This is a genomic window from Nocardioides sp. Z35_8 (assembly GCF_059621125.1).
Genome location: NZ_JCAQIE010000003.1, coordinates 113016 through 170686 on the forward strand (window position 1 = coordinate 113016; position 57671 = coordinate 170686).

Here is a 57671-nt window from a genome sequence, read left to right on the forward strand (position 1 = left end):
TGTGGGCGCGGCTCTGCCCCTTGTAGCGGGCCAGGTGTGCGGCGACAGCAAGGCGCAGCATCGGGTCGTCGGCGTCGGTCAGGGCGGGGAGAGTGTTGGTGTCCATCGGTCCACGACGCCTCGCCTCGGAAGGTTCGTCAACGCGCGCATGGTTCCCTCGCTCAGCTTCCTCGAGCCAGTCGGGATCCGCACATGCCGAGATGAGTGCCAGATCCGGACGTCGGGACACGCGGCGCTGGTGGCTTCTGCCGGTCTGCCGCGATGAGGGCGCAGGACTACCGGCGTCCTGGCCGCCTCGATCGCGGTCCGCGGGCGCCGATCACCCGGCGCGGCACGCTCGAAGAGCTCGAGCACACGTTCAGCGCCTCACGCGGCGAAGCTCACCACCTCGCGCAGCTCGTCCCCAGTGAGGTCGATGCGCCCGTCCGGATCCAGACCCATCGTCTCGTTCCTGTCGTCGTTCGCCGTCAGCCGGCATCCTCTATCACGAGCCCGGAGCCCGTCACCTGTCGGCGTCGGTGCCGAAGCCGGGCCTCCTCGCCCTGGTGGCCTGGTCCTCGAGCTCCTGGAAGAAGGTGATCTCGAGTCCTGCGGGCGCGTTGAGCCGCGAGTTGAGGGAACGCCACGGCGTCTCGCGAGGGCTGGCGAGGAGCTCGGCGCCGGCAGCGGTGGCGGCGTCGGTCGTGGCGGCCGCGTCGTCGACCTCGAAGGCCACCCGCAGGGACGCCCCGGGGCGCCCTTCGTTCTCCACCTCGTCGATCACGCGCTTGTGGGTCGGGTTGGCGATCTCGAGGGTGGCGCGTCCGGCGTCGAGGATGGCGACGAGGTCGTCGCCCCCGTTGGCGAACGCGGCGACCTCCTCCATCCCGAGGACGTCACGGTAGAAGTGGAGTGCCTGCTCGTAGTCAGCGGCCTCGACGACCAGCCGCAGCTGCCTGACGTTCCTGTCGGTGTCGGTGTCCATGCTCCACAGGATCGGCCCTGACACCGGTGTCAGGTGCAAGCCGGGTCGCGCCGGGTCGCGTCGGGTCGCACGACCGACAGCTCGGCCCGCGGCCCGTCCAGCACGCGCTGGGCACGGTCGAGCTCGCGACGCTCGTCCTCGATGCGCTGCTGCTCCTCGCGCAGCCTCTCCTCGAGGAAGCCCGTGCGCTGCGAGACAGGTACGTCGAGGCACGGGAGGATCTCGGCGATGATGCGGGTGCCGAGACCGGCCGCGAGCATCTCCTGGATGCGGATGACGCGGTCGACGTCCTCGGGGGCGAACAGGCGCTGGCCCGAGCGGTCGCGGGTCGGGCGCACCAGCCCGCGGGCCTCGTAGTAGCGGATGGACCGCACGCTGACCCCGGTCAGGTGGGAGAGTCGGCCGATCTTCACCGGCACAGGATCCCACGGCCCGGAGGGCCCCGGCTGCGTGCCGCCGGCGAGCGGACCGACCGGCCCGATCAGGCGGCCCAGACCGCGCCGACCCGGTCGACCAGGTCGCGCGACTGGCGCAGCCCCGCCTCCGCGGCGACGGCGCGCTTGGCCGGGTCGAGCAGGTTGCGGCCGAAGGCCGCCAGCGCCTCGGCGTCGGGGGTCACGACCGACCACGCCCGGGGCGCGACGCGCTCGACCTGCGCCCGGATCGACATCTTCCGGCTGACCGAGCGCGGCAGCGGCGCGAGCACGACGAGCCGCTCGGCGCCCGCGGCCACGTCGACGTTGGCGGTCGAGCGCATGCCGCCGTCCATGTAGGTGCGCCCGTCGATCTCGACCGGCGGCCACACCGTCGGCACCGCACAGCTCGCCGCGACCGCCGCGACGAGGTCGACGCCGGAGTCGCGCGTGAAGACGGTGAACTCCCCGCTGATGGTGTCGACGGCGGTGATCCGCAGGTCACGCTCGGGCCACGCCCGGACGGGCAGGCGCGAGCGGATCACGGCCTCGCGGTCGACGCTTCCCGGCGCGTGCGAGGCCAGGGCCACCCGGCCGACGCGCGCCAGCTTGTCGCGTCCGCTGCCGGGCAGGACGTAGGGCGGGACGAGCTTGAGCGCCGCGATGCGCGACAGCCGTCCGCCGAGCTCGGCGTCGGCGGGCTCGAGCTGGGTGGCGTAGAGCTCCTCGAGGGACGGCCCGCCGGTCACCTGGGCACCGACCACGGAGCCGGCCGAGGTGCCCACCACGACGTCTGCGCCGGTGAGGTCGACGCCCTCGCGGGCGAGTCCGGTGAGGATGCCGAGCTCCCACGCGATGCCGGTGATCCCCCCACCGCCGAGCACCAGCGCCGACGTGCCACGACCAGTCATGTCGCCAGTTCTATCGGACCGACCCTGACGGGCGGCCCGACGACACGGGCACCACGGCCGCCGCGGCACCACGAACGACGACGGCCCGCCGGGAGTCCCGGCGGGCCGTCGTGGTGCTGCGTGGTGGTGCGTGTCGATCAGCGGATCAGTTGGAACCGCCGGTCAGCTTCTCGCGGAGCGCCTGCAGCGCCTCGTCCGAGGCGAGCGACCCGCCGGTCTCCTCACCGGGCTCGGCCGCGGTGTCGCCACCAGAGGAGTACGAGGTGGCCTCGCCGGCCTCGGCCTCGGCGACCTTGGCGTCGGCCTGCTGCTTGACGTGCTGCTCCCAGCGGGCGTGCGCCTTGGCGTACTGGTCCTCCCAGATCGCACGCTGCTCGTCGAAGCCCTCGAGCCACTCGCCCGTCTCGGGGTCGAAGCCCTCGGGGTAGACGTAGTTGCCCTGCTCGTCGTAGGTGGCGGTCATGCCGTAGAGCGTGGGGTCGAACTCCTCCACGTCGGAGGCGGCAGCGGTCTCGTTGGCCTGCTTGAGCGACAGCGAGATCCGGCGACGCTCGAGGTCGATGTCGATGATCTTGACCATGACGTCGTCGTTGACCTGCACGACCTGCTCGGGGATCTCCACGTGGCGCTCGGCCAGCTCGGAGATGTGCACCAGGCCCTCGATGCCCTCCTCGACGCGGACGAACGAGCCGAAGGGCACCAGCTTGGTGACCTTGCCCGGCACGATCTGGCCGATCTGGTGGGTGCGGGCGAAGTGCTGCCACGGGTCCTCCTGCGTCGCCTTCAGCGACAGGGAGACACGCTCGCGGTCCATGTCGACGTCGAGGACCTCGACGGTGACCTCGTCGCCCACGGCGACGACCTCGGACGGGTGGTCGATGTGCTTCCACGACAGCTCGGAGACGTGGACGAGACCGTCGACGCCGCCGAGGTCCACGAACGCACCGAAGTTGACGATCGAGGAGACGACACCCTTGCGGATCTGACCCTTCTGGAGCTGGGTCAGGAAGCCGTGGCGGACCTCGGACTGGGTCTGCTCGAGCCAGGCGCGACGCGACAGGACCACGTTGTTGCGGTTCTTGTCGAGCTCGATGATCTTCGCCTCGAGCGTCTGGCCGACGTAGGGCTGCAGGTCGCGCACGCGACGCATCTCCACCAGCGACGCCGGGAGGAAGCCGCGCAGGCCGATGTCGAGGATGAGGCCACCCTTGACGACCTCGATGACGGTGCCCTCGACGACGCCGTCCTCCTCCTTGACCTGCTCGATGGTGCCCCAGGCACGCTCGTACTGAGCACGCTTCTTGGACAGGATCAGGCGGCCTTCCTTGTCCTCCTTCTGGAGGACCAGGGCCTCGACCTTGTCGCCGACGCTGACGACCTCGTTGGGGTCGACGTCGTGCTTGATCGACAGCTCGCGCGAGGGGATGACGCCCTCGGTCTTGTAGCCGATGTCGAGGAGGACCTCGTCGCGGTCCACCTTGACGATGGTGCCGTCGACAATGTCACCGTCGTTGAAGTACTTGATGGTCGCGTCGATCGCCGCGAGGAAGTCCTCTTCGGACCCGATGTCGTTGATCGCCACCTGGGGGGCGTCGTAGTCCGGAAGAGTGGAGAGGGTGCTCGTCATGTGGAAGGAGGTTCCCTTGGATGGATGGAGTCGTGCGGACGCGTGCAGCGGTCCGTTTCACTGGTCTCCGACGGTGACAGATCACACGCGGTGACACGGCGAGCCCGAGTTCGCTCGGTATGGAAGCCGGGCAGACGACTGACGCAACACCCAAGCCTACGCGTGCGCGCACCATCGCGTCCAACCGGCGCCGCACGCTCAGCCCACGCTCAGCGACCGCTGCCGCCCGCGGGCGCCGAAGCCCCGCCCGACGCTCAGGTGCCGAAGGGCCAGGCGTGCAGGTCGCCGGTCGCCGCGACGGCCCGGAGCAGGGTCGCCGACCGGGCCGCCACGGGGTTCTCCTCCTCCCGCGCGGCGAGGTCGACCAGGGCCCACAGGTCCGCGGCGCGGGCGCCCTCGAGGGCGGCCTCGCGCTCGCCCCCGCGCAGTGACGTCCACGCGGTGAGGACCCCGTCGACGTAGTCCGGGTGCCGGTCGAACCGCAGCAGGTTGCCCAGGTCGGTCCACGGGTGTCCGGCGTGGGCGTGCTCCCAGTCCAGCACACCGGTCACCTCCAGCGTGTGCGGGTCGACCAGCAGGTTCTTGGGGTTGAGGTCGCTGTGGACCAGACACGAGCGCCGCACCGTGTCGAGCAGCTCCTGGGCGGGCCACGCCACGTCCCCCAGCGCCGCGCGCTCCTCCTCGGGCCAGTGCGCCAGCCGCGACTCGACCCACTCGAGCAGGCCGATGTCGGGGAAGCGGCCCAGGCCGAGGTCGGGGTCGGCGAAGGGCCCCGGCCGCAGCATCGGCATCCCGGCCAGCGCTCCCGCGACCGCGCCCGTGCGGGTGCCCAGCCGGCGCAGCGCCTCGGCGTCACCGGCGGCGGTGAGTCGCTCGACGACGAGGTCGCCGCGCTCCCCCGGCAGCCACGACATCACCAGCAGCCCGGGGTGTCCGGTGGCCGGGTCGGCCCGCCGCACCTCGAGCACCTCGGGCACGGGCAGCAGGCCGCGCACCAGCTGCAGCGCCGCCTGGTCCACCTCCGGCGCGGCCGCGCCGCGCGGGTCGTCCGGCGGATAGAGGCGTACGACGGCGCGCTCCCCGCCGGCCTCGCCGAGGAAGGTCCGCCCCGAGTGACCGCCGGCCAGGGGTGCGAGGGACGCGTCGAAGGCACTCATCGCCCCGCATCGTGCCACGCGCCGTCCGGGCCACCGGCGGGCGGGAAGTACGCTCCGGGACGTGGAGGATCACCTGCCCCAGTCCGTGCGCGTCGAGCGGCGGTCGGTCTCCGAGCAGGAGTCGCGTCGCGCCAACGGTCCCGACTGGGACCGCTACGCCGACGAGTACCAGGCCACCCACGGCGCGTTCCTCGGCGACGCGGGCTTCGTCTGGGGACCCGAGGGTCACACCGAGGACGAGCTGCGGATCCTCGGCGACGTCGAGGGACTCGACGTCCTCGAGGTCGGCAGCGGCGCCGGACAGTGCTCGCGCTGGGTGCGCCTGCACGGCGGCCGCAGCTTCGGCCTCGACCTGTCCCACCGCCAGCTGCAGCACTCGCTGCGCCTCGACGAGGAGACCGGCGTCGCGGTCCCGTCCGTGCGCGGCACCGCCACCGCGCTCCCCTTCGCCGACCGCAGCTTCGACGTCGTCTTCTGCTCCTTCGGCGCCCTGCAGTTCGTCAGCGAGATCGACGTCGCCGTCGCCGAGGTGGCCCGCGTGCTGCGCCCGGGCGGGCGCTTCGCGTTCTCCGTCACCCACCCGACGCGCTGGATGTTCCCCGACGACCCGGGCGAGGCGGGCCTCACCGCGACCCAGTCCTACTGGGACCGCACGCCCTACGTCGAGGTCGACGACGCCACCGGGGTGGTGTCCTACGTCGAGCACCACCGCACGATCGGCGACTGGGTGCGGCTGCTCGCGGCGCACCGCTTCCAGCTGGTCGACCTCGTCGAGCCCGAGTGGCCCGAGGACCACGACCGCGTCTGGGGCGGCTGGTCACGCGTCCGCGGGCTGCTGACGCCGGGCACGGCGATCTACGTGGCGCACCTGCCGGGCTGAGCGGCTCCCCCGAGCCCTGGCCCGGCTCGCCAGGAGCGACGCCGGGTTGACGTGCGACCACCACCGGCGGCGCCTGCCCGCCTCCGCCACGAGGCGGCGCCGCACCACCTGGCAGGCGTCCCAGAACTCCCTGCCGTCCTCGGCGGGCGGGGCCGCCGGGGCGAAGACGGCCGCGTCGGCCCGCCGCGCGAGGTCGGGAGCGACGTCGAGCTGCCGGGCCTGCGCCAGGCGGCTCCACACCTCCGGCACCGGGGTGCCGCGGTCGCGGGCCGCGTCGAGCACCTCCTGCCATCCTCCGACGTAGAGCGCCGACCACGACGGCGTACGCCGACGGCGCGCGCGGCGCAGCACCTTGACCAGCGGCACCAGCAGCAGACCGAGGAGGCCCGCACCCAGCACCACCGCGGCACCGGCCGCGGCGACCTGCCAGCCGGGCGTCCGCTCGACGGGGACCGGCGGCGGGTCGATCTCGCCGTCCGTCCCCCGCGCCGCCTGGTCGAGCTGGCGCTCGACGAACTGCGCGGGGTCGATGGCCGGCGGCGGCGCCACGGTCGGGTCCTGGACCACCCGCGTGGACAGGTAGCGCTCGAGGTCGAGGGGGCGCCAGGTGCCGTCCGCGAACTGCAGCTCCACCCACGTCGTCAGGTCGCCGTAGTCGACCAGGCCCCGCCGGTCAGGCTCGGCCCCCGTCACCACCCGGGCGGCCACGCCGAGGCGGGAGGCACCGAGGGCCATGAGCGCGCTGTACTGGAACGGCGTGCCGCTCATCCGCTGCGAGCCCAGCATCCGCCGCCCGAGCATGTCGGGCGACTGGTCGAACTCCTCCGCCACCCGCACCGTGCCCTGGGTCCGCAGGTAGCGGGCCAGCAGCAGCACCCGCTCCAGCGGCAGCAGGTCGTCGCGGGCGAACGGGCGCAGGTAGGGGTCGAGGAACGCGCCCGCGCGCTGCCGCTGCTCGTCGGTGGGCTCACGCGTCGCGTCGCGGCGGGTGAAGTCGACCTCGCCGAGCACCGACTCGAAGCGGTACTCGTCGCGCACGTCGACCCCGCCGAGCACGAGCGCGCTGGCCGTGGCCTGGTTGTAGCGCACGTCGCCGACGTCGGTCCGGCCCGGGTTGAAGGCGAAGTCGATGCTGGTCAGCTCGCCGAGCATCGGCAGCCAGTCGCTGGAGTAGCCCGGCCGGAACCGCACCCGCACGACCTCCGTCGCGCCGGGGTGCAGGGCGGAGACGTCGGACCCGATCCGCTTGAACGTGCCGTAGCCGTCCGAGCCCGGGGAGCTGTCGGCGGGCACCCAGGCCGTCCCGGTGTAGAGGTCGAGCGCGGCCAGCCGAAGGCGGCGGCCCTCGGGCACGCCCCTGGCCCGGAACAGGCGGATGTCCTGGGTCCGGGCGGCGGGGAGCACCCGGGTGTCGGCGACGAAGGGGGTGTCGTTGCGGCCCCGGAGCAGCACGCGATCGGGGTCGTCGGCGTCCGGCACGACGAGCGCGGCCAGGCCCGACACCAGCACCACCGTCAGCACCGCTGACACCGCGGACGCGCCGGACCCGCGGGCGCCGTGCGCCGACGACTCGCTCCGCCGCGCGCGCACGGCCGCCCAGCCGAGCAGCACCACCCCGATGAGGACGGCCCGCGGCACCAGCAGGGTCGGTGCCAGCACGCCGAGCGGGATGGTCGCGGCGAGCGCGGCCAGCAGCGGGACCACCGGTGCCAGCGGGCGCGTCGAGGCGACGGCGAGCCAGGCCGCCGGGAGTGCGGCGAGGAAGCCGACGAGGAACGGCACCAGCATCACCTGGCCGGTCGCCTCCACGGGCGGGACCGTGCTGACGAGCGTCGTGGGGGCGTGGACGGAGTCGACGATCACCCGGCTGGCCGTGCGCAGCGTCGGCACCAGCCACGGCCCGGGCTCGCGCAGCGCCGCCCACGCCGCGACCGGGACGGCTGCCGCGAGCGCGACGAGGGAGTACCACCACCCGCCCTCGTGCACCCGGCGGGTCACCAGGGCGAGCCCGGCGAGCAGCACCACCGGCACCAGCCCGGCCACCAGGTAGCTGCGGTCGGCGAAGGTGTCGTCGAGGATCGAGAGGATCGTCGCGCAGACGACCACGACGACGAGCGCGTCGGCGACGCCACCTTGCCGGGTCCTCACCGGATCCCCCGGGCCAGGAGCGCGCGGAGGCCGGCGAGGTCGGGCACCACGAGCTCACGCAGGGCACCGCTGTCGCGCGCGGACGCCTCGGTGGCACTGTCGGCGCGTACGACGAGCCAGTCCGCGCCGCGGCCGAAGCGGGCGGCCGCGGCGTCGACGTCGACGAGGCCGCGGGCGGCACCGGTGACCTGGACAACGAGGCCACTGCCGACTCCTGCCTCCGCCGCCTCCGCGGCGCAGGCCACGTGGTCGTCGCCGTCGTGGAGCGCGAAGCGGCACGCGACGTCGGTCATGGCGACCGGGTGGCGGCTGCGGGCCAGGTGCGGCCCGCACCGCAGGTAGGTGTCGAGGTCGTCACGCACCGCGCGCAGTGCGATCGAGGTCGCCGCCGACACCGCCAGCTCGAAGTCGTGCTCGCGCGGGTAGGAGGCGCGTGAGGCATCGACGAGCACCGTCACGTGACCGCGCCGCGTCTCGTGGAACTGCCGCACGAGCAGCTGCCCGGCCTTGGCCGAGGAGCGCCAGTGCACGTGGCGCAGGTCGTCGCCCACGGCGTACTCGCGCAGCGCGTGGAAGGCCAGGTCGCTCATCGACAGCTGCCGGCTGGTCGCCCCGTCGAGGTCGCTGGTCATGCCGCCGGCGAAGACGGCGAGGTCGCACACCTGCGGGGACACGAGCAGGTCGAGCTCGGCGCCGAGCCGGTGGCTGCGGGTCATCAGGCCCACGGGGTCGGTCTTCTGGTAGGTCACCGGGCCGACGGTGTGCACGCCGCGGGGCAGGGCGGGGACCTCGACCACCTCCTGGTGTCGCGCGAAGGGCCGCAGGAACGGCAGCCGCAGCCGCACGGCGGCCGGTCCCAGTGGCACCACCACGCGCGGGAAGAGCATCGGGGCCGCTCCCGCCTCGACCTCGAGGACGGCGACGGGGGGCGGCGCCCCGACGACGGTGCGGTGCTGCCTGAGCGAGAGGGTGCCCGACAGCGCGCCGGGCAGCACCTGCCACACCAGCGCCACCAGGAGCAGGCCGAACGCGGCGACGGCGAGCTGGGTGAACTCGTGCCAGCTGAGCCACACGGCGAGGCCCGTCGCGACCACGGCGGTCGCCAGCACGCCGCGACCGAGCGGCGTCAGCAGGCGGGGCGGGCGAGCGAGCCGCGGCATCCGCCGCGCGGGCGCCCGGCGGGCGCCGGCCCGCTTGCTCACGCGCGGTCGCGCGGGGCGGGCACCTGCGCGAGCAGGTCGTCGATGACCGCGGCGGAGGTGGTGCCGCCGTAGACCGCCCCCGGCGCCATCAGGAGCCGGTGCCCGAGCACCGGGTGCGCCAGCGTGGCGACGTCCTCCGGGACCACGTGGCCCCGCCGCTCGGCCAGCGCCCAGGCCTTGGCGGCACGGATCCAGGCCAGGCAGCCGCGCGTGGACAGCCCCACGCGTACCTCGGGCACCTCGCGGGAGGCCTCGGCGAGGCGGCGTACGTAGCTGATGATCGCCGGGTCGACGTGGACGAGGTCGGCGAGTCGGCCCATCCGCTCGATGTCGCCGACCGTGACGACCGGGACGAGGTCGGCGGCCCGGTCACGGATGCGTGACTCGGCCAGCAGCGCCTCGGTGGACGCCGCGTCGGGGTGTCCGATGCTGGTGCGCATCAGGAAGCGGTCGAGCTGGGCCTCGGGGAGCTCGTAGGTGCCCGCCTGCTCGATCGGGTTCTGGGTGGCGATCACCATGAACGGGCGCCCGACCTGGTGGGTCGTGCCGTCGACGGTGACCTGTCCCTCCTCCATCACCTCGAGGAGCGCCGACTGCGTCTTGGGCGACGCCCGGTTGATCTCGTCGGCCAGGACCAGGCTGTGGAAGAGGGGGCCGGGGTGGAAGGAGAACTCGCCGTGCGCCTGGTCGTAGACCGTCACGCCGGTGACGTCGGAGGGCAGCAGGTCGGGGGTGAACTGGATCCGCGCGAACGAACAGTCCAGCGACCTCGCCAGCGCGCGGGCGAGCATCGTCTTGCCGGTGCCGGGGAGGTCCTCCAGCAGCAGGTGCCCTCCCGAGACCAGGCAGGCCAGCGAGAGGCGTACGACATGCGGCTTGCCGAGCACGGCCGTCTCGACGTTGCGCTGGACCCGCTCGAACGTGTCGGCGTACCACCCGACGTCGTCGGGTCCGACCGTGGTGAGCTCGGACATTGCCTCGGGGCGTCCCGGCCCCGGCTCAGGCGGTCTTGTCGCGGCGTCCGCGCAGCATCAGGAACCCGCCGGCCAGGAGCGCGATCGCCCCGCCGATGAACCCGACCAGCGGCAGCGTGGTGGTCAGCAGGCCGAGCAGCTGGCCGTTGTCCTTCGCCTCGGCGACGTTCTTCTCGACCTGCTCGTCGGTGAAGGCGAGCTGCATGTCGAGCAGCGTCGAGCCGTCCTCGAGCTCGCGCACCTCGTGCTGGGTCTGGTTGATGATCGAGCCGGTCGTCGGATCGATCCACAGGTACTTGTCCTGGGAGTAGACGCCCTCGATGCCGTCGACGACCTCCGCGGGCTGGTCCTCGATCAGCACGTGGTACTTGTACGTCTCGAGGCCCTCGATCGTCTCCGTGCCGTCGTAGGTGGCGTCGACCGCCTCGCCCAACATGCCGTCCCAGTAGGTGTAGTCCTTCTTCTGGGCGTCGAAGGGCCACTTGTTGACGAGGCCCGACTTCTCCTCGGAGCTCGGCGGCACGTACTTCGGGTCGTTGACCGCCTGGGCGGTGTTGCGGTTGGTGGCGAACACGTCGCTGCTGGCACTGACGAGCCGGTCGTCGGACTCGTCGACGCACTGGGGCGTGTCGCCGTCGTCGATCACCAGGCAGGTGGTGCTGACGAAGACCACGACGTCGTCGCTCGAGAGCTCGGCGTCGGCCTTCGTCACGCTGGCTGCCTTGACCTGGAGCGACTCGACCTCGCTCGTGGCGGGGTTGAGCTTGTCGGCCGTGCCGGACAGGTTGGTCAACGTGTCCGTGTCGAGCGGCGTCTTCTGGACGGCCGTGCCGCCCCAGAGCACCACGGTCAGCGCAGCGACGAGCAGGAACGAACCAAGACCGAGCAAGACGCCGGCAATGACCTTGCGCACGGGTACCCCCATAGATCAGTGAAGTCGCCGAAGGCTACCAGCAAGTAGATCCCTCGGGTAGGGAATCGTGACCACCCCTGCCGAGCGTGTTCCGGGGGGCCTCGAGGGGGCCGTGACTGGCATAGTCACGCCCGTGTCCCACGACGACGTCGCCCGCGAGAGCGAGCACCTCCGCCGGCTCTACGCGCACCGCTTCGACCAGGACGCGGCCCAGCGCACGGCGCTCTGGCGCACCCTGTGCCGCTCCTACTTCCAGCGCTGGGTGCCGTCCGACGCGGTGGTGCTCGACCTGGCCGCCGGGCACTGCGAGTTCGCCAACAACATCGTGGCCGCGCGCCGGATCGCGGTCGACCTCAACCCGGCGGTGCACGAGCACGCCGACGAGGGCGTCGAGGCCCACGTCGCCAGCTCCACCGACCTGCACATGCTCGCCGACGCCACCGTCGACCGCGTGTTCGTGAGCAACTTCTTCGAGCACATCACCCGCGACGACATCCTCGCCACGCTCGCGGAGGTGCGACGCGTGCTGCGGCCGACCGGCAAGCTGCTGGTCCTGCAGCCCAACATCCGCTACTGCGCCCGCGACTACTGGATGTTCTTCGACCACGTCACGCCGGTCGACGACCGTGCCCTGGCCGAGGCGTTCGCCTCCACCGGCTTCCGCGTCGAGCTCAACCACCCGCGGTTCCTGCCCTACACGACCAAGAGCCGGCTCCCCTCGACCGACCGCCTGGTGCGGCTCTACCTCAGGTCGCCCTGGGCCTGGCGGGTGCTGGGCGGCCAGGCGTTCATGGTCGCCGTGCCGGACTGAACGGACAACCGACGGACGCGGGCCTCAGATGATCCCGTCGGCCATCGCCTGGCGCACCCACGGGACCACGACGTCGAGCATCTCGTCGAGGGACGTGGTGGCCTCGAAGCCCAGCACCTCGCGCGCCTTCGACACGTCGGGGACGCGTCGCTGCACGTCGTGCTCGAACGCGGGGTCGTGCTCGAGCGTGAGGGGGCGGTCGCCGTTGACCTTGGCCCAGATGATCGCGGCGAGCTCGCGGACGGTCGTGGACTCGGCCGTGGACAGGTTGAAGTCGTCGTTGCGGGCGGCCGGCGACTCCATCGCCTCGACGATGCCGCGCGCCAGGTCGGCGCCGTAGGTGTAGTGGCGCACCTGCTCGCCGTCGCCCAGCACGTGCAGCGGGTCCTGGCCCTTGAGCACCTTCTGGATCAGGTCGGGGACGACGTGGCTCATCGCGAGCTTGACGTTGCCGCTGGGGATCTCGACGTCCCCGAGCGCCCGCCCCTCCCCCACGCCCACGCAGTTGAAGGGCCGCACGATCGTGAACGGCAGGCCGTACTGGTCCCACGCGGCCCGAGCGAAGTACTCCACGGCGAGCTTCTGGAAGCCATAGGACGACAACGGCGGTGGGATCCTCCGCTCGTCACCCTCCACCGACGGCCAGTGCGTCGTGGACTCGAAGACCATCGACGACGACAGGTAGGTGACCTTCTCCAGGCCCCCCGTCGCGCGGGCCTTGATCGCGGCGTCGCAGGTGGCCGCGATGATCCGCTCGTTGGCGGCGAGCAGGTCGTAGGGGTAGGCGTGGAAGTACGAGATGCCGCCGATCAGTGCGGCACCCGCGACCAGGTGCTCGCACCCGTCCAGCAGCCGCTCCATCAGCGCCACGTCGCGCACGTCTCCCTCGACGAAGGTGTAGCGCGGGTGGTCGTCATAGGACTTCGTCACCGGGCCGTACTTGGAGTAGTTGTCCACCCCGACCACCTCGTGCCCGCGCGCGAGCAGCTCCTCGACGACGTAGCCGCCGATGAAGCCGGCCGAGCCGGTGACCAGGACGCGACTCATGGGTGGACCTCCTGCTGGTTCCTGAGGGCGATGGCCGCCGAGCGTCGACGGACCTCCTCGAGCGAGAGCTCCGGGCCGAAGGCGAACCGGTACCACCGGAGGTACTTCGGGATCCACGCCCTCAGCTCGAAGCGTGAGTGCCCGACGGTGCGGTCGAGCCAGATGGTGGGCAGCTCGGCCACCGGCCGGCGCAGCCGCCGGGCCTTCGCCGTGAGCTCCAGGCCGATCTCGAACCCGGTCCGGCTGTCGATGCCGACCTCGCGCACGAACGCGGTGTCGTAGGCCTTGAAGCTGTTGGTGGCGTCGTCGGTGCCGACGCGGGCGAGCATCCCGAGCGAGCGCCCGGCCGCGTGGGAGAGGGCCGACTTGAGCAGAGGGCCCCCGACCTGCTGGCCGCCCGGGGCGTAGCGGGACGCAGCGGCCACGACGACGCCGCGCTCGACCAGCCGGGCCAGCGGGTCGATCAGCCGCGGGTCGTCCGAGCCGTCGGCCATCGTCACCACGACCACCGGGTGCGCCGCGTTGTCGATGCCGAAGCGGATCGCGTTGGCCGGGCCGCGACCGTAGGTGCTCACGAGCGTGCGGACGCGGGGGTCGCCGCCGACGTGGTCGGCGACCGCCGCCACGGTGCAGTCGTCGGGGAAGTCCACGACCACCAGCACCTCGAAGTCGAGCGTGATCGCGTCGACGATGCGGTCGAGCACGGGGCGGATCGCCTCGTCCTCCTGGTAGGCGGGGATCACCACCGACACGCTGGTCGCGCTCACGTGAGCGACCCCTCGCCGCGCAGGTTCCACACGTCGACGACCTCGCACGCGATCGGGAGGTCGCGGTAGGCCTCGTGGGGGGCGCCGATGACGACGAGGTCGGCCGCGGCCAGGACCTCGTCGAGCGGGAGGAGCTCCGGGTCGTCACGGACGAAGGGGTCGCTCGTGAGCACGCGTCCGGCGCGGAACCGCAGCACGCGCTTGAGCCGGTAGGACAGGCTGGAGCGCCGGTCGTCGCTCTCGGCCTTGAACGCCATGCCCAGGATCGCGACCGTCATCGTGGAGAGGTCGTGGCTGGCCTCGATCCGCTTGACGATGTAGTCGGGCAGGCCCTCGTTGACGAGCATGGCCGAGTGCCCCAGCGGGAACGACCCGCCCGTCACCGACGCCAGCTGCATCGTGTCCTTGAACAGGCACGGCCCGGCGGCCAGGCCGGGTCCGGGCAGGTCCGCGGCCCGCGGGTAGTCCTGCGTCATCGCGTCGCGGATCCGCGCGAAGTCGAGGCCGAGGTCGTTGGCCATCATGAAGTACTGGTTGGCCGCGGCGAACTTGATGTAGCGCCACGAGTTGGTGAACAGCTTGGCCAGCTCGGCCTCCTCGGGCTCGAGCTCGACGATGCGGTCGGTGAGCCGGCGGAACAGGTCGCCGGCGCGCTTCACCGCTCCGGGCGTACGGGCCGAGACGATCTGCGGGAGCTCGAAGAGCTCGGTCATCGCTCGCCCTTCGGCGATCCGCTCGGGGCAGAACGCCAGGTCGACCCCGCTGTGGCCGGCGAGCAGCTGCTCGACGCGTCGGGTGACCCCGGGGAACACCGTGCTCCGCAGCACCAGCAGCTGACCCGCCCGCAGCTGGCCGAGCAGGTCGCCCACCGCGCGCGGGACGGCCTCCGGGTCGGGACTGAGGTACTGGTCGACGGGCGTGCCCACCACGACGATCACGACCTCGGCGCGCGAGACCAGGGACAGGTCGTTGCGGGCGATCAGCGCGCCGCTGGCGAGCGCCTCCGCGAGGGGGCCCTCGACCCCCGGCTCGAGGAACGGCGCGACGCCGTCGCTGATCGACGCGACGGCGGCGTCGTTGATGTCGTGGATGGCCACGCGGAGGCCGCGCGAGGCGAAGGCGACCGCGAGCGGGAAGCCGACGTGCCCGGCACCGCCCACGATGCAGACGTCGATGTCAAAGGCCCCCACACCGTCTCCTCGTCCTAGGCAACGGGCTCAACCTACCGCTCCGTGTGCCCCGCGGTCGTTGAAGGAGGACAACTCGCAGCGCTCGTAGATGACGTCCTTGCTGCGGGCAGATCTTGTGACATGATCCCCACCCGTGGAGGACCGATGAAGCACCGTGGCTGGGCGTCTCAGCCCTCCCTCGCAAGGCATCCGGGCTCGGTCGTTGTGGTCGGGCTACTGCTCATCGCGGGACAGCTTGGCTTGCGCGCGTGGGCAGTCTTCCCGAGCTTCTTCTACGCCGATGACTACGTCCTGCTGGCCGACGCCAGGGACCGCGGGTCGTCAGGCGCCGGATACTACTTGGAGGACTTCAACAGCAACCTGATCCCAGGGGTGAGGCTGCTCGCGGTGGCGGTCGAGCAGGCAGGCACCCTCGAGTGGCCCCTCGCTGCCTCCATCGCGTTGCTGCTCCAGGCCGCAGCCAGCCTCTCCGCGCTGGCGATGCTGCTCAACCTGCACGGTCGGCGGTGGGGCATCCTGCCGCCGCTGCTGCTCTACCTGTTCTCCGCGGTCACAGTGCCCTCATACATGTGGTGGATCGCCGCGCTGTGCCAGCTCCCGTTGCAGATCTGCTTCTTCCTCGCCGTGCTGGCATGGGTCAACTACCTGCGCCGGCGTTCCCTCCCCTGGCTGGTCGCCTGCGTGACGCTCGTGGTGGTTGGCCTCGCCTTCTACACCAAGTCAGCACTTATCGCACCGGTGCTCGCCTTCATCGCTCTCGGCTACTTCGCCAGCGGTTCGAGGATTGCGCGCGTGCGCGGGGCCATTGCGGCCTACTGGCCCGCCCTGGTCGTCTTTACGGTTCTGCTGGGTAGCTATACCGCCTACTACCGCGCGACCGTACCCCAGCCGTTCGCGGATGAGGAGGGTGCGCAGATGGGCCAGGTGCTCTCGTCGATGCTGGGCACCAGCCTGCCCACCTCGCTGGTCGGCGGGCCCTGGAGGTGGTGGGACACCACTCCGCCGGTCGTGCTCGCGCAGCCACCCATCTGGGCCATTAGCCTCAGCAGCATCGCCCTTGTCGCCGTGGCCTGCTATGGCTTCCTGCGGCGCACCCGCACGCTCCGCGCCTGGGCCATGCTGACGGCCTACGCCGTGGCGCTGGCCGTCCTGCTCGGCGCCAGCCGCGGCCAGATCTACGGAGCGCTGTCCGGCCTCGAGTTTCGTTACCTGACCGACGTGGCATGTGCGGCGACACTCGCCATCGGACTGGCGTTCATGCCGCTCCGTGGCGCTGTGGAGACCACGGAGGTACGCGCCGAGCCCTTGCTCGTGTGGCGCGCGCCGTGGTGGCTCACGACCGCTACCTGCATCGCAGTGACGACGGGGGGCGTGGTCAGCACGGTCGGCTATGTCGGCTTCTGGCACCACGACAACGCCTCCGCGCACTTCATCGAGCGCGTGCGCGGCGATGTGGGGCGGCTCGGTCCGATCGACTTGGTTCCCCAGACCTTGCCGGACACAGTGATGCCCGCGTACACCTCCCCCATGAACCAGAGTCCAGACTTCGTCGACCTGCTCGACCTGCCGGTGACCTTTCCCCAGAGCAGCGACAGGTTGGGCATGATCGACGATGATGGATCGGTGCACGGCATGATCGTCGGGCCGGGACCGAGGACGGCTCCCGGGCCGTCCGCGGGCTGCGGGTGGCGCGTGGGCGAGGGTGGTCGCTCGCTCCGCCTAGACGGGGCCGCCGGTTCCCAGATCGCCCCTAACTGGATGCGCATCGGCTACCTGGCGAGCCAGGCCTCGATCGCGGAGGTCACCGTCAACGGGATCACACGCCAGGAGTCAGTGCGACAGGGGCTCAACAACCTCTACCTGCAAGTCACAGGAGATCCCCGCACGGTCCGCATCGACGGACTCGAGCCGGGCACGACTCTCTGCGTCGACACCGTCGAGGTCGGCCCGCAGGTGCTGGGACCGGCCTGGTGAGCACGGTGGAACTCCGGCACGAGTTCCCGGTGCTCGACACGTGGCGAGCAGTCGGCGCGCTCGCCGTCCTGACGACCCACACCACCTTCCAGACCGGGACCTACCTCGGTCATGGGATCTGGGGAACCCTTCTTGCCCGACTCGACGTCGGCGTGGCGATCTTCTTCGTCCTGTCGGGTTTCCTGTTGTCCCGACCCTGGTTCGCGAGGGCGGCCCTCGACATGCCTGCGCCCGACGCGCGCATCTACTTCCTCAAGCGCTTCCTGCGCGTCTATCCCGTCTACGTCGTGGCGGTCGTGCTCGCTCTCGCCCTTCTGGAGGACAACGAGGCCACGGGTCGGACCACGTGGGCTTCGAACCTGCTGGTTGCCGACACCTACGTCCACGACCGACTGCCGCACGGGCTCACCCACATGTGGAGCATCACGTCAGAGGTCGCGTTCTACCTCGTCCTCCCCCTCCTGATGATGCTCTGCCTCGGCGTACGACGCCCCAGGATCCACCGGCGCCGAGTTCATCTCACGCTGCTCGCCATGGTCGTGACGGCGGCCCTGTGGCAGACGGTCCTCGTCGAGGCGCTCGACGTCCGGACCGACGGGGCCCCCGGGCTCTGGCTGCCGGGCTACCTGACGTGGTTCGCGGCCGGGATCTGGCTGGCGCTGGTCCACGTGGACCTTCACTCGGGACGATCAGGTCGCGTCGGCGATCAGGTGGCACGCCTGGGCAGCCTGCCCGGGACGTGCTGGATGATGGTCGTCGGGCTCATGCTGGTCGCGGCGACTCCCATCGCGGGTCCTGTGATGTTCGTCGCCGGCACGCCAGCACAGACGCTGGCCAAGAACCTCATCTACACCGCAGTCGGCGTCCTTGTCGTCTTGTCGGGCGTGCTGGCCAGCACGGACGGCGGCTACAGCAGGCTCCTCTCCTCGCGCCCGCTCCGGCATCTCGGCCACATCTCGTACTCGGTCTTCTGCATCCACCTGGTCGTGCTGGCCCTCGTGTTCGAGCTCACGGCATACGACGTGTTCAGCGGCGACGGTCTCCAGGTCTGGGCGCTGACGCTGGTCGTCACGCTCGTCGTCTCGGAGGTCCTCTACCGCTTCGTCGAGAGCCCCTTCATGCGCCTGGCGGCGAGGCGCAGGGGCGGTGACCCGTCGAGCGCGGCCAAGGCACAGACGCCCGAGAGGGCCACGACGCAGCAGAGCTGAGGCCAGGCGAGGTCGCCGGCCCATCCCTCGCTCGCCCCCCAGGGTCGGACGACGTAAGCCATCCCCGACGCCGCCAGCGGAGCTGTCACCACGAGCAGCGCGACCTCGGACGGGAGCCGCCTGCCCGTCACGGCCAGCAGGACACCGAACGTCGCCGCCGCCACGCCGGGCCAGCCGGCGAGGAAACCCGACACGACGGCGACCATCGGCAGCGAGACGGCCGTCCCCCAGCGGCGCCCTTGCACCGGTCGATTCTGGCGTGCGCCGGCCCGAGACGGTGCCGCGGCGACGAGCAGGAGGAGCAGGAGCGTCACCAGGCCGAGCCCGAGTGAAGCCCGGTAAGCCGTGTCAGGGACGAAACGGATCCGTAGGGTGCCTGCCCCCGGGGCATCCCAGCCCTGGCGCCACCCGTCAAACGTCACAGGCCGCGCCAGTTGGCCGTCCCATGCGCCGTCCCAGCCCACGTTGGCGTTCTCTCGTGTTGCCACGACCTCGCCGCCGTCGACCTCCACGGACCGGGAGGCATCGTCCGCCACTGACGTCCGAGCCGGGGTCACCAGCTGTGGGTCCACCCCACCGAGCACCAGCGAGTCCGGAGCGAACGTCGACGAGGACTGCATCTCGATCTCATTGCGGCCAGCGAGCAGGTCGACCTCTCCCGGCCCGCACAGCTCGGCCGAGGTTGCCTCCCCGGCGGCGAGCGAGCGCGGCTCGATTGCCACGCGCGTGCGATACGTGCGGTTGTTGATGCGCAGGCTCGGCCCGGTGCCGCACCTGGAGTCGCGTGCTGTGGCGGGTAGTCGCAGGGGAAGGTAGGAGAGCCCATCGAGCCGGAGCTCGGTGATCCCCACCGGCACGGGAGTCGCCGCACCGTCGAATGCCAGGTCGGTCGCGGCCTCGGCCTCGCCGACCTCGAGCGTCAGCTCCGTGGTACGGATGGCGGGGAAGCGTGCCCGCCCAGACTCGAGCTCCACGGTCCGCGAGCCACCCGGCCAGGTGATCTTCAGGGACTCCGGCTCACGAGCTGCGACCTCGCGCGCGACATCCAGCGCGACACCCGTGATGCGCTGCTCGCCCAGCCACCTCAGCCGCAGTTGTGGCCTCACATCGTCATGGCCGGCGATCCACGTCGTCCCTTCGTCCCCGTCGATGGCGGCAAGCACGCCCGCCCGAACGTCCCGGACACCGGTGCTGGACCCCGTTATGCCGACCGGCTGGTCCTGCAACAGGAGGTCGTCCAGCTCAGGACCAGCGATCGGGGATACCTCGATCCGTGCGCCGTGGGAGATCGCGTTCGGCAGAGTGACGACGCGCGAGAAGCCCCGCGGCTCCTCCTCGTCCGACGCCTTCTGGGGGGAGCAGCGGACGTCCCTGTCCACGGTGGCGCACCCGGTCCGGGCGTCTACCAGCCTTCGCAGCACGACAGCGTCCGGGTTGCTCCACGCCGACGGCAGCGAAGGGACGACGAGATCGCGCGTCACGTCGATCCCGAGGTCCACCTCGGCGAGCACGGTCTGGTGGAACGGGCGTTCGGAGATGTCGTCGACTCGCAGATGAGAGACACGACCGGGAACGGCCACCGTCACTGTCTCTCCAGCGGCGATCCGCAACGTTCCGCTGGACCAGTCCCCGGCCGAGACGGCCAGCACCTCGTCGCTCCTGTCACCCACGGTGATGGTGACCTTGCCCAGCTCGCGTGCGGTGTCGAGGTCGACTCGCCACCACGCAGGGGCCTCGGTGCGCCCCGACCGCCAAGCGGACCCGGTGAAGCCGTCGAGGGCGGCGTACGGCATGTCCGCCGGCTCGATGGCGCCGCCGGCGTCGACATCGGACTGGGAGACCGAAGCCGTGACCCCCTTGATGCCCGACACTGCAGAACGGGTCTTCCACGACGCCGAGTCCTCGAGCTCGTAGTCCGGGAAGCGCGCGACGCTACGACGAGCATCGTCCGCTTCCAGGACCTGGGAGGTGGCATCGTGGATGCGGCCGAAGGATCGCTCGACGCTCCTCAGACCGTCCGTAAGGATGATCGGTCCACCCTGTTGGTCGTCTCCGACGTCCGTGGCGAGCCGCACAGGGGCGTCGGAGACCACGCCGAGGTCTGCGAGGTCGACCAGGTCCTCGGGGCCCCCGACCACGGTGACAGGCCGGCTCGGCGCGACGACTGCGAAGGTGGACGGGTCGGAAACCTCATAGACCTCGACGGCAGCAAACCTAGTCTGCCAGCCCCCGTTGATGACGGCCTTGCCGATCTCTCCGTCTATCTCGGCGTCGCCCCCGACCTCCGGGCCGAAGGACGCCACCCGTGTCACGCCAGGGCTGGAGTCGAGCGTCTGGTGGACCAGCACGGGATCCGGGATGTCGGATGACCGGACCAGGTCGTTGCGGACGACGAGGTGGCTCACGCCTGCTCGACTGAGGTAGCGAGTCAGGCCCACACTGCCGTTCCCCTCGTTGAAGCGCTTCTCTACTTCGTCGAGCATGCGGATGTTGCCGGTGGGTGCCAGCGGGACGGCGTTGCGTATGGCCCAAGGGGCGCCGGCAAGGGCCTGGAGCGGTTCGTCACGCGGAGTTCCCCAGACGTACGTGCCGAACGACGAGCCCGGCACCAGAAGCGCCACACCCGAGTCCTGGCTCTCCTCGAGGAACGTCGCGGCGTCGGTCCAGTACTGCGGGATCTCGCCGAAGCCGCCCGACGGTGTAAGGCGCCCCAGAGTCACGGGCATCGACGCTCCGACTACGGCCATGACAAGGGTGCCGGCGAGGATGCGTCGGTTCGCGGACGTCGATACGTCGGGTTCTGCGGATCGGGTGCGCCGTCGTCGCGCACGAAGCTCGTCGACGACATATGCCAGCCCTATGACCAGGGGCAGCCGGATCACCGGATCGAACTTGTGGACGTTGCGGAGGGGGGCGAGCGAGCCGTCGAGCCAGTCGTTCATCGGCTGGGCAAACCATCCCTGGACGGCGCCGAGGTGGCCCATCGTGACAAGGACGAGTCCGACGGCCAGCCCTGACCACAGGAAAGCCTTGTGCCGGTTGCGTCGAAGCGCCAGACCCGCGACGCCGGCCACCATGAGGACCACCGAGTTGAGCACGAGGTACGGCTGCGTGATCAGGTCGTTGCCGGCTCGGGACCCCTCGTCGATGAACGGGACCCAGTTGGAGGTTCCCCGCAGTGCGTCGAAGACCGTGGTCGGGAAGGTGGTGATCGGCGCAGACTCGATGTAGTCGAGGAACGGCGGGCTGTAGGCACCCAGCAGGAAGAGCGGAACCAGCCACCAGACCGTGCCCAGGAGCGTGGCGATCGGCCACCACACCAAGAGCTGGGTGCGTCGCGGTCCACGCTCACGCGTCAGGAGCCACACCGCGCTGAGGGGAACCACGGCAAAGGTCGCAGCGGCATTGACGCCACCCACCATCGCGACGGCCAGACCAGCGAGGGCTGCCGCGCGCCGCGGCGAGCCCCGGGTCGCACCGACAACCAACGGGATGAGGACCCAGGGCGCGATCGCGCTGGGCCACCCTTCGATGGAGCTCGGCCCCAGCACGGTGAGCATCCGGGGTGACAGCGCGTAGGCCAGGCCCGCAGTGATCGCAGCCAGGTCGGAGCGGACGTTGAGAGTCTTGGCCAGGAGCGCAGCCCCGACCATCGCCACGCACATGACCAGGCCGACCCACAGACGCTGGGTCACCCAGCCGGGAAGGCCGAGCACGTCCCCCAGGAGGAAGAACGGGCCCATGGGCCACAGGTACCCGTAGGCCTGGTTCTGGAGCTGCCCGAACGCTCCCTGCGCATCCCACAGGTGGGCTGCCCGAGCCAGGAACTCGGCAGGGGCAAGCGCGAGATCCAGCTTGGTGTCGGCGACTAGGAGACCGGCCGACTGAGTCATCGCCAGGCCGATGAGCACCACGCAGGCAGCGGCGAGCCGCATCCCGAAGGGGGACTGGGCACGTGGGAACCCGTCCTGGGCGTTCACCTCCTCCTCAGCACGAGCACGAGGTTCCACGTCACCACCTCTCGCAGTCCGGGCACCCGCAGGAGCCAGCGGCTCCACCACGGGTTGTAGCGCGGGAGCACGTGCACGACGTCGGCCCCCTGCTGGCTGTGTGCCCACCGCAGTCCGTCGGCGACAGAGACCGCGAACAGCGACTCGCCGAATTGGTTCTTCGGCTCGTGGCCGTGACGGCGCGCGTAGCGGCGCCGGGCCAGCCGTCCGCCCAGGTAGTGCCACGGTGCCGTCTCGTGCCCGCCCCACGGGCCCCACCAGGTGGTGTAGCTGATGAAGACCAGCCCGCCCGGCCGGGTGACCCGCACCATCTCCTCCGCCATCCGCCACGGCTGCTCGACGTGCTCGAGCACGTTGGAGGAGTAGCACACGTCCACGGACGCGTCGCGGAACGGGAGCTGCATGCCGCTGCCGAGGACGGTGCGCGCGTCGATCTCACCCGTCCCGGCCAGCTCGCCGGCGTCCGCATCGAGGGCGACGTAGGAGGCCCCCGCCGACTCGAACGCCTGCCGGAAGTAGCCCGGCCCTCCCCCGACGTCGAGCATCAGCTGGCCGTGCAGGTCGTGGTACTGCGAGACCTGGAGGGCGGAGTCACGGGCCAGCGCGGTGTAGAACCGCGCCGGGTCGGACTGCTCGTGCCGGAACTCCCGGAACAGGTGCAGCGACCGGGAGAGGTCGGCGCGCCACGGCGGGTTCCTCGTCAGCACCCGCAGACCTTAGCCGACAAGTGACTCGGCGGTAGGGTTCGGCCCGATGACCGACCACGACGAGCTCGCGGGCCGCCATGTGGCCTTCCTCAGCTGGCGCGACACCCGCAACCCCGAGGGCGGCGGCGCCGAGCGCTACCTCGAGAAGATGGCGCACGGGCTGGTCGCGCGCGGCGCCGACGTCACCATCTTCTGCGCCGCCCACGCCGCGGCTCCGCCCGAGGAGGTCGTCGACGGCGTCCGCTTCGTCCGGCGCGGGTCCAAGCTCAGCGTCTACGCCGAGGGCTTCCGCGCGCTCGCCCGGGGCCGGCTCGGGCCGGTCGACCTCGTGGTCGACGTGCAGAACGGCCTGCCGTTCTTCACCCGGGCCGCCACCCGCGCACCCGTCGTCGTGCTCGTGCACCACGTGCACCGCGAGCAGTGGCCGGTCGTCTACCCGGGCCTCGTCGGCAAGGTGGGCTGGGCCATCGAGCACCGGCTCGCACCGTGGCTCTACCGCTCTAGCCAGTACGTCGCGGTGTCCCGGGCCACACGCGACGAGCTGGCCACCCTCGGCGTGGACCGCCGACGCATCGCCGTCGTGCACAACGGCACCGACCCCGTCGTCGGCTCCGGGACGGGCACGTCGGCGCACCCCATGGTCGCGGTCGTCGGCCGGCTGGTCCCGCACAAGCAGGTGGAGCACGCGATCGACGCCGCCCTCACGCTGCGCGAGCGGTACCCCGACCTGCGCCTGCACGTCGTGGGCGGCGGGTGGTGGGAGGCCGAGCTGCACCGCTACGCGTCCGAGCGTGGCGCGAGCGACACGATCGTCTTCGAGGGGCACGTCGACGAGCGGCGCAAGCACGAGATCTACGAGCAGGCGTGGACACTGGCCCTCCCCTCGCTGAAGGAGGGGTGGGGGCTCGTCGTCGGCGAGGCCGGCATGCACCGCACACCCACCGTGGCCTACCGCTCAGCAGGCGGCACGCGCGAGTCGATCGCCCACGACCGCTCGGGGGTGCTGGTGGACCGGCAGCAGGACTTCGTCGAGGCCCTGGGGGCGCTGCTCGGCGACCCGGCGCTGCGGGCCCGCCTGGGCGACGGGGCGCTCGAGATGAGTCACCGGTTCACGTGGGAGCACGCGCAGGAGTCGTTCGCCCACGTCGTGGCGGCCGTGCTGCGTGGCGAGAGGGTCGACGCCCAGGACCCCGACGCCGAGTGAGCGGGACCGAGGCCGCTCAGCGCGACGTCACTCGCTGGTGACCCCGTAGCTGAACTCGGGCGAGTTGATCGTCCCCGGGGACTGCTCGGGCGCGCTGGTCTGGTTGGTGACCACGCCCATCAGGGTGGCAACGGCGAGCCCGCCGCCCACGATGCAGCTGACGATGGGTGCGACGATTGATCCCATGTGCGTGTGATCCTCCCTAGGCGATGCCAGCAAGGTACCAGCCGGTAGCCCCTACTGCGCAACTATCCGTCCGGCCCGTCGCCGGCGCCACACGGCCAGGAACAGCGCGAGGACCGGCAGGCCGCACCAGCCTCCCCACGCCAGCGCCATCACCACCGTCCACGCGGTCGGCACGCCCGAGGGCGGCCGTCCGGGACCGACGTCGACGAGGGTGAGGTCGTCGAGCTCGCCGACCTCCTCGCCGGCCACCTCGGGCACCTCGACGCCCGGCAGCCGCTCCACCACGACGTACCGGACCCCGGCCTCGCGCAGTCGCGCGGCGCGCTGACCGGGATCGGGCGCGGCCAGGGCGCGGCGCACGTCGGCGGCGCTCGGGTCCTCCCCCGCGAGTGCCCGCCCGTCGACGACGAGACGGTCCTCGACGACGACACGGCCCGGCAGGTAGCGGCCGAGAGGGGCCAGCACGGGGCGGGCGTCGTTGTTCCACGCCGGTGCCCGATAGCTCTGGAACGGCAGCAGGGCGACGGTGCCCTCGGGCAGCGCGCGCAACTCGTCGACGAGCGCGTCGTAGGACGCGGGGTAGTCGACCGCGCTCACCCTCCCCGACAGGCCGAGAGCCGCGTCCGGCATGAGGGCGACGGGCACCAGCACGCACGCCAGCGCGATCATCGCGCGGGAGAGCGCGTCCGGCAGCAGCCGCACCAGCGCCTCCGCCCCCCGCCCGGCCAGCACCGCGGTCAACGGCGCCGCGAGTGCCAGCAGCCGCGAGCCGTCGCGCAGCACGCCCGCTCCGGGCACGGTGCTCGCCAGCCAGCCCGTGACCCCCGGCAGCGCCCACGCCGCCAGGGTGAGGCCCAGGCCCACGGCCCAGCACCACACCAGCGCCCGGCGCGGTCCCTGCGGCACCTCCGACCAGCCGCGGCGGACGCCGAGGACGGCAAGCGCCACGAGCACGAGGGCCATCGCCACCGCCAGCGGACCCGTGCGCGAGTCGGGGACCACCGCGGCGTTCCAGATCCCGCCGAGCGAGAGGAACGTCAGCGGCGCGGGCAGCATCCCCTCACCGCTCGGCGCGAAGACGTCCGCCCCCGCGGCGCTCGACGTGGCGCTGCCGGCGTGGAGCAGGCCCGAGACGACCCACGGAAGGTTGGCCAGCACGACGAGTCCCGCGAGCGCCAGCCATCGGTCGCGCCGGCGGCGGGCGGCGGAGACGCAGGCGGCGAACGCCGTGACGAGCCCCGTCGACGCGCTCAGGCTGCCCAGCAGGAGCAGCACGGGGAGCCGGGCGGGCATGACGCCCGACCTGCGCCACGCCGTGCCGGCGAGCAGGACCCACGGCAGCACGCCGTAGCCCACCAGAACCGGCCAGTGGCCGATCGCCAGCCGCTCGACCACGAACGGGTTCCACACCGCCACCGACACCGCCACGAGGCGTGCCACGACCCCCGGCCCGACCAGGGCCGCCGCACCGGTGCCCGCGGCCACGAGCGGCAGCAGCAGCACGAGCTTCTGCAGGAGCATCCCGCCCAGCACCTCGTCGAGGACCGCCACCACCGCGTCGGACGGGACCGCCCGCGGCAGGGCGGTGCCGAGGCCCAGCGCGTCCGCGCCCAGACGCAGGTCGGGCACCCACACCATGTCGTAGCTCAGGACGTACCCCGGGCCGAGCGCGCCGCCCAGCAGCAGCACGGCGAGCGCGGTGGCCCAGGCCGCCGGCCACAGCAGCGAGCGGGTGCGCGCCGTCGCCCGATCGCCCCGTGCTCCCACGGTGGGACACCTTAGGGTGTGCCGCATGCCCACACGAGCGCGCGACCGGTCCGACGCGGTCGCCGGTCCCCGCGGCAGGCTCGAGCGCCTGCTGGGCGGCAGCGGGCAGATCGCCGTGGCGATGCTGCTGATGAACCTCGCGACCTACGGCTTCACCATGACGGCGGCGCGGATCATCGGGCCGGTCCCCTACGGCGCGTTCTTCGCGCTGATGAACCTCGTGATGATCATCAGCGTCGTCATGCTCGGCCTCCAGGCGACCGCGGCCCGCCGGATCAGCTCGGATCCCGCCCACGTCGGGCAGATCGAGCGCGAGATCCTCCGGGTCTCGCTGCGGGCGTCCCTCCTCCTCGGCGCCGTCCTCCTCATGGGGGCGCCACTCCTCAACACGCTGCTCGACCTCGACAGCCTGCCGACAGCGGTGCTGGCCGCCTTCGCCGCGGTGCCGATGACGATGACCGGCGCCCAGGCGGGGATCCTCCAGGGTGAGCGGCGCTGGCGCGAGCTGGCCGTGCTCTACGTGCTCTCGGGGGTGCCGCGGCTCCTCGTCGGGGTCGTGCTGATCCTCTGGCAGCCGACCGAGTTCATGGCCTTCCTCGGCGTCACGATCGGCTTCTACGCACCATTCCTCTATGGGCTCGCCGTGCTGCGCCACGGGCGCGTGTCCGGCGAGACCCACGAGCGCCACGGGTTCGGGCCGATCATCAAGGAGGCGGTCGTCAACTCGCAGGCCCTCTTCGCCTACTTCGCGCTCACCAACGTCGACATGCTGGTCGGGCGCTCGGTCCTCGACTCGCACGACTCCGGGCTGTACGCCGCCGGCCTGATCGTCTCGCGGGCGGTGATGTTCCTGCCGCAGTTCGTCGTGGTCGTCGCGTTCCCCTCGATGTCGACGAGCCGCAACCGCTCGCGCGCCCTGGCCGGCAGTCTGCTGCTCGTCGGCGGCCTCGGCGGCGCGTGCGTGCTGGCCACCGCCGTGCTCCCCGACCTCGTGCTGGTCTTCGCCGGCGGCGGCGACTACGAGGAGGTGCGGAGCCTGCTGTGGGTGTTCGCGCTGCTGGGCACGTGCATGGCCGTGCTCCAGCTGCTGGTCTACTCGGTGCTCGCCCGCCAGGGCACGATGTCGATGGTGCTGATCTGGGTCGCGTTCGGCGTCGTGGTCGCCGTCGCGTCGACGCTGGTCTCGACCGTCGGCGAGCTGCTCGCGCTCGTGCTGAGCGTCGACGTGATGCTGCTGGTGGTGCTGCTGGCGATCAGCGCGGTCACGCTGCGCGGGCGGTCCCCCGCTCAGTGAGCGGCGTCGTGCCAGCTGCGCCCGGTGCCGATCGACACGTCGAGGGGCACGGCCAGGTCGGCGGCGCCGCCCATCTCGGCGCGGACGACCTCCGCCAGCGCGTCGCCCTCCCCCGGCGCCACCTCCAGGACGAGCTCGTCGTGGACCTGGAGCAGCATCCGTGAGCGCAGCCCGTGCTCGGCCAGGGCGCGCTCGACGCCGAGCATCGCGACCTTCACCAGGTCGGCAGCCGAGCCCTGGATGGGGGCGTTGAGCGCCATCCGCTCCGCGGTCTCGCGGCGCTGGCGGTTGTCGCTGGTGAGGTCGGGCAGGTAGCGACGACGCCCCATGATCGTCTCGGTGAAGCCCGAGCGGCGCGCCTCGTCGACGACGCCGGTCAGGTAGTCGCGGACCCCGCCGAACGTCTCGAAGTACTCGTCCATCAGGGCCTTGGCCTCCGAGGTGGAGATCCGCAGCTGCTGGGACAGTCCGAACGCCGACAGGCCGTAGGCGAGCCCGTAGTTCATCGCCTTGATCTTGGCGCGCTGCTCGACGGTGACGTCCTCGGCCGCGACACCGAAGACCCGGGCCGCGGTGATGGAGTGGAAGTCCTGGCCGGAGCGGAACGCCTCGATGAGCAGGGCATCCTCCGACAGGTGCGCCATGATGCGCATCTCCACCTGGCTGTAGTCGGCCGTCAGCAGCGCCTCGCCGTCCTTGCCGACGACGAAGCCCTCACGGATGCGCCGGCCCGCCTCGGTGCGGATCGGGATGTTCTGCAGGTTGGGGTCGGTGCTGGAGAGCCGACCCGTGGCCGCGATGATCTGGTTGTAGGTCGTGTGGATCCGCCCGTCGGGGGCCACCGACTTGAGCAGGCCCTCCACCGTCTGGCGCAGCCGGATCACGTCGCGGTGGCGCAGCAGGTGCTGGAGGAAGGGGTGCTCGGTCTTCTCGAACAGCTGCTGCAGCGCGTCGGCGTCGGTGGTGTAGCCGGTCTTGGTGCGCTTGGTCTTGGGCATGTCGAGCTCGTCGAACAGCACCACCTGCAGCTGCTTGGGCGAGCCGAGGTTGATCTCCTTGCCGATCACGTCGTAGGCGTCCTGGGCCGCGGCGCGCACCTGGTCGCCGAACTCCGACTCGAGTCCCTCGAGGTAGTCGACGTCGACGGCGATGCCCACCTGCTCCATCCGCGCGAGCGTGCCGATCAGCGGCAGCTCGACCTCGTGCAGCAGGCGGGTGCCGCCGTGCTCCTCGACCGCGTCGTCGAGCGCGTCGGCGAGGTCGAGGACGGCCCGGGCGGTCAGCATGGCCGTGTCGCTGGCCGTCGTGTCGTCCATCGCGTCGAAGCTCAGCTGGTCGGCGTCGACGGTGTCCTGGCGCAGCTCGCGCTTGAGGTAGCGCAGGGTGAGGTCGGCGAGGTCGTAGGAGCGCTGGTCGGGCTGGACGAGGTAGGCCGCGAGGGCGGTGTCGACCTCGAGGCCGGCGAGCTCCCAGCCCCGGGCGGCCAGCGCGAGGCTCGGGCCCTTCGCGTCGTGGACGGCCTTGGGGCGCGAGGGGTCGGCGAGCCAGGCTGCGACAGCGGCGTCGTCGTCGGTGTCGATGTCGGTCACGTCGATCCAAGCCGCCTGGCCCTCGCGCGTCGCCACGGCGAGGGAGACCACGTCGCCGGTGCCGGCGCGCCAGCTGCCCTGGACGGACAGCCCGACCCGGGTGCCCTCGGGGGCGTGCTCGGCGAGCCACGCGGCCGCCTCGCCCGTGCCGAGACGACGGCCGTCGAGCTCGAAGCCCGACTCGGCCTCGACGGCGTCGTCGGGGGCGGGGTCGATGGTGTCGAGCAGCCGGGCGCGCAGCTCCCCGCGGAACTCGAGCTCGTCGAGCAGCTCGAGGCCGGCGGTGCGGTCCCACGGCTGCCGGACCAGTCCGTCGGGGCGTACGGGCAGGGTGAGGTCGCGGACCAGGGCGTTGAGCCGGCGGTTGCGGATGACGTCGCCGAGGTGGGCGCGCAACGACTCGCCCTTCTTGCCGGTGATCTCGTCGGCGCGGGCGATCACGTTGTCGAGGCCGTCGAACTGGTTGATCCACTTGGCGGCGTAGCCCTGGCCGACTCCCGGCACGCCGGGCAGGTTGTCGGAGGTCTCGCCGACGATCGCCGCCAGCTCGGGGTAGCGCTCGGGCGGGACGCCGTACTTCTCCTGCACCGCTGCCGGCGTCAGCCGGGCCAGCTCGCTGACCCCTCGCATCGTGTAGAGCACGGTCGAGTCGTCGGTGACGAGCTGGATGGAGTCGCGGTCGCCGGTCATGATCAGCACCTCCATGCCCTCGGCGAGGCCCTGAGTGGCGAGCGTGGCGATGATGTCGTCGGCCTCGTAGCCGTCCATCGACAGGTGCTGGATGCGCAGCGCGTCGAGCACCCGGCGGATCAACGGCAGCTGGCTGCCGAACTCGTCGGGGGTCTTGTTGCGCTTGGCCTTGTAGTCGCTGTACTCCTCGAGCCGGAAGGTCTGGCGCGACTTGTCGAACGCCACGGCGACGTGGGTCGGCCGCTCGTCGCGGAGCACGTTGACCAGCATCGAGGTGAACCCGTAGACCGCGTTGGTGTGCTGTCCGGACGCGGTCGCGAAGTTCTCCACCGGGAGGGCGAAGAACGCGCGGTAGGCCAGCGAGTGGCCGTCCAGCAGGAGGAGGCGGGGGCGGGTCGTCTCGCTCGTCTCGGGCACCCGCCGACTCTAGCCGCCGCCGACGACAGCGGGCCCCGAGCCCCGGCACCGCACGGGCCCGCGGCTCGGCCACAATGGCGCCATGAGCGAGACATCCCCCACGCCCCCCGAGTCCCTGGCCGACCTCAGCATCGACGAGCTCATCGCGTTCCTCCCCCAGGGCAACGGGCGGCTCAACGACAAGATGGGGGTGCAGCTGGTCGAGGTCTCCGCCGAGCGGGTCGTGGCCACCATGCCCGTGGAGGGCAACACCCAGCCGTTCGGCCTCCTCCACGGGGGCGCGTCGGTCGTGCTGGCCGAGACGCTGGGCTCGATCGGGTCGGCCATCCACGCCTACCCGGCCAAGATCGCGGTCGGCGTCGACATCAACGCCACGCACCACCGCTCCGCCACCGAGGGCCTGGTCACCGGCGTCGCGACCCCGATCCACCTCGGCCGGTCGTCGACGAGCTACGAGGTCGTGATCACCGACGAGCAGGGCCGCCGGGTGTGCACCTCGCGCATCACCTGCGCGCTGCTCGACGCCCCCCAGGGCTGAGCGGGCCGTCGGGCTCAGCCGGGGACGCGCTCGCGGCGCACCCGGCGAGCGGCCAGCACCCGGTCGATGCGCTGGCGGCTCGACGCGGCGGGGCTCGCCTGGCGCCCCTGCGGCAGCCGTGCGCGCAGGGCGCCGGTGGTGGCCGCGCGGAGCGTGGCCTGCGGCGCGAGCGAGAGGCGGGCCATGAAGCGGTTGGCGTCTCGCGCCTCGGCGGCGGCGGCCGTCTGCACGTGGCTGATGCCGTGCTCCTCGGCGAAGCGACAGGCCGCCTCCATGAGTGCGCTGCCCACTCCCCTGCGCCGGAACTGCGCGAACACGTGCGGCGAGACCGCCAGCACGGCCGGCTCGAGGTTGAGCGGGGTGAAGGTGGCGGCCTCGAGGTAGACGGCCCCGGCCACCTCGCCGTCGATCTCCGCGACGACGACACACCGTTCGTCGCTCGCGCAGGCCGTCGAGACGATGCTCGTCACGTCGGCGAGCTGCTCGTCGGGACGGCCCTTGCGGAGGATGTCGCACCACAGCTCGCGCAGCGACGGTGCGTCGGAGGGATCGGCCGCTCGCACGACCACCGCAGTCCTGCTCATGTCGACTCCCAAGGATCAGCTCGATGTGACCGCTTCCCCCGTGCCCTGCCGCATCCGGCTCGGGCAGTGCCGCAGACCCTACGCCGTCGCGAGGGCTCTGTCAGGAGGGCCCCCACAAGGGTCTGCGGACAAGCGTCATCGGATCGTTGCCGACGCACCTGCCAAAGCCATCTTCCGGTCCGGTCCTTGTGGTCTAGGCTCCGCCGCATGCGCACTCGCACCCTTCACCGATCCCTGACCCTGGTCCCCGCTCTGGCCCTGGCCCTCACGCTCAGCGCGTGCGGCGACGACGCCGGCGACGACTCCACCGACGCCGGCAACGACACCAGCAGCGAGAGCAGCCTCGACACGGTGTCCTCGGGCACCCTCACGGTCTGCTCCGACGTGCCCTACCCGCCGTTCGAGGACTTCGACGACACGTCCGACTCCGGCTTCAAGGGCTTCGACATCGACATCGTGCAGGAGATCGCCGACGGCCTCGACCTCGAGCTCGCGGTCAAGGACTCCTCCTTCGACGCCCTCCAGAGCGGTCAGGCGCTCAACGCGGCCCAGTGCGACCTCGCCGCCAGCGCGATGACCATCACCGACGAGCGCAAGGCCGCCCTCGACTTCTCCGACGGCTACTACGACTCCCAGCAGTCCCTCCTCGTCGCCGACGACTCCGACATCGCCTCGATCGACGACCTCGACGGCGTGAAGATCGGCGTCCAGCAGGGCACCACCGGCAAGGCCTACGCCGAGGAGAACGCGAGCGGCGCGGAGATCGTGTCGTTCCCCAGCGACGCCGAGATGTTCCAGGCGATCAAGGCCGGCCAGGTCGAGGCGCTGCTGCAGGACCTCCCGGTCAACATCAACCACCAGGAGTCGGGCGGCTTCAAGGTCGTCGAGACCTACTCGACCGAGGAGTCCTACGGCCTCGCCATGAAGAAGGGCAACACCGCCCTCGTGGACGCGGTCAACGAGCAGCTCGGTGAGATGCGCGACGACGGCACCTACGACGAGATCTACAACACCTACTTCGCCACCGAGTGATCGGCACGTGGCTCTGAAGCGTTCGACGAAGCGCATCCTCAGCAGGGCGGTCCTCTACGCCGTCCTGCTGGGAGTGCTCCTCCTGGTGGGGTTCAGTGCCGACTGGGCGACCATCCGCGCCAACTTCTTCGCCCCGGCCGGCATCGGCAACCCGTTCAAGGGCGACTGGGGCACCTGGCCCGACCTCATCACGATCGGCGTCAAGAACTCCCTGATCTACACGGCCGTCGCCTTCGCGGCGGGCCTGGTGATCGGGGTCGTGCTCGCGCTCATGCGGCTGTCCCCCGTGGCGGCCTACCGCTGGCTCGCCACCGCCTACATCGAGTTCTTCCGCGGCCTGCCGGTGCTGCTCGTCGTCCTGGTGATGGCGTTCGGCATCCCGATCGCGTTCAACGGGTGGACCCCGCCCGGCGGCACCGTCGGTGCCGGCGTGGTCGGCCTGATCCTGGTCGCCGCCGCCTACATGGCCGAGACCATCCGCGCCGGCATCCAGGCCGTGCCGAAGGGCCAGACCGAGGCCGCTCGCTCGCTCGGCATGAGCGCCGGGCGCACCACGGCCACGGTGGTCCTGCCGCAGGCGTTCCGGATCGTGATCCCGCCGCTCACCAACGAGTTCGTGCTCCTCATCAAGGACACCGCGCTGCTCTTCGTCATCGGCTTCGCTGCCAGCCAGCGCGAGCTCACCACAATCGCGCGCGACTTCATGGCGTCCAGCGCCACGGCCGGGACCGCGACGAGCCTGATCCAGGCCTCGATCCTCTACCTCCTGATCACCCTGCCGCTCACCCGACTGGTGTCGTGGCTCGAGCGCAAGCAGCAGAAGGCCCGGTGACCATGACCGAGAGCGTCCAGGCGGCTCCCGCCATCCAGATCCGCGACCTGCACAAGTCGTTCGGGTCCAACGAGGTGCTCAAGGGCATCGACTTCCACGTCGACGACGGCGAGGTGGTCTGCGTGATCGGACCCTCGGGCTCGGGCAAGTCGACCCTGTTGCGTTGCGTCAACCGGCTCGAGGAGCCCGACAGCGGCCAGATCCTCGTCGAGGGCATCGACATCACCGATCCGGAGACCGATCTCGACGCCATGCGCTCGCGCATCGGGATGGTGTTCCAGCAGTTCAACCTCTTCCCCCACATGAACGTGCTGCGCAACCTCACCGTCGCGCAGCAGAAGGTGAAGGGTCGTTCCAAGAAGGAGGCGATCGAGGTCGCCCGCGCCAACCTCGACAAGGTCGGGCTCAGCGGTCGCGAGAACGTCTATCCCGCCCACCTCTCGGGCGGGCAGCAGCAGCGCGTGGCCATCGCCCGGGCGCTGTCGATGGACCCCGACATGATGCTCTTCGACGAGCCCACCTCGGCGCTCGACCCCGAGCTGGTCGGCGACGTGCTCGAGGTGATGAAGACGCTCGCCTCCGAGGGCATGACGATGATGGTCGTGACCCACGAGATGGGCTTCGCCCGCGAGGTCGGCGACAAGCTGGTCTTCATGGACGACGGCGTCATCGTGGAGGAGGGCGACCCGCGCGAGGTGCTCGCCCACCCGCAGCACGAGCGGACCCAGGCCTTCTTGTCGAAGGTGCTCTGACGCTCCTCCGACGCCTCCCTCGACGACTCCCGCCCGGAGGCGCCACCACCTACGACGCAGGGCCCAGCCGGATCGGCTGGGCCCTGTGTCGTACGTGGTGGGTGACTCAGATGTCTCCGCCGAGGTAGGCGGCCTTGACGGCGTCGTCGCCGGCGAGGTCCCTCCCCTTGCCCGAGCGGACGATCTCGCCCGTCTCGAGGATGTGGGCGTCGTCGGCCGCCTTGAGCGCCTGGGCGGCGTTCTGCTCCACGAGCAGCACCGTGGTGCCCTGAGCGTTGATCTCCTTGATGATCGCGAAGATCTGCGCGATGAGCTTGGGCGCCAGGCCCATCGACGGCTCGTCGAGCAGGAGCAGCCGCGGCCGCGCCATGAGGGCACGCCCGATGGCGAGCATCTGCTGCTCGCCGCCCGACATCGTGCCGGCGGACTGGTTGATCCGCTCGGCCAGGCGCGGGAACAGCGCGAGCACTCGGTCGACGTCGTCCTGATAGGCCTGGGTCTTGCGGTCGTTGCGCACGAAGGCGCCCATCTCCAGGTTCTCGCGCACGGTCATGCCCACGAAGCAGCGACGTCCCTCCGGGGACTGGCTGATCCCCAGCTTGACCCGGTCGTAGGGGGCGTCGTGGGTGATGTCCTTGCCGTCGAACTTCACCGACCCGGTCCGCACCTTGCGGATGCCGGAGAGGGTCTTGAGCGTCGTCGTCTTCCCGGCGCCGTTGGCGCCGATCAGGGTCGTGACGCTGCCCTCGGGCACGCTGAAGCTGATGTCACGGATGGCCTCGATGTGCCCGTAGTTGACACACAGCCCCTCCACCTCAAGAAGCATCTTCTTCCTCCACTCCAAGGTAGGCGGCGATGACCGCAGGGTTGTCGCGGATCTCCGCCGGGGCGCCCTCGGCGATCAACTTGCCGAACTCGAGCACGACGATCCGGTCGGTGACGCCCATGACCAGACGCATGTCGTGCTCGATGAGCAGCACGGTGAAGCCCCGGTCGCGCACCTTGCGGATCAGGTCCATCAGGGTGCGCTTCTCCTGCGGGTTGAAGCCGGCCGCCGGCTCGTCGAGGCAGATCAGCTTGGGCTGGGTCGCCATGGCGCGGGCGATCTCGAGACGGCGCTGGTCGCCGTAGGACAGGTTGGCGGCCAGCTCGTCGGCCTGCCGGGCCAGTCCCATGAACCGCAGCAGCTCCATCGCCCGGTCGTGGCCGGCCGCCTCCTCGCGGCGGTGCTTGGGCAGCCGGAAGAGGGCGCTGACGATGCCCGTGGTGTGCTGGGCGTCGGCGCCCACGAGCACGTTCTCCAGCGCGGTCATGGCCGGGAAGAGTCGGATGTTCTGGAACGTCCGGGCGATCCCGGCCTGGGTGATCTGGAAGCGCTTCTTGCCCGCCAGCGACTCGCCCTGGAAGCGGATCGTCCCGGAGGTGGGCTTGTAGACGCCGGTGATGGCGTTGAAGCAGGTGGTCTTGCCGGCCCCGTTGGGGCCGATGAGGCCGAGGATCTCGCCCTCCTTGATGTCGAAGCTCACGTCGTCGAGCGCCGTGAGGCCGCCGAACCTGAGCGTCAGGTGGTCCACTTCGAGGATGCGTGCGTCAGACACGTGCCCCCTCCTCTCCTTCGGTGCCTTCTTCGAGCTCGTCGAGCTCGTGCTCCAGCTGCTTGGCTCGCACGGTCCGCTTCGGCGGGAACAGGCCCTCGGGTCGCAGGACCGCGAGCAGGACCAGTGCCAGGCCGAAGACGAGCACGCGGAAGTCGTCGAACTCGCGGAACCGCTGGGGCAGGTAGGCCACCAGCGCGGCGCCGACGAGGACGCCCCAGCGGTTGCCCTGTCCACCGACCACGACGGCGGCCAGGAACAGGATCGAGAAGAGCAGCAGGAACGAGGCGGGGTTGATGAAGCTCTGTCGACTCGCGTAGAGCGAACCGGCCAGTCCGCCGATGAAGGCACCCGTGGCGAAGGCCAGCAGCTTGAACCGGAAGGTCGGCACGCCCATCAGCTCGGCGGCGTCCTCGTCCTCGCGGGTGGCCTCCCAGGCGCGGCCGACGCGGCTGTTCTTGATGAGGTAGTCGGCGAACAGGACGACGATGACGACCGTCAGGCCCATCCAGTAGTAGGGGATCTGGTCGAGCACGCCGAACACCAGGAACTTGGTGGTGTCCTGGGTGTCGAGCAGCACGGTGCCGTCGCCCCAGTAGAGGTGCGGGACCTCGAACAGGCCCTCGGTGCCGCCCAGGCTCGGCGGGCGGGCGATGTTGCTGATGCCCTTCGCGTCGCCCAGCCACTCGGTGTTGACCGCGACGAGGCGGATGATCTCGCCGAAGCCGAGGGTCACGATGGCGAGGTAGTCACCCCGCACCCGCAGCGTCGGCGCCCCCAGCATGACGCCGGAGATGGTGGTGGCCACGACGGCCGCGGGGATGGCCAGCAGCAGCGGCCAGTGGGCGTGGTACGACGTCAGGATGGCCGCGGTGTAGGCGCCGATCGCGTAGAACCCGACGTAGCCGAGGTCGAGCAGTCCGGCGTAGCCGACGACGATGTTGAGACCGAGCGCGACCAGCATGTACATGGTGACGATGAAGAGCACGCCGCCGAAGTCGACCCCGGGCGTGGTGATGAACGGGGGCTCCAGGAGCGGGAGCGCGTAGGCGAGGAGTGCGAGGAGGACCCAGAGCACGATCTTGACCGGCTTGGGCATCCGCGAGAGGGAGTCCTTGAGCTTGCTCATGCGCGGGCCTTTCCGAGCGACTCACCCAACAGGCCCGTGGGCCGGACGAGAAGGATGACCACCAGCAGGACGAAGGCGACGACGTGGCGCCACTCGGTGCCGAGGAGCGCAGCGCCCCAGTTCTCGGCCACGCCCAGCACCAGCCCGCCCAACAGAGCGCCGCGCAGGTTGCCGATGCCACCGAGGACGGCGGCGGTGAACGCCTTGACGCCGAGCAGGAAGCCCATGTCGAACTTCGTCGTCTCGATCTTGAGCATGTAGAGGAACGCCGCGACGCCGGCCATCAGGCCGCCGATGAGGAACGTCATCTGGATGGTGCGCGTCGGGTTGACGCCCATCATCGACGCCGTCTCGGCGTCCTGGGCCGTGGCCCGGATGCCCTTGCCCAGCTTGGAGCGGCGCACGAACTGGTCCACGACGACCATCATCCCGACGGCGGAGCAGATCACCAGGATGTCGATGCTCGACACGTTGACGCCCCCGATCTCCCAGCGGGGCGCGTTGACGACGTCAGCGATGCTGTTGTTGATGCGGGCCTTGCCGACGTAGGCCGAGAGGTCGTCGTCGAGCCCGAACCAGCCGGCGACCCGGTCGCGCAGGCCCATCAGCTCGGCGAGCACGAAGCTCGCGCCGATGGCCGAGATGAGCGCGATCAGGCGGGGGGCGTTGCGCTTGATCAGCGGGCGGTAGGCCACCCGTTCGAGGATCAGCGCGATGGCGGCGGACATCAGCATCGCCGCCACCAAGGAGGCCAACAGGATCAGCACGAGCTGCACACCGCTCGCGTCCGCTCCCCCCAGCGCCATGACGGTCCACAGCATGGCGAAGGTGCCGTACATGAACACCTCGGAGTGCGCGAAGTTGATCAGCTGCAGCACGCCGTAGACCATCGTGTAGCCCAGGGCGATCAGCGCGTAGATGGCGCCGAACGCGAGCCCGGACACGGTGAGCCCGGGCAGGTTGTTGAAGAAGAACTCGAAGTTCACGCAAGGCCTCCTGGCCGCAGTATCCAGCGCGTCGGATCGTGGACGTCGGCGCGGCCGGGGACGTCGTCCCCGGCCGCGCCTGTCGTGCGTACGATCTAGCGGTCGATCACTTGATCTCGCCCTCGGGGACGATCTCGCCGCCGTCCACCGTGTAGGCGTAGACGTGGACGTCCGCGGGCTCACCGGTCTCGTCGAACTTGAGCTGCTTGGTGATGCCGGCCTCGTCGTAGCTGTTGACGAACTCGAGCATCGCCTCGCGGTCGGTGACGCCGTCCTTGATGCCGTCGAGGAAGATCGTCGCGGCGTCGTAGGCCTCGGCGGCGTAGGTGCCGGGAGCCTCGCCGAACTCGTCCTCGTAGGCGGAGGCGAAGTCGGCCACGGCCGGGTCGGTGTCGGGGATGCAGGGGCAGGTGATGATCGTGCCCTCGGCAGAGCCACCGGCGTCGAGGAAGGCCGGGTCCTTCACGCCGTCCGCCACGACGAACGTGCCGTCGAAGCCGCCGTCGCGGAGCTGCCCGATGAGGATGGTCGCCTCGGCGTAGTAGCCACCGAAGAAGACGGCGTCGGCGCCGGAGTCGACGACCTTGCTGACGGTGGCGGAGAAGTCGGTGTCACCGGTCTGGATGGTGTCGGTGCCGGCCACGGCGTCGGCGCCGAGGTCCTTCTCGACGATGCCGGCCAGGCCTGCGCCGTACTCCGTGGCGTCGTCGATGATGTAGGACTTCTTGGCCTTGAGGGTGTCCTTGATGTAGGCCGCGGCGGCCGGACCCTGGGTGGCGTCGTTGCCGAGGGCGCGGTGGAAGGTGTCCCACCCGTTCTCGGACAGCGCCGGGTTGGTGGCCGACGGGCTGACGGTCGCGACGCCGGCCTCGGCGAAGATCGGGCCGGCGGCCGCGGACTCGCCGGAGAAGGCGGGACCGACGACACCGATGATCGACTCGTCGCCGGCGACCTCGGTGGCCAGGGACGGGGCCTCGTCGGGCGAGCCCTGCGAGTCGTAGTTGACCAGCTCGACCTCGCACTCGGCCTCGTCGTTGTACTGGTCGACGGCGAGCTCGGCACCCTGGATGATCGGCTTGCCGAGACCGGACGCGGGGCCCGTCTCCGGGCCGAAGAACGCCAGCTTCAGGTCGCAGGCGGCCTCGCTGCTGCCGCCGCCGCTGCCGCCCCCTCCGGCGCTCTCGCCGTCGTCCTCGGTCGTGCCGCACGCGGTCAGTACCAAACCGGCGACTGCCGCTGCAGCGACGGCCTGCCAGGACTTGGATGAGCGGATCATGGACCCCTCCGTAGTTCTCGGTGGACTGCCCACCTCGGCAGCCTCGTGGCGGGAACCTAACACTCGCGATGTGGCCCAGGACACGATTGCAGCCGCCGAGTTGCGGGCCGTTGCCGTTTCGTGACCAAGCGGTCCGTACCGGGGGCGAGCGCGAGCGCAGTGGCCCTCGACCCTCTTGAGGAACGCTTGACGAACGGCTGCGTCAGGCGGGATCCGCGGTCGCGTCGCCCTCGTCCGCCAGCCCGGCCACGCCGTGCTCCACGACCCCGTCGGCGACCTGCCTCATCGACAGCCGCAGGTCCATGGCGGTCTTCTGGATCCAGCGGAACGCCTCGGGCTCGGTCAGCCCCAGCTGCGCCTGCAGCACGCCCTTGGCACGGTCGACCGACTTGCGCGTGGCGAGCGACTCCTGGAGGTCGGAGACCTCGCGCTCGAGGACGGCGATCTCGGCGAAGCGGCTCACCGCCATCTCGATCGCCGGCACCAGGTCGCTGCGCTGGAAGGGCTTGACGAGGTAGGCCATCGCCCCGGCGTCGCGCGCGCGCGCCACCAGGTCGCGCTGGGCGAACGCGGTGAGGATGACCACCGGGGCGATCCGCTCCCCCGCGATCAGCTCGGCGGCGGCGATGCCGTCGAGGACCGGCATCTTGACGTCGAGGATCACCAGGTCGGGCCGGAGGTCGCGGGCCAGCTCGACGGCCCGCCGGCCGTCGCCGGCCTGCCCGACCACGTCGTAGCCCTCCTCGGCGAGCATCTCGGCCAGGTCCATCCGGATCAGCGCCTCGTCCTCGGCGATCACGACCCGGCGCACGTCGTCCGCGTCGGGGCTGGCGAGGGGTCGTCCGGCGTCGGGCTGCGTCACGACGCCAAGGCTAGTTCGGATAGGGTTCCGACGCCGACTCGGCCCCGGTAGCCCAACGGCAGAGGCGATGCTCTCAAACAGCATTCAGTGTGAGTTCGAATCTCACCCGGGGCACCCGCGACCTGGCGCCCCGCTGTCGGTGCCGCGGTCCACGATGGCGTCCGTGTACGGAGTCAGCGAGCGGACCCGGGCGCTTGCCCTGCTGTCGGCCGGGGCCACGGTGAGCGCCGTCAGCCGCGCGACGGGGGTGGCCCGGTCGACGATCCGATCGTGGGCGCACGGTCCGCCCACGCTCGGGCCCGGCTGTGCCGTCTGCTGGGGCGCGGCACCCTCGCCGGGGGCCGACTACGCGGCCCTGCTCGGCTTCTACCTCGGCGACGGCTGCGTCTCGCGGCACGGCAGCCACACCACCCTCCGCATCTCCTGCGACGCCACCCTCGCCGGCATCGTGGCAGACGTGGCGGGCCTGATGCGTTCGCTGCACCCGGGCGCGGTCTGCACCGTCGATGCTCCGGGCACGAGCGTCGTCCAGAGCAGCTGGAAGCACTGGCCGTGCCTGCTCCCCCAGCACGGCCCGGGCCGCAAGCACGAGCGACCCATCGTGCTCGAGGCGTGGCAGGAGGAGGTGGTGGCGGCGCACCCTGACCACTTCCTGCGCGGTCTCTTCCACTCCGACGGGTGCCGGGTGGTCAACCGCGCCACGCGCACCGTCGACGGCGTCACGCGCCGCCACGACTATCCGAGGTGGCAGTTCGTCAACGCCTCCGACGACATCCTCGGCCTGTGCACGTGGGCGCTCGACCTGGCCGGCGTCGCGTGGCGCCGGTCGGCGCCGCGGGTCGTGTCGGTCTCCCGCCGCGAGGCCGTCGCCCGGCTCGACGACCTGATCGGGCCCAAGCGCTGATCAGCCGGGACGGCGGTAGGCCGGGGCCACCCCGTGGATGGCGTCGCCCATCCGGTGGATGCGCAGCGCGTTGGTCGAGCCGGGGATGCCGGGCGGGGCGCCCGCGATGATCACCACGAGGTCGCCCTCCTTGACCCGGCCGATGGCGAGGAGGGCCTCGTCGACCTGGCGCACCATCTCGTCGGTGTGCTCGACCTGGGCGCCCTGGAAGGTCTCGACGCCCCAGGTGAGCGCGAGCTGCGAGCGCGTGCGGGCCCGAGGGGTGAAGGCGAGGATCGGGATCGGCCCGCGATAGCGGGAGAGACGCTTGGCCGAGTCTCCGCTGGTCGTGAACGCCACGACGTACTTGGCGTGCACGGCCTCGGCGACCTCGGCGGCCGCCTTGGCGATGATGCCCCCGCGGGTGTGCGGCTGCCACGTGACTGCCGCCATGTGGCTCAGCCCGTGGTCCTCGGTGGACTCCACGATGCGCGCCATCGTGCGCACGGCGACGATCGGGTACTCCCCCACGCTGGTCTCTCCGGACAGCATGACCGCGTCGGCACCGTCGAGGACGGCGTTGGCCACGTCGCTGGCCTCGGCGCGCGTCGGCGCGGGCGAGCTGATCATCGACTCCAGCATCTGCGTGGCGACGATGACGGGCTTGGCGTTGCGCCGGGCCTTGTCGATGATGCGCTTCTGGTGGATCGGCACGTCCTCGAGCGGGCACTCCACGCCGAGGTCGCCGCGCGCGACCATGATGCCGTCGAAGGCATCGACGATCTCGTCGATGTTGTCGAGGGCCTGGGGCTTCTCGATCTTGGCGATGACGGGGACGTGGATGTTCTCCTCGCGCATCACCGCGCGCACGTCCTCGGCGTCCCCGGCGTGGCGCACGAAGCTCAGCGCCACGAAGTCCACCCCGAGCTTGAGGGCCCACCGCAGGTCCTCGGTGTCCTTGGCCGACAGCGCCGGCACCGACACCGCGACGCCCGGCAGGTTGATGCCCTTGTTGTTGGACACCCTGCCCGGCACGACGACCTCGGTGACGACGTCGGTGTCGTCGACGGAGACGACCCTGAGCCGCACCTTGCCGTCGTCGATGAGCAGCGGGTCGCCGGGCTTCACGTCGCGCGGCAGGCCCTTGTAGGTCGTGCCGCAGATCTCCGCGGTGCCCTCCACGTCACGGGTGGTGATGGTGAAGGTCGCGCTGCGCTTGAGCCTGACCGGACCGGCGGCGAACGTCTCGAGGCGGATCTTGGGTCCCTGCAGGTCGGCGAAGATGCCGATCGCGTGGCCGGTGTCGTCGGAGGCCTGCCGGACCAGCCGGTAGACGGCCTCGTGGTCGGCGTACGCGCCGTGGCTCATGTTGAGCCGGGCGACGTCCATGCCGGCATCGACGAGTGATCGGATCCCCTCGGGGGTGTTCACCGCGGGGCCGAGGGTGCAGACGATCTTTGCTCTACGCACGTACCTCACCCTATCGGAGATTGGATCGTTCCAAACCCCCTCCGCGCCTGCCGGCGGAGGTCTCGCCTCCCGGCGACGCGTCGAGTGCCGGCCCCGTGGCGGCTCGCGCGGGGCCCGGCACTCGACCCGGTTCAGACGACGAGCGGGCGCTCGTGCGGCTTGATCGGGGCGGGCAGCGTCGTCGAGCCGGTGAGGTGGGCGTCCACCGCGGCGGCCGCGCTGCGGCCCTCCGCGATGGCCCAGACGATGAGCGACTGGCCGCGGCCCACGTCGCCGGCGACGTAGACGCCCGGCACGGAGGCGGCGTACGACGCGTCTCGCCGGACGTTGCCCCGCTCGTCGAGGTCGACCCCGAGCTGGTCGATCAGGCCCGGTCCCTCGGGACGGGCGCGCTCGGGACCGGTGAAGCCCATGGCCAGCAGCACCAGCTGCGCCGGGATCTCCCGCTCGGTGCCCTCGACGGGCTGGAACGACCCGTCGACCTCGACCAGGCGCAGCGCGGACACCCGGCCGTCGGCGTCGCCGAGGAACTCCTGCGTCGACACGGCGTAGACCCGCTCGCCGCCCTCCTCGTGGGCCGAGGAGACGCGGAAGGTCATCGGGTAGGTCGGCCACGGCTGTGCGGTGGGCCGGTCCTCGCCGGGCTGCGGCATGATCTCGAGCTGGGTGATCGACCGGGCACCCTGGCGGATCGAGGTGCCGAGGCAGTCGGCGCCGGTGTCGCCGCCGCCGATGATGACGACGTCCTTGCCGGTGGCCACGATCTGGTCGGAGCCGTCGGCGGTCGGAGCCTCGCCGAGCGCCACGCGGTTGGCCTGCGGCAGGAACTCCATGGCCTGGTGGATGCCGCCGAGCTCGCGTCCCGGGACGGGCAGGTCGCGCGCGGCGGTGGCGCCCATCGCGAGCACGACCGCGTCGTAGCGCTCGAGCAGCTTGTCGCCGGTGAGGTCTCCCCCGACGTCGACCCCGGGCCGGAAGACGGTGCCCTCGCGGCGCATCTGGTCGAGGCGCCGGTCGAGGTGCTTCTTCTCCATCTTGAACTCGGGGATGCCGTAGCGCAGCAGGCCGCCGATCTTGTCGGCCCGCTCGTAGACGGCGACGGTGTGTCCGGCCCGGGTGAGCTGCTGGGCGGCGGCCAGCCCGGCGGGGCCGGAGCCGATCACCGCGACGGTCTTGCCCGAGAGCCACTCCGGCGGCTGGGGACGGACGTAGCCCGAGCCCCACGCGCGGTCGATGATCGAGACCTCGACGTTCTTGATCGTCACCGGGTCCTGGTTGATGCCCAGGACGCACGCGGTCTCGCACGGGGCCGGGCACAGCCGCCCGGTGAACTCGGGGAAGTTGTTGGTGGCGTGGAGGCGGTCCATCGCGCCGTCCCAGTCGTCGCGCCACACCAGGTCGTTCCACTCCGGGATGATGTTGCCCAGCGGGCAGCCCTGGTGGCAGAACGGGATGCCGCAGTCCATGCAGCGCCCGGCCTGGGTGTTGATGATCGGCAGCAGCGCACGCCCGATGCCGTCGGGGTAGACCTCGTCCCAGTCGTGGACGCGCTCGGCGACCTCGCGCCGCGAGGCGACCTCGCGGCCGTACTTCAGGAAGCCCTTGGGGTCAGCCATGCTGGTTCACCTTCTTCGCGTGCGGGCGGGCGGTGGGTGCGGTGCGCCGGGCGGGGTGCCCGCTCGCCGGGGCAGCCGGGTCAGCCATGGAGGACCTCCATGATGCGCGCGGCCGCCTCGTCCTCGTCGAGGCCCTCCTCGAGGGCCTCCTCGCGGGCCTCGAGCACGCGCTTGAAGTCGCTGGGCATCACCTCGGTGAAGCGGGCCAGCGAGGCGTCCCAGTCGGCCAGCAGCGCGTCGGCGACGGCCGAGCCGGTCTCCTCCGCGTGCTGCTCGACCAGCGTCCTGAGCTCGTCGGCGGCCTTGCCTGTGACGGGCGACAGCTCGACCAGCTCGGGGTTGATCCGCCCCTCGTCGAGGTCGAGCACGAACGCGTAGCCGCCCGACATGCCGGCGGCGAAGTTGCGCCCCGTGGGCCCGAGGACGACGACGACGCCGCCGGTCATGTACTCGCAGCCGTGGTCGCCCACCCCCTCGACGACGGCGGTGGCGCCGGAGTTGCGCACGCAGAACCGCTCGCCCACGCGACCGCTGAGGAAGATCTGGCCCGAGGTGGCGCCGTAGCCGATCGTGTTGCCCGCGATGATCTGCTCGGCCGCCTCGAACGTCGCGGCCCGGTCGGGCCGCACGACCAGGCGGCCACCCGAGAGCCCCTTGCCGACGTAGTCGTTGGCGTCGCCCTCGAGCCGCAGCGTGACGCCGCGGGGCACGAACGCGCCGAACGACTGCCCGGCCGAGCCGGTCAGGGTGATGTCGACGGTGCCGTCGGGCAGGCCGGCGCCGCGGTGGCGCTTGGTGACCTCGTGCCCGAGCATCGTGCCGACGGTGCGGTTGACGTTGCGGATCCGCACCTGCGCGCGCACCGGCTCCCCGTGCTCCAGCGCCGGTGCGGCGATGGCGATGAGCTCGTTGTCGAGCGCCTTGTCGAGACCGTGGTCCTGCGTCCTGGTGTTGCGCAGGTCCTGGTGCTCGAACTGGCCGTACTCGCCGTGGGCGGAGGCCTGGTGGAGGATGGGCGTGAGGTCGAGCCCGGAGGCCTTCCAGTGCTCGACCGCCTCGACCACGTCGAGCGAGCCGACCTGGCCGATCGCCTCGTCGAGGCTGCGGAAGCCGAGCTCGGCGAGCAGCTCGCGCACCTCCTGCGCGATGAACTCGAAGAAGTTGACGACGTACTCGGCCTTGCCGCTGTAGCGCTCGCGCAGCACCGGGTTCTGGGTCGCGACGCCCACCGGGCACGTGTCGAGGTGGCAGACCCGCATCATGATGCAGCCGCTGACGACCAGCGGGGCGGTGGCGAAGCCGTACTCCTCGGCCCCGAGCAGGGCCGCCACGACGACGTCGCGCCCGGTCTTGAGCTGGCCGTCGGCCTGCACCACGATCCGGTCGCGCAGGCCGTTGAGCAGCAGCGTCTGCTGGGTCTCGGCCAGGCCGAGCTCCCAGGGACCGCCCGCGTGCTTGAGCGAGGTCAGCGGCGAGGCGCCGGTGCCGCCGTCGTGGCCGGAGACCAGGACGACGTCGGCGTGCGCCTTCGACACCCCCGCCGCGACGGTCCCGATGCCCACCTCGGACACCAGCTTGACGTGGACGCGCGCCGACGGGTTGGCGTTCTTGAGGTCGTGGATCAGCTGCGCGAGGTCCTCGATGGAGTAGATGTCGTGGTGCGGCGGCGGGCTGATCAGGCCCACGCCCGGCGTGGAGTGCCGGGTCTTGGCCACCCACGGGTAGACCTTGTGACCGGGCAGCTGGCCGCCCTCGCCGGGCTTGGCGCCCTGGGCCATCTTGATCTGGATGTCGTCGGCGTTGGTGAGGTACTCCGACGTGACGCCGAAGCGGCCCGAGGCGACCTGCTTGATCGCCGAGCGGCGCTCCGGGTCGTAGAGCCGGTCGGGGTCCTCGCCGCCCTCACCGGTGTTGGACTTGCCGCCCAGCCGGTTCATCGCGATGGCGAGGGTCTCGTGCGCCTCCTGGCTGATCGAGCCGTAGGACATCGCGCCGGTCGAGAAGCGCTTGACGATCTCGGAGACGGGCTCGACCTCGTCGATGTCGATCGGGTCGCGGACGCCGTCCTTGAAGGTGAACAGCCCGCGCAGCGTCATCAGCCGCTCCGACTGGTTGTTCACCCGGTCGGTGTACTGCTTGAAGATGTCGTAGCTGCCGGTGCGGGTGGCGTGCTGCAGCCGGAAGACCGTCTCGGGGTCGAACAGGTGCGGCTCGCCGTCGCGGCGCCACTGGTACTCACCGCCGGTCGCGAGCTCGCGGTGCGTCGGGGAGATGCCGCCACGCGGGTACGCCGTCGCGTGCCGGCGGGCCACCTCCTCGGCGATCGTGTCGAGCTCGATGCCGCCCAGCTTGGACGTCGTGCCGGTGAAGTAGCGGTCGATGACGGCCTGCGACAGGCCGACCGACTCGAAGATCTTCGCCCCGGTGTAGGAGGCGACGGTGGAGACGCCCATCTTGGACATCACCTTGAGCACGCCCTTGCCGAGGGCCTTGATCAGGTTGGCGACGGCCCTCTCCGGGTCGACCTTGACGTAGTAGGCCTCGCGGGCGAGGTCCTCGACCGACTCCATGGCCAGGTAGGGGTTGACCGCGGCCGCGCCGTAGCCGACGAGGAGGGCCACGTGGTGGACCTCGCGGACGTCGCCGGCCTCCACGAGCAGGCCCACCTGCGTGCGGGTCTTCTCGCGGACCAGGTGGTGGTGGACCGCGCCGGTGAGCAGCAGCGACGGGATCGGCGCCAGCTCGGCGGTGGCGTGGCGGTCGGAGAGCACGATGATGCGCGCGCCGGCGGCGATGGCGGTCGACACCTCGGCGCAGAGCTCGTCGAGCCTGGCCTCGAGCGCCGCTCCCCCGCCCTCGACGGGGTAGAGGCCGCGTACGACGTGCACCTGGAACCCCGGCATGTCGCCGTTGCGGTTGATGTGGCGGATCTTGGCCAGGTCGTCGTTGGAGAACACCGGGAACGGCAGCACGATCTGGCGGCACGACGCCGGGCTCGGGTCGAGCAGGTTGGCCTCGGGGCCGATGGAGCCGCTCAGCGAGGTGACGAGCTCCTCGCGGATCGCGTCGAGCGGCGGGTTGGTCACCTGGGCGAACAGCTGGGAGAAGTAGTCGAAGAGCAGGCGCGGCTTGTCGCTCAGCGCCGCGATGGGGGTGTCGGTGCCCATCGAGCCCAGCGCCTCGCCGCCCGTGTTGGCCATCGGCGTCAGCAGGATGCGCAGCTCCTCCTCGGTGTAGCCGAAGATCTGCTGGCGGCGGGTGACCGAGGCGTGGGTGTGCACGATGTGCTCGAGGTCGTCGATGTCGTCGAGGTGGATCTGGCCCGCGTGCAGCCACTCGTCGTAGGGCTGCTCGGCGGCGAGCTGGCCCTTGATCTCCTCGTCCTCGATGATGCGGTGCTCCTCGGTGTCGACGAGGAACATCCGGCCCGGCTGCAGCCGGCCCTTGCGGACGACGGCGGCGGGGTCGAGGTCGAGCACGCCGACCTCGGAGGCCAGCACGACCAGGCCGTCGTCGGTGACCCAGTAGCGCGACGGGCGCAGCCCGTTGCGGTCGAGGACCGCGCCGATCTGGGTGCCGTCGGTGAACACGACGCACGCCGGCCCGTCCCAGGGCTCCATGAGCATCGAGTGGAACTCGTAGAACGCCCGGCGCCGGGCGTCCATCTCGCGGTGGTTCTCCCAGGCCTCGGGGATCATCATCAGCACGGCGTGCGGCAGCGAGCGCCCCGCGAGGTGCAGCAGCTCGAGGACCTCGTCGAACGACGCGGAGTCCGACGCCCCGGGGGTGCAGATCGGGAACAGCCGCTCGAGGTCGCCGGGGATCAGGTCGCTCTCGAGCAGGGCCTCGCGCGCCCGCATCCAGTTGCGGTTGCCCATCACGGTGTTGATCTCGCCGTTGTGGGCGATGAACCGGAACGGGTGGGCCAGCGGCCAGCTCGGAAACGTGTTGGTGGAGAAGCGGGAGTGCACCACGGCCATCGCCGAGGCGACCCGCTCGTCGGTCAGGTCGGGGAAGACCCGGTCGAGCTGGTCGGTGGTGAGCATCCCCTTGTAGGCGAGGGTGCGCGAGGAGAGCGACGGGAAGTAGACGTCGGTCTCGGACTCGGCGCGCTTGCGCAGGCAGAACGCGAGGCGCTCGAGCGCCATGCCGCTCACCCGGGCGCCGCGGCCGGCGACGAACAGCTGGGCGAAGCGCGGCATCACGCTGCGCGCCGTGGCACCGAGGGTGGAGTCGTCGACGGGGACCTCGCGCCAGCCGAGGACGGCGAGCCCCTCCTCGTCGGCGATCTCCTCGATCCGCTTGCGGATGCCGGCCACCGCCTCGTCGTCACCGGGCAGGAAGGCGGTGCCGACGGCGTACGCCCTGGCGGGCGGGAGCTCGAAGTCGACCACCTCGCGGAGGAACGCGTCGGGCACCTGGAGCAGGATCCCGGCGCCGTCGCCGGAGTTGACCTCGGCGCCCGCGGCCCCGCGGTGGTCGAGGTTGCGCAGCGCGGTGAGGGCCTTCACCACGATGTCGTGGCTCGGCTCGCCGGTGAGCGTCGCGACCATGGCGACGCCGCAGGCGTCCTTCTCGTGGCGAGGGTCGTAGAGACCCTGGCTCGGCGGGAATGCGTGCATAGGGGCATTCTCCCGTCGTCGTCTCCGCTCGCCGCGGACCAGGTGCTGCGGTGGACCCACGGCAGGCGAGGGGGTGGAAGTTACCGCTGGGGACGACGTTGGCCCGAGCAACCGAAACCTACCACCGGCGCCGCCCGCCGGGGCGCGCCGTGTCAGGCCGTGGGACCGGCGGGCCGCTCGCCGCGGGTGCCGTCCACCGGCTCCGGCGTCTCGGGCCCGGGGTCGTCGTGGCTGGCGTCCTCGTGGTCGGCGTCGTCCGGCTCTCGGGTGCGGACGGACTCCTCCCGCCCGGGGTGGCGTCTCGCCGACCACACGAACCACGCCGCGGCGAGCACGAACAGCACGATCGAGGTCCACACGTTGAGCCGGAGGCCGAGGACGTCGTCCATCTGGACGTCGTCGATGCGCATGTTCTCGATCCAGCCGCGGCCGAGCGTGTAGAGCATGACGTAGAGCGCCACGACGCGGCCGTGGCCGAGGCGGAAGCGTCGGTCGGCCCACACGAGCAGCGCGAACGCGGCGAGGTTCCACAGGCACTCGTAGAGGAAGGTGGGGTGGAAGGTCGCCTGGTCGAGGTACTGGCTCGGCCGGTGCGCGACGTCGATCTCGAGACCCCACGGCAGGTCGGTGGGCCGGCCGTAGAGCTCCTGGTTGAACCAGTTGCCCCAGCGCCCCACCGCCTGGGCGACGAGGACGCCGGGCGCCATCGCGTCGAGCAGCGGCAGCACCTTGATCCCCCGCAGCCGGGCACCGATCCACACGCCGACGGCACCCAGGGCGATCGCGCCCCACACCCCGAGCCCGCCACGCCACACGTACAGCGCGGTGATCGCGTTGCGGCCCTCGCCGAAGTAGAGCTCCCAGTCGGTCAGCACGTGGTAGAGCCGGCCACCGACCAGGCCGAACGGGACCGCCCAGATGGCGAGGTCGCTGACCTCGCCGGGGCGCCCGCCGCGGGCCACCCAGCGTCGCTCACCGATCCAGATCGCGAGCACGATGCCGAGGATGATGCTCAGCGCGTAGCCGCGGATCGGGACGGGACCGAGGTTCCACACGCCGTCGGCGGGACTCGGGATGGACATCAGGGTCACCAACGGCGATCCGACGAGGGTGGGCACGGTGAGCATGGGCAGCATCATCCCTCGTCGAGCAGCATGGTGACGTCACCGGCCAGCTGTGCCTGCGAGACGTCGTGGTCCCACATGACGGGCGCCTGGTCGTCGGCGTCGACGGCGTAGACGCGCGTGCCGTGGGTGACGTCGTAGCCGCCGCTCGGGAGCCTCTCGCCCTTCTCGATGCCCACGGCGAGGCTGCGGCCCACCTCGACGATGTCGTCGAGGTCGCCGGTGAGCCCGATGATGCTGGGGTCGAACGCGCTGACGTAGGCCTCGGTCGCCTGCTCGTCGTCGCGCTTCGGGTCGGTGGTCACGAAGACCACGTCGAGGCGCTCCTTCTGCTGGTCGTCGAGGCGGGCGAGGGTGCCCGCGAGGGTGGCCATCACCTGCCCGCAGATGTCGGGGCACGCGCTGTAGCCGAAGAACACGAGGGTGAGGTCCTTGTCGGTGTCCTCGGCCAGGCTGAAGGGCCTGCCGTCGGTGTCGACGAGCGGGGTCGAGGAGACCTCGAACGGCGGGTCGAGCACCGTGCCGGTCAGCTCGGCCGGACCGGCCTCGGCGCCCCCGCACGCGGTGGCGAGGAGCAGGACGGGCAGGGCGAGCAGGGTCCTAGCGCGCACGTCGTACGCCCTCCGCGAGGTCGGCGGTCAACGTGCGCAGGGCCTCGAGCCCGGCAGCCGGGTCGTCCGGGTGGTCGAGCAGGCAGCGGACGAACGCGGAGCCCACGATGACACCGTCGGCGTAGCGCGCCACGTCGGCGGCCTGGTCGCCGTTGCTGACGCCGATGCCGACCGCGACGGGGACGTCGCCGGCGGCGCGGACCCGGGCCACGAGCGGTCCTGCGAGGTCGGAGGTCGCCGCGCGCGTCCCGGTGACGCCCATGACGGCGGCGGCGTAGACGAAGCCGCGGCTCGCGGCGGCGGTCATCGCGATGCGCTCGTCGGTCGAGCTGGGCGCCACGAGGAACACCTTGTCGAGGCCGTGCTCGTCGGCCGCGGCGACCCACCGCGGGCCGTGGTCGGGGGTGATGTCGGGGGTGATCAGGCCGGCACCGCCGGCGGCGGCCAGATCGGCGGCGAAGCGCTCCACGCCGTAGCGCTCGACCGGGTTCCAGTAGGTCATCACGAGGGTGGGCACGCCGGTCGCGGCGACCGCCTCGACGACCCGCATCACGTCGGAGGTGCGGACGCCGCCGTCGAGGGCCGCCTGGGCCGCCGCCTGGATCGTGGGGCCGTCCATGACGGGGTCGCTGTAGGGCAGGCCTATCTCGATCGCGTCGCAGCCGGCCTCGACCATGACCTGCATCGCCTCGATGGAGCCGTCGACGCTCGGATAGCCGGCGGGCAGGTAGCCGATCAGCGCGGCGCGCTGCTCGGCCCTCGCGCGCTCGAAGGCCGTGCTGGTCGACGTCACTGCTGCTCCTCCGCGTCGAGCTCGGCCCCCGCCTCGGCCTCGGCCTCGACCCGGTCGAGGTCGGCATCGGGGCCCAGATCGGCGTCGCCGAGACCGAACCACTCGATGGCCGTGCCCATGTCCTTGTCGCCGCGTCCGCTCAGGTTGATGATGACGGTCGCGTCGGGGCCCTTCTCCCGGCCGAGCCGCTTGGCCACCTCGAGCGCGCCCGCGATGGCGTGCGCCGACTCGATGGCCGGGATGATCCCCTCGGTGCGGCTCAGCAGCGCCATCGCGTCCATCGCCTCGGCGTCGGTGACCGGCGTGTACGACGCCCGCCCGGCCGCGGCCAGCCATGAGTGCTGCGGACCGACGCCGGGGTAGTCGAGCCCGGCCGAGATGGAGTGCGACTCGACCGTCTGGCCGTCCTCGTCCTGCAGGACGTAGGTGCGGGCCCCGTGGAGCACGCCCGCCTCGCCGGCGTGGATCGTCGCCGCGTGGCGACCGGTCTCGACGCCGTCACCGCCGGGCTCGAAGCCGTGGATCTCCACGCCCTCGTCCTCCAGGAACGCGGTGAACAGGCCGATGGCGTTGGAGCCGCCGCCGACGCAGGCCGCGACGGCGTCCGGCAGGACGCCGTACTGCTCGAGGCACTGGGCGCGGGCCTCGTCGCCGATGCCGCGGCAGAAGTCGCGGACCATGCTCGGGAACGGGTGCGGGCCGGCGGCGGTGCCGAACAGGTAGGCCGTGTGGTCGACGCTGGCGACCCAGTCGCGCAGCGCCTCGTTGATCGCGTCCTTGAGCGTCGCGCTGCCCGACTCGACCGGCACCACGGTGGCGCCGAGGAGCTGCATGCGGGCGACGTTGAGCGCCTGGCGTCGGGTGTCGACGGCGCCCATGTAGACGGTGCAGTCGAGGTCGAACCAGGCGGCCGCGGTCGCGCTGGCGACGCCGTGCTGCCCGGCGCCGGTCTCGGCGATCACGCGCGTCTTGCCCATCCGCCGCGTGAGCAGCGCCTGGCCGAGCACGTTGCGGATCTTGTGGGCGCCCGTGTGGTTGAGGTCCTCGCGCTTGAGCAGCACCCGCGCCCCGGCGAGCTCAGAGAGCCGCTCGGCGTGGTAGAGCCGGCTGGGCGTGCCGGCGTAGTCGCGCAGCACCCGCTCGAAGTCGGCGACGAAGGACGCGTCGGCCATGGCGTCCTGCCAGGCCTCGGTGAGCTCGTCCAGGGCGGCGACGAGGGCCTCGGGCATGAAGCGCCCGCCCCACGTCTCGCCGAAGTAGCCGCGCTCGTCGGCCTCGAACCTGCCGGGCCCGGGCGCGCGTCCACCTGCCTGCCCACTCGTCTGCACGCTCACGGTGTGCCCACTCCTGTCATCGTGCGTACGGCAGCCTCGGGGTCGCCGTCCCTGACCAGCGCCTCGCCGACCAGCACCACGTCCGCGCCCTCCGCGACGAAGCGCTGCACGTCGGCGAGACCGGTGATGCCGCTCTCGGCGACGCTGACGCGGTCGTCGGGGATCTGCGGGACGAGGCGGCCGAAGACGTCGGGGTCGACGTCGAGGGTCTTGAGGTTGCGGCTGTTGACGCCGATGAGCTCGGCGCCGAGGTCGACGGCGCGGGCCGTCTCGTCCTCGTCGTGCACCTCGACCAGCACGTGGAGGCCGAGCTCGGTGGCCTCGGCGTGGAGCCGGCGCAGGGCGTCGTCATCGAGGGCGGCGACGATCAGCAGGGCCAGGTCGGCGCCGGCCGCCCGGGCCTCGACGAGCTGGTAGGACTCGACGATGAAGTCCTTGCGCAGGATCGGGGTGTCGACGGCCGCGCGCACGGCGCGGAGGTCGGCCAGGCTGCCGCCGAAGCGGCGCTCCTCGGTGAGCACCGAGATGGCCGCGGCCCCGCCCCGGGCGTACGCACGGGCCAGCGACGCGGGGTCGGGGATGTCGGCGAGAGCGCCCTTGCTGGGACTGCGGCGCTTGACCTCGGCGATCACGCTCGACCCCGCTGCCCGGAAGTGCGGCATCGGGTCGCGCGGCGCGGGGGCGTCGGCGAGGCGGGCACGCAGCTCGCGGAGCGGGAGCGCGGCCTCGCGGCGTGCGAGGTCGTCGCGGGCCCCCGCGATGATCTCGTCGAGCACGGATGCGGTCGCTGGCATGCCGTCAGCCTCTCACCCGGGCCCAGCCGCGACCGGGCCGGTGCCCAGTGGACGGACCGGCCGGACGGCGGGGCTGCGGGGTCAGTGGTCGGAGGCGTTGAAGCCGAGCCTGGACAGCACGAGGAACAGCGGGAAGGCGACGAGCGCGACGGCCACGCCGATCCAGAAGAGCGTCATCTGGGCGGGCTGCTGCAGCAGCGCGATGCTGCCCAGGACGAATCCGAGCATCGCGACCCCCACGGCGATCCATGCAGCGGGGGTGTTGCCGTGGCCTGCAGCCATCGTGGGTGCTCCTTCGTCGACTCGTGCGGTTGCGGGAGGAAGTCTAGGCGGTGCCTCAGGCGGTGGGGTCGCGGCCCTCGTCGAGGGCCTTCCAGATGTCGATGTTGTCGGTCGGACGGCCCGTCGCGTCCGTGTCGCCGGACGTCGGCGCGCCGGTCGGTGCGTCGTACCGCGTGCCCATCTCGGGCCAGCTGCGCACCAGCCGCAGGGCGAGGACGGCCGACGCCAGGACGAGGAGCCCGGCGAGGCACGCCAACCAGAACCAGCCGGTCAGCGCGGTGTCGTCGAGCGTCGCGCCCGTGCGGCGGCGTACCTGCTCGACGAGATGGTCGGGCAGCGTGAACGGCGCCCACACGACGGTGGCGGCGTAGCCGAGCGCGGCCAGCACCCCCAGCGCTGCGATGGTCCGGCGGAACCGACCGCGGGTGACCAGCAGGACGCCCCAGCAGGCAAGCACGACGAAGGCGAGCGCCGTGCCGAGCGGCGAGGAGGCGACCTCACCCGGGTCCATCGTCGCGACACCGGGCGTGGTCTCGGCACCCGTGCCGTCCACCCACGGCTTGCTCGCCGCCCAGGCTGCCAGCGCGGCGGAGGCGACGCCGAGGAGGACGACGGGACCGAAGGTGCGACGCGCGCTCGCGCGCCGCTCGGGCTGCTCGGGCTGCTCTGGCTGCTCAGCCATCGACCCGGTGCACCAGGTCGGCGTCGAAGCAGGTGCGGTCTCCGGTGTGGCACGCGGCCCCGACCTGGTCGACCACGAAGAGGAGGGTGTCGCCGTCGCAGTCGAGGCGGACCTCCTTGACCCACTGCACGTGCCCGGAGGTGTCGCCCTTGACCCAGTACTCGCGTCGCGAGCGCGACCAGTAGGTCGCCCGGCCGGTGTCGATCGTGCGGGCGAGCGCCTCGTCGTCGGCCCAGGCGAGCATCAGCACCTCGCCGGTGCCCTGCTGCTGCACGACGACGGGGACCAGGCCCTCCGCCGTGTGGCGCAGTCGTGCGGAGATCGCCGGGTCGAGGCCGGTGTCGGGGGTGCTCACGGATCCATGGTCTCAGCCTCGCGGGCGGACCACGTCTGCGCACACCGCCGGGTCACCGGGCCGGGCGCCGGCAGGTCGCGGTCGTCCCAACGGGCGATGGCCTGGACGTCGCGCGTGGTGGACACGAGGAACGCCTCGCTCGCCGCCGCCCGGACCTCGGCGAGCGGCGCGTCGACCTCGCGCGCCCCGCACCACTCGATGACCAGCTCGCGGGTGATGCCGGCCAGGCAGCCGGCGGCGAGCGTCGGGGTGCGCAGCTCGCCGTCGAGGACGTAGAACACGTTGGACCCGGTGCCCTCGCACAGGTCGCCGGCGGTGTTGGCGAACACGGCCTCGGTGCCGCCGTGGCGCTGCGCGTGGGCCAGGGCGATCACGTTCTCGGCGTACGACGTGGTCTTGAGGCCGGCGGTCGCGCCGTTCTCGTTGCGCGTCCACGGCACGGTGACGACGGTCGTCTCGGGCGCGGCGTGCGGGATCGGGCTGTAGGCGACCACGAGCGTGGCCGGCCCCTCGCCGCGTCCCGACCCCATCGGCTGCGGCCCCGCCGTCCAGGTGATGCGCAGCCGGCCGAGGGGGTCGGCCTCCGCGCCGTCGAGCACCGCCGCCACCCCGCGGCGTACGTCGTCGAGGTCGGGCGCGGGCAGCCCGAGGCCGGCGGCGCTGCGCTCGAGCCGTGCGAGGTGCCGGGTCAGCGCGAACGGTGCGCCGTGCAGCGTCTTGACCGCCTCGAACACCCCGTCGCCGACGGTGAACCCGTGGTCGGTGACCGCGACGCCCCCCTGGGTCGGGTCGGCCAGCAGGTCACCGTCGATCCACGCGCGCATGGCGTCACTCTAGGGCGCCGGAGCAGGTGTCCGGACACTCGGACCTGGGGGTCGGTTTTGTGGCCTCGTCGGGCATGGGCTACTGTTCCACTCGCACTCAGGGCCGGTGAAACGGCCACGGGATGCAGGCGGACATAGCTCAGTTGGTAGAGCGCAACCTTGCCAAGGTTGAGGTCGCGAGTTCGAGTCTCGTTGTCCGCTCGGAAGGTCTCCCCCGTACATTTCGGAACCTCCACGGTGGGTTGGCCGAGAGGCGAGGCAACGGACTGCAAATCCGTCTACACGGGTTCAAATCCCGTACCCACCTCGCAGTCACAACTCAAGACCCGGGCGATTGGCGCAGCGGTAGCGCGCTTCCTTGACACGGAAGAGGTCACTGGTTCAAACCCAGTATCGCCCACCAGAGAACATGCAGGTCAGAGGTCGGTTTCCGTCAGGAAGCCGGCCTCTCGTGCAACATACGTGCAACAAGGCCGACGCTGACCGGGCGCACTTGCAGCACCAGATGCGGGTTGTTGGGCAGTTCAGCCGCAGCGCCGGTCCTACCGGCAACGGCGTTTCAATCCTCAGGATTGGCCGGCCGGGATCTTCCGGTTCCGGAGATCGCTGAGAACCGGGCGGAACGCCTCAGGCGCAGCAGCGATGTAAGAGTCGTGATCGGTGATGGTGGCCATCATGTTCCTTCTCCTTAGGCAGGCGCCCTGGCATCGGGTGAAGGTCGCAGCATGACCGAGCATCGAAGCTCGACGAGCGTTGCGGATAGTCACGCGACGTCATCGGCATCCCGACGAGGCCCTGTGGGTGGACCATCCGACTTGGCACGGTGAGCGTGCCCGGTTGGGGGTGCCACGGGCAACGTTTTTTGGGACGCGAACGTCCAATCTGGCGCGATGACCGCGCGGGCCTGTCGAGACACGTATGCACTCGTTTCGACTTCGGAGACCGCCCGACCGCAGAACGCGTCAGTCTCGTCCTTCGCGAACGTCGATGCCTTCTTCGGCGAACGCCTTGAAGTCGAGCATGTGCTGCCTCGTTTGCTTGATGAAGCTGCGCCGCATGAGCGGCGCGATCAGTCGCATGGGGCCGGAGAACCGGTACTCGTTCGCGCTCACCCAGCCAGTGGTGCCGGGCGAGGACTCGGACAGGGTCTCCTGTGCGGCGCTCCACATTCCCTCGGCGACGATCTCGCGGTCGAAGTGGACGACCTTGTCGTCGGGGATGTCGCGGAGGTCGGTCGGCTCACGACGCGTAATGGTCTCGGTGCACTCCATGGTGCCCTTGCCTTGCCCGAAGACCACCCGCGACTCGGTCCCCACATGACCGTCCACGCCGGTCAACGGCTCGTGCGACACGAGTCCCTTTAGCCACTTCGGTCGGTTGGCCGGGTCGGTGAGCAGCTCGACCACGTGTTGGCGTGGCAACGCGATCTCGATCGAGGTAGTGAACTTCATGCGAGCCACGACGACCTTTCGTTGTGAACCGTTGTCTGCAGGTTAGCGAGCGCTTCTACGTCTCAGCGATGTAGGAACCGGAACCGTTCCATGCCCGAGTGCTGCTGGTGACCACCGCCTCCAACATCGTCATGATCCTCAGCCCGACGGCGGTCAACGGCACCAGGCTCCGACGCCGAATGTCCGGATCTGTCGCGATGAGTGCGTCCCGCAGACGGATCCGTGTGCGGCTCAGGGCGCCCCACGTGCGCCGGCCGTGCCGGAAGTAGCGGGTCCGCCCCGCCCGGCACGCGGGCGAGCAGCACTGCGGGACGCGCCTGGGCTGGTGGGAGGTTGTCGAACGTCTCCCAGGCGACGAGGACCATTCGGCCGATCCGCTCGGCGCGCTCGAGGACGACCACGAACTGGGGTGCTCCCCAGTCGTTCACTACGAGAGTGACGTCGCGCAGGTCGAGGGCGGCGTCGATGAAGTCGGCCAGGATCCGCGCCTGTCCTCCTTGCGAGAGGGTCGGCGTCCGCGCGCATCGGCAGTCGGTGGGCGCCGAGCGGAACGGTTGGTAGGACGCTCGGACGCCGAGGAGCAGCGGGACGACCTTGCGCCACTGCAGGTGGTTCATCGGGAAGCCGTGGGTGAGCACGAGGACGGGACCGCCGCCGCCGGTGTCGACGTACTCGACGGGTCCGGCCGGCGTGTCGACCCGGTGTGTCGTGGTCCTTGGCAGTTCCTTGGATCTCTCTTCCTCTGGAATGGTCGTTCTAGCGGGATCGTTCTAGGTTCGACTCACCCGGACGCAGGGATGCGGATGCCCTCCCAGGCGAGCCGTCTGCCTCGCTCCGGGTCAGCCTCCAGGCGCGAAGGGTCGTCGAAGACCAGCGTGCTGCGAAGCTCCACCGTGTACTGCGGCCACGGCGCCGACGGCCTGCCGTCGCGCGCGAACGCCAGCCAGTGGTCCTGCACCTCGTCTTGCACGGCGAGGAAGCCGCGCCGTCCGCCCGGCAGCGTCAGCAGCCGCACGGGCCAGCTGGACACGCCACCGAACACCGCCAGCAGCTCGATGCCGTGGATCGCCCCCAGCCCCGTAGCCCGCAACAGCTGCGGAGCGAAGTCGAACCGGTAGCAGAACGTCGGCGCGACGCCGCTGTGCCCTTGGAGCACTTCAAGCATCGGCCGCCATAGCACGAAGTCGGTGCTGA

The 57671-nt window shown here is 71.3% G+C and carries 50 protein-coding genes and 4 tRNA genes (2 of these 54 cut by a window edge); 15 read left to right on the forward strand and 39 right to left on the reverse strand.

Annotated elements, in window-relative coordinates; genetic code table 11:
- The 6 genes from AC54T2_RS15000 to AC54T2_RS15025 all read right to left on the reverse strand — a co-directional run.
- Positions 1–229, reverse strand: partial view of a tyrosine-type recombinase/integrase gene (locus AC54T2_RS15000; RefSeq protein WP_496666581.1) — the beginning only. Its footprint begins 746 nt before the window's first position; only the first 229 of its 975 coding nucleotides appear in the window; it begins with the start codon at positions 227–229; its stop codon lies off the left edge, out of view.
- Between the two features lie 273 nt (positions 230–502).
- Positions 503–964 carry a VOC family protein gene (locus AC54T2_RS15005; protein ID WP_496666582.1) on the reverse strand — a complete coding sequence of 154 codons (462 nt, stop codon included), beginning with the start codon at positions 962–964 and terminating at the stop codon, positions 503–505.
- Positions 965–993: 29 nt separating this feature from the next.
- Positions 994–1377: a MerR family transcriptional regulator gene (locus tag AC54T2_RS15010; RefSeq protein ID WP_496666583.1), complete on the reverse strand. Its 384-nt coding sequence runs from the start codon at positions 1375–1377 to the stop codon at positions 994–996.
- Between the two features lie 68 nt (positions 1378–1445).
- Entirely contained in the window at positions 1446–2288 is an 843-nt protein-coding gene (locus AC54T2_RS15015; protein WP_496666584.1) for a patatin-like phospholipase family protein, read from the reverse strand.
- A 145-nt stretch (positions 2289–2433) separates the two neighbouring features.
- Positions 2434–3915, reverse strand: coding sequence for a 30S ribosomal protein S1 (rpsA, locus tag AC54T2_RS15020; RefSeq protein WP_186342027.1), 1482 nt, complete (start codon positions 3913–3915; stop codon positions 2434–2436).
- 254 nt (positions 3916–4169) lie between these two features.
- Complete coding sequence (locus AC54T2_RS15025; RefSeq protein ID WP_496666585.1) at positions 4170–5072, reverse strand: phosphotransferase family protein; 903 nt, start codon at positions 5070–5072, stop codon at positions 4170–4172.
- A gap of 61 nt (positions 5073–5133) precedes the next feature.
- Between AC54T2_RS15025 and AC54T2_RS15030 the strand changes: the two genes are divergently transcribed.
- Positions 5134–5952: a class I SAM-dependent methyltransferase gene (locus AC54T2_RS15030; RefSeq protein ID WP_496666586.1), complete on the forward strand. Its 819-nt coding sequence runs from the start codon at positions 5134–5136 to the stop codon at positions 5950–5952.
- Here the strand turns inward: AC54T2_RS15030 and AC54T2_RS15035 are convergent.
- Genes AC54T2_RS15035 through pgfA form a run of 4 tightly spaced genes read right to left on the reverse strand, consistent with a single transcriptional unit; the run spans position 5890 to position 11189 of the window.
- Positions 5890–8100 carry a transglutaminaseTgpA domain-containing protein gene (locus tag AC54T2_RS15035; RefSeq protein WP_489976085.1) on the reverse strand — a complete coding sequence of 737 codons (2211 nt, stop codon included), beginning with the start codon at positions 8098–8100 and terminating at the stop codon, positions 5890–5892. The genes AC54T2_RS15030 and AC54T2_RS15035 overlap by 63 nt on opposite strands.
- A complete protein-coding gene (locus AC54T2_RS15040; RefSeq protein WP_489976086.1) occupies positions 8097–9302 on the reverse strand; it encodes a DUF58 domain-containing protein in 1206 nt (401 codons plus the stop codon). Before AC54T2_RS15040 ends, AC54T2_RS15035 begins: the two co-directional genes overlap by 4 nt.
- Positions 9299–10276 (reverse strand): AAA family ATPase, encoded by a 978-nt coding sequence (locus AC54T2_RS15045; RefSeq protein ID WP_489976087.1) that lies wholly within the window; start codon positions 10274–10276, stop codon positions 9299–9301. Before AC54T2_RS15045 ends, AC54T2_RS15040 begins: the two co-directional genes overlap by 4 nt.
- Positions 10277–10301: 25 nt before the next feature.
- Complete coding sequence (pgfA, locus tag AC54T2_RS15050; RefSeq protein ID WP_186342021.1) at positions 10302–11189, reverse strand: cell envelope lipid trafficking protein PgfA; 888 nt, start codon at positions 11187–11189, stop codon at positions 10302–10304.
- Positions 11190–11322: 133 nt separating this feature from the next.
- Between pgfA and AC54T2_RS15055 the strand changes: the two genes are divergently transcribed.
- A complete protein-coding gene (locus AC54T2_RS15055; RefSeq protein WP_206054563.1) occupies positions 11323–12000 on the forward strand; it encodes a methyltransferase domain-containing protein in 678 nt (225 codons plus the stop codon).
- A 24-nt stretch (positions 12001–12024) separates the two neighbouring features.
- Here AC54T2_RS15055 and AC54T2_RS15060 read toward each other — a convergent pair whose 3' ends face one another.
- From AC54T2_RS15060 to AC54T2_RS15070, 3 genes are read right to left on the reverse strand one after another with little or no spacing between them, the layout of a single operon-like run.
- Positions 12025–13047, reverse strand: coding sequence for an NAD-dependent epimerase/dehydratase family protein (locus AC54T2_RS15060; RefSeq protein WP_186342020.1), 1023 nt, complete (start codon positions 13045–13047; stop codon positions 12025–12027).
- A complete protein-coding gene (locus tag AC54T2_RS15065) occupies positions 13044–13814 on the reverse strand; it encodes a glycosyltransferase (RefSeq protein ID WP_489976088.1) in 771 nt (256 codons plus the stop codon). The genes AC54T2_RS15060 and AC54T2_RS15065 overlap by 4 nt, the downstream gene beginning before the upstream one ends.
- Entirely contained in the window at positions 13811–15004 is a 1194-nt protein-coding gene (locus AC54T2_RS15070; RefSeq protein WP_489976089.1) for a nucleotide sugar dehydrogenase, read from the reverse strand. Before AC54T2_RS15070 ends, AC54T2_RS15065 begins: the two co-directional genes overlap by 4 nt.
- 144 nt (positions 15005–15148) lie before the next feature.
- Here AC54T2_RS15070 and AC54T2_RS15075 point away from each other — a divergent pair, with 144 nt between their 5' ends.
- Positions 15149–16978: a hypothetical protein gene (locus tag AC54T2_RS15075; protein ID WP_496666587.1), complete on the forward strand. Its 1830-nt coding sequence runs from the start codon at positions 15149–15151 to the stop codon at positions 16976–16978.
- The gene (locus tag AC54T2_RS15080) at positions 16975–18186 is read left to right on the forward strand and encodes an acyltransferase family protein (RefSeq protein ID WP_489976091.1); all 1212 of its coding nucleotides are present in this window, start codon (positions 16975–16977) and stop codon (positions 18184–18186) included. Before AC54T2_RS15075 ends, AC54T2_RS15080 begins: the two co-directional genes overlap by 4 nt.
- Here AC54T2_RS15080 and AC54T2_RS15085 read toward each other — a convergent pair.
- Both AC54T2_RS15085 and AC54T2_RS15090 read right to left on the reverse strand, forming a co-directional pair.
- Complete coding sequence (locus tag AC54T2_RS15085; RefSeq protein ID WP_489976092.1) at positions 18072–22166, reverse strand: alpha-(1->3)-arabinofuranosyltransferase domain-containing protein; 4095 nt, start codon at positions 22164–22166, stop codon at positions 18072–18074. The genes AC54T2_RS15080 and AC54T2_RS15085 overlap by 115 nt on opposite strands.
- Entirely contained in the window at positions 22163–22903 is a 741-nt protein-coding gene (locus tag AC54T2_RS15090; protein WP_489976093.1) for a methyltransferase domain-containing protein, read from the reverse strand. The genes AC54T2_RS15085 and AC54T2_RS15090 overlap by 4 nt, the downstream gene beginning before the upstream one ends.
- A gap of 46 nt (positions 22904–22949) precedes the next feature.
- Between AC54T2_RS15090 and AC54T2_RS15095 the strand changes: the two genes are divergently transcribed.
- Complete coding sequence (locus tag AC54T2_RS15095) at positions 22950–24107, forward strand: glycosyltransferase (protein WP_489976094.1); 1158 nt, start codon at positions 22950–22952, stop codon at positions 24105–24107.
- Positions 24108–24134: 27 nt separating this feature from the next.
- On the opposite strand, the gene AC54T2_RS15100 is transcribed toward AC54T2_RS15095, so the two are convergent.
- Both AC54T2_RS15100 and AC54T2_RS15105 read right to left on the reverse strand, forming a co-directional pair.
- The gene (locus tag AC54T2_RS15100; RefSeq protein WP_186342013.1) at positions 24135–24293 is read right to left on the reverse strand and encodes a hypothetical protein; all 159 of its coding nucleotides are present in this window, start codon (positions 24291–24293) and stop codon (positions 24135–24137) included.
- Positions 24294–24344: 51 nt separating this feature from the next.
- Complete coding sequence (locus tag AC54T2_RS15105; protein ID WP_489976095.1) at positions 24345–26060, reverse strand: MmpA family trehalose lipid delivery protein; 1716 nt, start codon at positions 26058–26060, stop codon at positions 24345–24347.
- A 25-nt stretch (positions 26061–26085) separates the two neighbouring features.
- Here AC54T2_RS15105 and AC54T2_RS15110 point away from each other — a divergent pair, with 25 nt between their 5' ends.
- Positions 26086–27354 (forward strand): lipopolysaccharide biosynthesis protein, encoded by a 1269-nt coding sequence (locus AC54T2_RS15110; protein WP_186342011.1) that lies wholly within the window; start codon positions 26086–26088, stop codon positions 27352–27354.
- Here AC54T2_RS15110 and polA read toward each other — a convergent pair.
- A complete protein-coding gene (polA, locus tag AC54T2_RS15115; protein WP_186342010.1) occupies positions 27348–30050 on the reverse strand; it encodes a DNA polymerase I in 2703 nt (900 codons plus the stop codon). The genes AC54T2_RS15110 and polA overlap by 7 nt on opposite strands.
- An 82-nt stretch (positions 30051–30132) precedes the next feature.
- Between polA and AC54T2_RS15120 the strand changes: the two genes are divergently transcribed.
- Positions 30133–30588: a hotdog fold thioesterase gene (locus AC54T2_RS15120; RefSeq protein WP_186342009.1), complete on the forward strand. Its 456-nt coding sequence runs from the start codon at positions 30133–30135 to the stop codon at positions 30586–30588.
- Between the two features lie 14 nt (positions 30589–30602).
- Here the strand turns inward: AC54T2_RS15120 and AC54T2_RS15125 are convergent, their stop codons facing one another.
- Complete coding sequence (locus tag AC54T2_RS15125; protein WP_186342008.1) at positions 30603–31172, reverse strand: GNAT family N-acetyltransferase; 570 nt, start codon at positions 31170–31172, stop codon at positions 30603–30605.
- A 207-nt stretch (positions 31173–31379) separates the two neighbouring features.
- Here AC54T2_RS15125 and AC54T2_RS15130 point away from each other — a divergent pair, with 207 nt between their 5' ends.
- From AC54T2_RS15130 to AC54T2_RS15140, 3 genes are read left to right on the forward strand one after another with little or no spacing between them, the layout of a single operon-like run.
- Positions 31380–32204, forward strand: a complete 825-nt coding sequence (locus AC54T2_RS15130) for an ABC transporter substrate-binding protein (RefSeq protein WP_186342007.1) — start codon at positions 31380–31382, stop codon at positions 32202–32204.
- A 7-nt stretch (positions 32205–32211) separates the two neighbouring features.
- On the forward strand, positions 32212–33036 hold the full coding sequence (locus tag AC54T2_RS15135) for an amino acid ABC transporter permease (RefSeq protein ID WP_206054562.1): 825 nt from the start codon (positions 32212–32214) through the stop codon (positions 33034–33036).
- 2 nt (positions 33037–33038) lie between these two features.
- On the forward strand, positions 33039–33788 hold the full coding sequence (locus tag AC54T2_RS15140; RefSeq protein WP_186342006.1) for an amino acid ABC transporter ATP-binding protein: 750 nt from the start codon (positions 33039–33041) through the stop codon (positions 33786–33788).
- A 106-nt stretch (positions 33789–33894) separates the two neighbouring features.
- On the opposite strand, the gene AC54T2_RS15145 is transcribed toward AC54T2_RS15140, so the two are convergent.
- From AC54T2_RS15145 to AC54T2_RS15170, 6 genes are all read right to left on the reverse strand, one after another.
- Positions 33895–34602 (reverse strand): ABC transporter ATP-binding protein, encoded by a 708-nt coding sequence (locus AC54T2_RS15145; protein ID WP_496666588.1) that lies wholly within the window; start codon positions 34600–34602, stop codon positions 33895–33897.
- Position 34603: 1 nt separating this feature from the next.
- The gene (locus tag AC54T2_RS15150) at positions 34604–35386 is read right to left on the reverse strand and encodes an ABC transporter ATP-binding protein (protein ID WP_241005394.1); all 783 of its coding nucleotides are present in this window, start codon (positions 35384–35386) and stop codon (positions 34604–34606) included.
- Positions 35379–36512 carry a branched-chain amino acid ABC transporter permease gene (locus tag AC54T2_RS15155; RefSeq protein WP_496666589.1) on the reverse strand — a complete coding sequence of 378 codons (1134 nt, stop codon included), beginning with the start codon at positions 36510–36512 and terminating at the stop codon, positions 35379–35381. The genes AC54T2_RS15150 and AC54T2_RS15155 overlap by 8 nt, the downstream gene beginning before the upstream one ends.
- Positions 36509–37498: a branched-chain amino acid ABC transporter permease gene (locus AC54T2_RS15160; RefSeq protein ID WP_186342003.1), complete on the reverse strand. Its 990-nt coding sequence runs from the start codon at positions 37496–37498 to the stop codon at positions 36509–36511. Before AC54T2_RS15160 ends, AC54T2_RS15155 begins: the two co-directional genes overlap by 4 nt.
- Positions 37499–37604: 106 nt before the next feature.
- Positions 37605–38774 carry a branched-chain amino acid ABC transporter substrate-binding protein gene (locus AC54T2_RS15165; RefSeq protein ID WP_186342002.1) on the reverse strand — a complete coding sequence of 390 codons (1170 nt, stop codon included), beginning with the start codon at positions 38772–38774 and terminating at the stop codon, positions 37605–37607.
- Between the two features lie 202 nt (positions 38775–38976).
- Positions 38977–39636: an ANTAR domain-containing response regulator gene (locus AC54T2_RS15170; protein ID WP_496666590.1), complete on the reverse strand. Its 660-nt coding sequence runs from the start codon at positions 39634–39636 to the stop codon at positions 38977–38979.
- Between the two features lie 41 nt (positions 39637–39677).
- Between AC54T2_RS15170 and AC54T2_RS15175 the strand changes: the two genes are divergently transcribed.
- A tRNA-Leu gene (locus tag AC54T2_RS15175) sits at positions 39678–39750 on the forward strand.
- A 40-nt stretch (positions 39751–39790) separates the two neighbouring features.
- The gene (locus AC54T2_RS15180) at positions 39791–40540 is read left to right on the forward strand and encodes a helix-turn-helix domain-containing protein (RefSeq protein WP_222129713.1); all 750 of its coding nucleotides are present in this window, start codon (positions 39791–39793) and stop codon (positions 40538–40540) included.
- On the opposite strand, the gene pyk is transcribed toward AC54T2_RS15180, so the two are convergent.
- From pyk to AC54T2_RS15240, 12 genes are all read right to left on the reverse strand, one after another.
- Entirely contained in the window at positions 40541–41989 is a 1449-nt protein-coding gene (gene pyk / locus AC54T2_RS15185; protein ID WP_186342000.1) for a pyruvate kinase, read from the reverse strand.
- A gap of 131 nt (positions 41990–42120) precedes the next feature.
- The gene (locus AC54T2_RS15190; RefSeq protein WP_496666591.1) at positions 42121–43605 is read right to left on the reverse strand and encodes a glutamate synthase subunit beta; all 1485 of its coding nucleotides are present in this window, start codon (positions 43603–43605) and stop codon (positions 42121–42123) included.
- Positions 43606–43685: 80 nt separating this feature from the next.
- Positions 43686–48227, reverse strand: coding sequence for a glutamate synthase large subunit (gene gltB, locus AC54T2_RS15195; RefSeq protein WP_496666592.1), 4542 nt, complete (start codon positions 48225–48227; stop codon positions 43686–43688).
- A 152-nt stretch (positions 48228–48379) separates the two neighbouring features.
- Positions 48380–49354, reverse strand: coding sequence for a prolipoprotein diacylglyceryl transferase (gene lgt / locus AC54T2_RS15200; protein WP_496666593.1), 975 nt, complete (start codon positions 49352–49354; stop codon positions 48380–48382).
- An 8-nt stretch (positions 49355–49362) separates the two neighbouring features.
- Entirely contained in the window at positions 49363–49962 is a 600-nt protein-coding gene (locus AC54T2_RS15205; protein WP_496666594.1) for an SCO family protein, read from the reverse strand.
- On the reverse strand, positions 49952–50755 hold the full coding sequence (trpA, locus tag AC54T2_RS15210) for a tryptophan synthase subunit alpha (RefSeq protein ID WP_186341995.1): 804 nt from the start codon (positions 50753–50755) through the stop codon (positions 49952–49954). Before trpA ends, AC54T2_RS15205 begins: the two co-directional genes overlap by 11 nt.
- Positions 50752–52083, reverse strand: a complete 1332-nt coding sequence (gene trpB, locus AC54T2_RS15215; protein ID WP_277395322.1) for a tryptophan synthase subunit beta — start codon at positions 52081–52083, stop codon at positions 50752–50754. The genes trpA and trpB overlap by 4 nt, the downstream gene beginning before the upstream one ends.
- A 2-nt stretch (positions 52084–52085) precedes the next feature.
- On the reverse strand, positions 52086–52883 hold the full coding sequence (gene trpC / locus AC54T2_RS15220) for an indole-3-glycerol phosphate synthase TrpC (RefSeq protein WP_496666595.1): 798 nt from the start codon (positions 52881–52883) through the stop codon (positions 52086–52088).
- 81 nt (positions 52884–52964) lie between these two features.
- Positions 52965–53165 carry an HGxxPAAW family protein gene (locus tag AC54T2_RS15225; protein WP_186341993.1) on the reverse strand — a complete coding sequence of 67 codons (201 nt, stop codon included), beginning with the start codon at positions 53163–53165 and terminating at the stop codon, positions 52965–52967.
- Between the two features lie 55 nt (positions 53166–53220).
- A complete protein-coding gene (locus AC54T2_RS15230) occupies positions 53221–53847 on the reverse strand; it encodes a Trp biosynthesis-associated membrane protein (protein ID WP_489976103.1) in 627 nt (208 codons plus the stop codon).
- Positions 53840–54202: a phosphoribosyl-AMP cyclohydrolase gene (gene hisI, locus AC54T2_RS15235; protein ID WP_489976104.1), complete on the reverse strand. Its 363-nt coding sequence runs from the start codon at positions 54200–54202 to the stop codon at positions 53840–53842. Before hisI ends, AC54T2_RS15230 begins: the two co-directional genes overlap by 8 nt.
- Entirely contained in the window at positions 54199–55026 is an 828-nt protein-coding gene (locus AC54T2_RS15240) for an aminotransferase class IV (protein WP_496666596.1), read from the reverse strand. The genes hisI and AC54T2_RS15240 overlap by 4 nt, the downstream gene beginning before the upstream one ends.
- Positions 55027–55154: 128 nt before the next feature.
- On the opposite strand from AC54T2_RS15240, the gene AC54T2_RS15245 reads away from it, so the two are divergent.
- The 3 genes from AC54T2_RS15245 (at position 55155) to AC54T2_RS15255 (ending at position 55429) form a co-directional block, all read left to right on the forward strand.
- Positions 55155–55227, forward strand: a tRNA-Gly gene (locus AC54T2_RS15245).
- A gap of 35 nt (positions 55228–55262) precedes the next feature.
- Positions 55263–55333 (forward strand) — tRNA-Cys (locus AC54T2_RS15250).
- Between the two features lie 21 nt (positions 55334–55354).
- Positions 55355–55429, forward strand: a tRNA-Val gene (locus AC54T2_RS15255).
- A 559-nt stretch (positions 55430–55988) separates the two neighbouring features.
- Here the strand turns inward: AC54T2_RS15255 and AC54T2_RS15260 are convergent.
- Both AC54T2_RS15260 and AC54T2_RS15265 read right to left on the reverse strand, forming a co-directional pair.
- Positions 55989–56477 (reverse strand): SRPBCC family protein, encoded by a 489-nt coding sequence (locus AC54T2_RS15260; protein WP_489976106.1) that lies wholly within the window; start codon positions 56475–56477, stop codon positions 55989–55991.
- A 781-nt stretch (positions 56478–57258) separates the two neighbouring features.
- On the reverse strand, positions 57259–57671 hold the final stretch of the coding sequence (locus AC54T2_RS15265) for a carboxylesterase/lipase family protein (RefSeq protein WP_186341988.1). 1054 nt of this gene lie beyond the right edge of the window; only the last 413 of its 1467 coding nucleotides appear in the window; the start codon falls outside the window, past its right edge; it ends in the stop codon at positions 57259–57261.

Bases quoted from the DNA above. Each gene is read 5' to 3' on its own strand.
- AC54T2_RS15005 (WP_496666582.1), bottom strand. From the start codon at position 964: ATGGACACCGACACCGACAGGAACGTCAGGCAGCTGCGGCTGGTCGTC.
- AC54T2_RS15015 (WP_496666584.1), bottom strand. From the start codon at position 2,288: ATGACTGGTCGTGGCACGTCGGCGCTGGTGCTCGGCGGTGGGGGGATC.
- rpsA (WP_186342027.1), bottom strand. From the start codon at position 3,915: ATGACGAGCACCCTCTCCACTCTTCCGGACTACGACGCCCCCCAGGTG.
- AC54T2_RS15025 (WP_496666585.1), bottom strand. From the start codon at position 5,072: ATGAGTGCCTTCGACGCGTCCCTCGCACCCCTGGCCGGCGGTCACTCG.
- AC54T2_RS15045 (WP_489976087.1), bottom strand. From the start codon at position 10,276: ATGTCCGAGCTCACCACGGTCGGACCCGACGACGTCGGGTGGTACGCC.
- AC54T2_RS15060 (WP_186342020.1), bottom strand. From the start codon at position 13,047: ATGAGTCGCGTCCTGGTCACCGGCTCGGCCGGCTTCATCGGCGGCTAC.
- AC54T2_RS15075 (WP_496666587.1), top strand. From the start codon at position 15,149: ATGAAGCACCGTGGCTGGGCGTCTCAGCCCTCCCTCGCAAGGCATCCG.
- AC54T2_RS15095 (WP_489976094.1), top strand. From the start codon at position 22,950: ATGACCGACCACGACGAGCTCGCGGGCCGCCATGTGGCCTTCCTCAGC.
- AC54T2_RS15100 (WP_186342013.1), bottom strand. From the start codon at position 24,293: ATGGGATCAATCGTCGCACCCATCGTCAGCTGCATCGTGGGCGGCGGG.
- AC54T2_RS15110 (WP_186342011.1), top strand. From the start codon at position 26,086: ATGCCCACACGAGCGCGCGACCGGTCCGACGCGGTCGCCGGTCCCCGC.
- AC54T2_RS15120 (WP_186342009.1), top strand. From the start codon at position 30,133: ATGAGCGAGACATCCCCCACGCCCCCCGAGTCCCTGGCCGACCTCAGC.
- AC54T2_RS15125 (WP_186342008.1), bottom strand. From the start codon at position 31,172: ATGAGCAGGACTGCGGTGGTCGTGCGAGCGGCCGATCCCTCCGACGCA.
- AC54T2_RS15130 (WP_186342007.1), top strand. From the start codon at position 31,380: ATGCGCACTCGCACCCTTCACCGATCCCTGACCCTGGTCCCCGCTCTG.
- AC54T2_RS15140 (WP_186342006.1), top strand. From the start codon at position 33,039: ATGACCGAGAGCGTCCAGGCGGCTCCCGCCATCCAGATCCGCGACCTG.
- AC54T2_RS15155 (WP_496666589.1), bottom strand. From the start codon at position 36,512: ATGAGCAAGCTCAAGGACTCCCTCTCGCGGATGCCCAAGCCGGTCAAG.
- AC54T2_RS15165 (WP_186342002.1), bottom strand. From the start codon at position 38,774: ATGATCCGCTCATCCAAGTCCTGGCAGGCCGTCGCTGCAGCGGCAGTC.
- AC54T2_RS15180 (WP_222129713.1), top strand. From the start codon at position 39,791: ATGGCGTCCGTGTACGGAGTCAGCGAGCGGACCCGGGCGCTTGCCCTG.
- AC54T2_RS15190 (WP_496666591.1), bottom strand. From the start codon at position 43,605: ATGGCTGACCCCAAGGGCTTCCTGAAGTACGGCCGCGAGGTCGCCTCG.
- gltB (WP_496666592.1), bottom strand. From the start codon at position 48,227: ATGCACGCATTCCCGCCGAGCCAGGGTCTCTACGACCCTCGCCACGAG.
- lgt (WP_496666593.1), bottom strand. From the start codon at position 49,354: ATGCTCACCGTGCCCACCCTCGTCGGATCGCCGTTGGTGACCCTGATG.
- trpC (WP_496666595.1), bottom strand. From the start codon at position 52,883: ATGCCAGCGACCGCATCCGTGCTCGACGAGATCATCGCGGGGGCCCGC.
- AC54T2_RS15225 (WP_186341993.1), bottom strand. From the start codon at position 53,165: ATGGCTGCAGGCCACGGCAACACCCCCGCTGCATGGATCGCCGTGGGG.
- AC54T2_RS15230 (WP_489976103.1), bottom strand. From the start codon at position 53,847: ATGGCTGAGCAGCCAGAGCAGCCCGAGCAGCCCGAGCGGCGCGCGAGC.
- AC54T2_RS15240 (WP_496666596.1), bottom strand. From the start codon at position 55,026: ATGCGCGCGTGGATCGACGGTGACCTGCTGGCCGACCCGACCCAGGGG.
- AC54T2_RS15260 (WP_489976106.1), bottom strand. From the start codon at position 56,477: ATGAAGTTCACTACCTCGATCGAGATCGCGTTGCCACGCCAACACGTG.